The sequence below is a fragment of the Peribacillus psychrosaccharolyticus ATCC 23296 genome (assembly GCF_000305495.1).
Classification (GTDB): Bacteria; Bacillota; Bacilli; order Bacillales; family DSM-1321; genus Peribacillus; species Peribacillus psychrosaccharolyticus.
In genome coordinates this window covers 1-57,671 of record NZ_AJTN02000205.1, presented here as the reverse complement: position 1 = coordinate 57,671, position 57,671 = coordinate 1, and the positions used below count along the sequence as shown (strand labels likewise).

At 38.9% G+C, this 57,671-nt stretch carries 52 protein-coding genes and 6 pseudogenes (1 of these 58 running past the window's edge); 14 read left to right on the top strand and 44 right to left on the bottom strand.

Annotated features, from left to right (window positions below):
* The 3 genes from WYK_RS14120 to gltB form a co-directional block, all read right to left on the bottom strand.
* A protein-coding gene (locus tag WYK_RS14120) for a peptidoglycan D,D-transpeptidase FtsI family protein (protein ID WP_051387529.1) crosses the window boundary here: on the bottom strand, positions 1-1,604 show its 5' portion. It extends 457 nt beyond the left edge of the window; the window shows 1,604 of its 2,061 coding nt (coding positions 1-1,604); the start codon lies at positions 1,602-1,604; its stop codon lies beyond the left edge, outside the window.
* Between the two features lie 250 nt (positions 1,605-1,854).
* Entirely contained in the window at positions 1,855-3,336 is a 1,482-nt protein-coding gene (gene gltD, locus WYK_RS14115; protein ID WP_040375118.1) for a glutamate synthase small subunit, read from the bottom strand.
* A gap of 16 nt (positions 3,337-3,352) precedes the next feature.
* A complete protein-coding gene (gene gltB, locus WYK_RS14110; RefSeq protein ID WP_040375117.1) occupies positions 3,353-7,897 on the bottom strand; it encodes a glutamate synthase large subunit in 4,545 nt (1,514 codons plus the stop codon).
* Positions 7,898-8,042: 145 nt separating this feature from the next.
* On the opposite strand from gltB, the gene WYK_RS14105 reads away from it, so the two are divergent.
* A complete protein-coding gene (locus WYK_RS14105; RefSeq protein WP_040375116.1) occupies positions 8,043-8,945 on the top strand; it encodes a LysR family transcriptional regulator in 903 nt (300 codons plus the stop codon).
* A 134-nt stretch (positions 8,946-9,079) separates the two neighbouring features.
* On the opposite strand, the gene WYK_RS14100 is transcribed toward WYK_RS14105, so the two are convergent.
* A complete protein-coding gene (locus WYK_RS14100) occupies positions 9,080-9,481 on the bottom strand; it encodes a hypothetical protein (protein ID WP_040375115.1) in 402 nt (133 codons plus the stop codon).
* A gap of 101 nt (positions 9,482-9,582) precedes the next feature.
* Between WYK_RS14100 and WYK_RS14095 the strand changes: the two genes are divergently transcribed.
* Complete coding sequence (locus tag WYK_RS14095) at positions 9,583-10,233, top strand: cupin domain-containing protein (protein WP_040375114.1); 651 nt, start codon at positions 9,583-9,585, stop codon at positions 10,231-10,233.
* A gap of 33 nt (positions 10,234-10,266) precedes the next feature.
* Here WYK_RS14095 and WYK_RS14090 read toward each other — a convergent pair whose 3' ends face one another.
* Positions 10,267-11,730, bottom strand: a complete 1,464-nt coding sequence (locus WYK_RS14090) for an amidase family protein (RefSeq protein ID WP_040375113.1) — start codon at positions 11,728-11,730, stop codon at positions 10,267-10,269.
* A 97-nt stretch (positions 11,731-11,827) separates the two neighbouring features.
* Complete coding sequence (locus WYK_RS14085; protein ID WP_235782516.1) at positions 11,828-13,276, bottom strand: serine hydrolase domain-containing protein; 1,449 nt, start codon at positions 13,274-13,276, stop codon at positions 11,828-11,830.
* A gap of 169 nt (positions 13,277-13,445) precedes the next feature.
* On the opposite strand from WYK_RS14085, the gene WYK_RS14080 reads away from it, so the two are divergent.
* Positions 13,446-14,045, top strand: a complete 600-nt coding sequence (locus WYK_RS14080; RefSeq protein ID WP_040375111.1) for a DUF6944 family repetitive protein — start codon at positions 13,446-13,448, stop codon at positions 14,043-14,045.
* A gap of 34 nt (positions 14,046-14,079) precedes the next feature.
* Here WYK_RS14080 and WYK_RS14075 read toward each other — a convergent pair whose 3' ends face one another.
* From WYK_RS14075 to WYK_RS14060, 4 genes are read right to left on the bottom strand one after another with little or no spacing between them, the layout of a single operon-like run.
* Positions 14,080-15,285 (bottom strand): hypothetical protein, encoded by a 1,206-nt coding sequence (locus WYK_RS14075; RefSeq protein ID WP_040375110.1) that lies wholly within the window; start codon positions 15,283-15,285, stop codon positions 14,080-14,082.
* 12 nt (positions 15,286-15,297) lie between these two features.
* Positions 15,298-16,131: a hypothetical protein gene (locus tag WYK_RS14070; protein ID WP_040375109.1), complete on the bottom strand. Its 834-nt coding sequence runs from the start codon at positions 16,129-16,131 to the stop codon at positions 15,298-15,300.
* Positions 16,128-16,814, bottom strand: coding sequence for an ABC transporter ATP-binding protein (locus WYK_RS14065; protein ID WP_040375108.1), 687 nt, complete (start codon positions 16,812-16,814; stop codon positions 16,128-16,130). The genes WYK_RS14070 and WYK_RS14065 overlap by 4 nt, the downstream gene beginning before the upstream one ends.
* Positions 16,807-17,196, bottom strand: a complete 390-nt coding sequence (locus WYK_RS14060) for a GntR family transcriptional regulator (protein ID WP_040375107.1) — start codon at positions 17,194-17,196, stop codon at positions 16,807-16,809. Before WYK_RS14060 ends, WYK_RS14065 begins: the two co-directional genes overlap by 8 nt.
* A 230-nt stretch (positions 17,197-17,426) precedes the next feature.
* Between WYK_RS14060 and WYK_RS14055 the strand changes: the two genes are divergently transcribed.
* On the top strand, positions 17,427-18,020 hold the full coding sequence (locus WYK_RS14055) for a hypothetical protein (protein ID WP_040375106.1): 594 nt from the start codon (positions 17,427-17,429) through the stop codon (positions 18,018-18,020).
* Positions 18,021-18,244: 224 nt separating this feature from the next.
* Here WYK_RS14055 and WYK_RS14050 read toward each other — a convergent pair.
* The 4 genes and pseudogenes from WYK_RS14050 to WYK_RS14035 form a co-directional block, all read right to left on the bottom strand.
* Positions 18,245-20,744: pseudogene (locus WYK_RS14050) on the bottom strand (ABC transporter permease).
* Positions 20,741-21,424, bottom strand: coding sequence for an ABC transporter ATP-binding protein (locus WYK_RS14045; RefSeq protein WP_040375105.1), 684 nt, complete (start codon positions 21,422-21,424; stop codon positions 20,741-20,743). Before WYK_RS14045 ends, WYK_RS14050 begins: the two are co-directional and overlap by 4 nt.
* Before the next feature lie 84 nt (positions 21,425-21,508).
* A complete protein-coding gene (locus WYK_RS14040; RefSeq protein ID WP_040375104.1) occupies positions 21,509-22,516 on the bottom strand; it encodes a sensor histidine kinase in 1,008 nt (335 codons plus the stop codon).
* Positions 22,506-23,201 (bottom strand): response regulator transcription factor, encoded by a 696-nt coding sequence (locus WYK_RS14035; RefSeq protein ID WP_040375103.1) that lies wholly within the window; start codon positions 23,199-23,201, stop codon positions 22,506-22,508. Before WYK_RS14035 ends, WYK_RS14040 begins: the two co-directional genes overlap by 11 nt.
* 276 nt (positions 23,202-23,477) lie before the next feature.
* Here WYK_RS14035 and WYK_RS14030 point away from each other — a divergent pair, with 276 nt between their 5' ends.
* Positions 23,478-23,933 (top strand): GNAT family N-acetyltransferase, encoded by a 456-nt coding sequence (locus tag WYK_RS14030; RefSeq protein ID WP_040375102.1) that lies wholly within the window; start codon positions 23,478-23,480, stop codon positions 23,931-23,933.
* Positions 23,934-24,212: 279 nt separating this feature from the next.
* On the opposite strand, the gene chbG is transcribed toward WYK_RS14030, so the two are convergent.
* Genes chbG through WYK_RS14005 form a run of 5 tightly spaced genes read right to left on the bottom strand, consistent with a single transcriptional unit; the run spans position 24,213 to position 28,263 of the window.
* On the bottom strand, positions 24,213-24,923 hold the full coding sequence (chbG, locus tag WYK_RS14025; RefSeq protein ID WP_040375101.1) for a chitin disaccharide deacetylase: 711 nt from the start codon (positions 24,921-24,923) through the stop codon (positions 24,213-24,215).
* Positions 24,920-26,254 carry a 6-phospho-beta-glucosidase gene (locus WYK_RS14020; protein WP_040375100.1) on the bottom strand — a complete coding sequence of 445 codons (1,335 nt, stop codon included), beginning with the start codon at positions 26,252-26,254 and terminating at the stop codon, positions 24,920-24,922. Before WYK_RS14020 ends, chbG begins: the two co-directional genes overlap by 4 nt.
* Positions 26,255-26,264: 10 nt before the next feature.
* Positions 26,265-26,585 carry a PTS lactose/cellobiose transporter subunit IIA gene (locus WYK_RS14015; protein WP_040375099.1) on the bottom strand — a complete coding sequence of 107 codons (321 nt, stop codon included), beginning with the start codon at positions 26,583-26,585 and terminating at the stop codon, positions 26,265-26,267.
* Between the two features lie 15 nt (positions 26,586-26,600).
* Complete coding sequence (locus tag WYK_RS14010; RefSeq protein WP_040375098.1) at positions 26,601-27,950, bottom strand: PTS sugar transporter subunit IIC; 1,350 nt, start codon at positions 27,948-27,950, stop codon at positions 26,601-26,603.
* Positions 27,951-27,954: 4 nt separating this feature from the next.
* Positions 27,955-28,263 (bottom strand): PTS sugar transporter subunit IIB, encoded by a 309-nt coding sequence (locus WYK_RS14005; protein ID WP_040375097.1) that lies wholly within the window; start codon positions 28,261-28,263, stop codon positions 27,955-27,957.
* A gap of 212 nt (positions 28,264-28,475) precedes the next feature.
* Here WYK_RS14005 and WYK_RS14000 point away from each other — a divergent pair, with 212 nt between their 5' ends.
* Both WYK_RS14000 and WYK_RS13995 read left to right on the top strand, forming a co-directional pair.
* The gene (locus WYK_RS14000; protein ID WP_235782518.1) at positions 28,476-29,192 is read left to right on the top strand and encodes a GntR family transcriptional regulator; all 717 of its coding nucleotides are present in this window, start codon (positions 28,476-28,478) and stop codon (positions 29,190-29,192) included.
* Between the two features lie 230 nt (positions 29,193-29,422).
* Positions 29,423-29,623, top strand: coding sequence for a cold-shock protein (locus WYK_RS13995; protein ID WP_029714163.1), 201 nt, complete (start codon positions 29,423-29,425; stop codon positions 29,621-29,623).
* A gap of 183 nt (positions 29,624-29,806) precedes the next feature.
* Here WYK_RS13995 and WYK_RS13990 read toward each other — a convergent pair whose 3' ends face one another.
* Positions 29,807-30,613, bottom strand: coding sequence for a hypothetical protein (locus tag WYK_RS13990; RefSeq protein WP_040375095.1), 807 nt, complete (start codon positions 30,611-30,613; stop codon positions 29,807-29,809).
* 333 nt (positions 30,614-30,946) lie between these two features.
* Between WYK_RS13990 and WYK_RS13985 the strand changes: the two genes are divergently transcribed.
* Positions 30,947-31,396 carry a DUF5391 family protein gene (locus WYK_RS13985; RefSeq protein WP_051387515.1) on the top strand — a complete coding sequence of 150 codons (450 nt, stop codon included), beginning with the start codon at positions 30,947-30,949 and terminating at the stop codon, positions 31,394-31,396.
* Positions 31,397-31,412: 16 nt separating this feature from the next.
* Here WYK_RS13985 and WYK_RS13980 read toward each other — a convergent pair whose 3' ends face one another.
* On the bottom strand, positions 31,413-31,796 hold the full coding sequence (locus WYK_RS13980) for a VOC family protein (protein WP_040375094.1): 384 nt from the start codon (positions 31,794-31,796) through the stop codon (positions 31,413-31,415).
* Positions 31,797-31,951: 155 nt separating this feature from the next.
* Between WYK_RS13980 and WYK_RS13975 the strand changes: the two are divergent.
* The 3 genes and pseudogenes from WYK_RS13975 to WYK_RS13965 all read left to right on the top strand — a co-directional run bounded on the left by WYK_RS13975 (position 31,952) and on the right by WYK_RS13965 (position 33,887).
* A pseudogene (locus tag WYK_RS13975) lies at positions 31,952-32,523 on the top strand (bifunctional transcriptional activator/DNA repair enzyme AdaA).
* Positions 32,510-33,409 carry a DNA-3-methyladenine glycosylase family protein gene (locus WYK_RS13970; protein ID WP_040375093.1) on the top strand — a complete coding sequence of 300 codons (900 nt, stop codon included), beginning with the start codon at positions 32,510-32,512 and terminating at the stop codon, positions 33,407-33,409. Before WYK_RS13975 ends, WYK_RS13970 begins: the two are co-directional and overlap by 14 nt.
* Positions 33,402-33,887, top strand: a complete 486-nt coding sequence (locus tag WYK_RS13965) for a methylated-DNA--[protein]-cysteine S-methyltransferase (RefSeq protein WP_040375092.1) — start codon at positions 33,402-33,404, stop codon at positions 33,885-33,887. Before WYK_RS13970 ends, WYK_RS13965 begins: the two co-directional genes overlap by 8 nt.
* 41 nt (positions 33,888-33,928) lie before the next feature.
* Here WYK_RS13965 and WYK_RS13960 read toward each other — a convergent pair whose 3' ends face one another.
* From WYK_RS13960 to WYK_RS13950, 3 genes are all read right to left on the bottom strand, one after another.
* Entirely contained in the window at positions 33,929-34,138 is a 210-nt protein-coding gene (locus tag WYK_RS13960; protein WP_081704890.1) for a hypothetical protein, read from the bottom strand.
* A 181-nt stretch (positions 34,139-34,319) separates the two neighbouring features.
* Positions 34,320-34,775: a CBS domain-containing protein gene (locus WYK_RS13955; RefSeq protein WP_040375090.1), complete on the bottom strand. Its 456-nt coding sequence runs from the start codon at positions 34,773-34,775 to the stop codon at positions 34,320-34,322.
* A 181-nt stretch (positions 34,776-34,956) separates the two neighbouring features.
* Positions 34,957-35,745, bottom strand: a complete 789-nt coding sequence (locus WYK_RS13950; protein ID WP_040375089.1) for a GNAT family N-acetyltransferase — start codon at positions 35,743-35,745, stop codon at positions 34,957-34,959.
* A gap of 82 nt (positions 35,746-35,827) precedes the next feature.
* Here WYK_RS13950 and WYK_RS26035 point away from each other — a divergent pair, with 82 nt between their 5' ends.
* On the top strand, positions 35,828-35,959 hold the full coding sequence (locus WYK_RS26035; protein ID WP_268870060.1) for a hypothetical protein: 132 nt from the start codon (positions 35,828-35,830) through the stop codon (positions 35,957-35,959).
* 39 nt (positions 35,960-35,998) lie between these two features.
* Here WYK_RS26035 and WYK_RS13945 read toward each other — a convergent pair whose 3' ends face one another.
* The 12 genes and pseudogenes from WYK_RS13945 to WYK_RS13890 all read right to left on the bottom strand — a co-directional run bounded on the left by WYK_RS13945 (position 35,999) and on the right by WYK_RS13890 (position 50,817).
* A complete protein-coding gene (locus WYK_RS13945; RefSeq protein ID WP_040375088.1) occupies positions 35,999-36,766 on the bottom strand; it encodes an IclR family transcriptional regulator in 768 nt (255 codons plus the stop codon).
* Positions 36,767-36,788: 22 nt separating this feature from the next.
* Positions 36,789-37,549, bottom strand: a pseudogene (locus tag WYK_RS13940) (fumarylacetoacetate hydrolase family protein).
* A 68-nt stretch (positions 37,550-37,617) separates the two neighbouring features.
* A complete protein-coding gene (locus WYK_RS13935) occupies positions 37,618-39,795 on the bottom strand; it encodes a malate synthase G (protein WP_040375087.1) in 2,178 nt (725 codons plus the stop codon).
* 101 nt (positions 39,796-39,896) lie between these two features.
* Positions 39,897-41,351 (bottom strand): FAD-binding oxidoreductase, encoded by a 1,455-nt coding sequence (locus WYK_RS13930; protein ID WP_040375086.1) that lies wholly within the window; start codon positions 41,349-41,351, stop codon positions 39,897-39,899.
* On the bottom strand, positions 41,348-42,697 hold the full coding sequence (locus WYK_RS13925) for a (Fe-S)-binding protein (RefSeq protein ID WP_040375085.1): 1,350 nt from the start codon (positions 42,695-42,697) through the stop codon (positions 41,348-41,350). The genes WYK_RS13930 and WYK_RS13925 overlap by 4 nt, the downstream gene beginning before the upstream one ends.
* Positions 42,697-44,009, bottom strand: a pseudogene (locus WYK_RS13920) (FAD-binding oxidoreductase). Before WYK_RS13920 ends, WYK_RS13925 begins: the two are co-directional and overlap by 1 nt.
* A 41-nt stretch (positions 44,010-44,050) precedes the next feature.
* On the bottom strand, positions 44,051-44,746 hold the full coding sequence (locus tag WYK_RS13915) for a FadR/GntR family transcriptional regulator (RefSeq protein ID WP_040375084.1): 696 nt from the start codon (positions 44,744-44,746) through the stop codon (positions 44,051-44,053).
* Positions 44,747-45,151: 405 nt separating this feature from the next.
* A complete protein-coding gene (locus WYK_RS13910; RefSeq protein WP_040375083.1) occupies positions 45,152-46,147 on the bottom strand; it encodes an ABC transporter ATP-binding protein in 996 nt (331 codons plus the stop codon).
* A gap of 19 nt (positions 46,148-46,166) precedes the next feature.
* Positions 46,167-47,170: pseudogene (locus WYK_RS13905) on the bottom strand (ABC transporter ATP-binding protein).
* A 14-nt stretch (positions 47,171-47,184) separates the two neighbouring features.
* The gene (gene opp3C, locus WYK_RS13900; RefSeq protein WP_040375082.1) at positions 47,185-48,192 is read right to left on the bottom strand and encodes an oligopeptide ABC transporter permease; all 1,008 of its coding nucleotides are present in this window, start codon (positions 48,190-48,192) and stop codon (positions 47,185-47,187) included.
* A gap of 2 nt (positions 48,193-48,194) precedes the next feature.
* Entirely contained in the window at positions 48,195-49,121 is a 927-nt protein-coding gene (gene opp3b, locus WYK_RS13895; protein ID WP_040375081.1) for an oligopeptide ABC transporter permease, read from the bottom strand.
* 46 nt (positions 49,122-49,167) lie between these two features.
* Positions 49,168-50,817 (bottom strand): peptide ABC transporter substrate-binding protein, encoded by a 1,650-nt coding sequence (locus WYK_RS13890; RefSeq protein ID WP_235782513.1) that lies wholly within the window; start codon positions 50,815-50,817, stop codon positions 49,168-49,170.
* Between the two features lie 127 nt (positions 50,818-50,944).
* Here WYK_RS13890 and WYK_RS26340 point away from each other — a divergent pair, with 127 nt between their 5' ends.
* Positions 50,945-51,307, top strand: a complete 363-nt coding sequence (locus WYK_RS26340) for a DUF3899 domain-containing protein (RefSeq protein WP_040375080.1) — start codon at positions 50,945-50,947, stop codon at positions 51,305-51,307.
* On the opposite strand, the gene WYK_RS13880 is transcribed toward WYK_RS26340, so the two are convergent.
* From WYK_RS13880 to WYK_RS13865, 4 genes are all read right to left on the bottom strand, one after another.
* Positions 51,290-52,231, bottom strand: a complete 942-nt coding sequence (locus tag WYK_RS13880) for a dipeptidase (RefSeq protein WP_040375079.1) — start codon at positions 52,229-52,231, stop codon at positions 51,290-51,292. The genes WYK_RS26340 and WYK_RS13880 overlap by 18 nt on opposite strands.
* 342 nt (positions 52,232-52,573) lie before the next feature.
* On the bottom strand, positions 52,574-53,032 hold the full coding sequence (locus WYK_RS13875; RefSeq protein WP_040375078.1) for a GNAT family N-acetyltransferase: 459 nt from the start codon (positions 53,030-53,032) through the stop codon (positions 52,574-52,576).
* 108 nt (positions 53,033-53,140) lie between these two features.
* The gene (locus WYK_RS13870; protein ID WP_040375077.1) at positions 53,141-53,575 is read right to left on the bottom strand and encodes a hypothetical protein; all 435 of its coding nucleotides are present in this window, start codon (positions 53,573-53,575) and stop codon (positions 53,141-53,143) included.
* Positions 53,576-53,693: 118 nt separating this feature from the next.
* Positions 53,694-54,146, bottom strand: coding sequence for a S1 domain-containing RNA-binding protein (locus tag WYK_RS13865; RefSeq protein ID WP_040375076.1), 453 nt, complete (start codon positions 54,144-54,146; stop codon positions 53,694-53,696).
* Between the two features lie 427 nt (positions 54,147-54,573).
* On the opposite strand from WYK_RS13865, the gene WYK_RS13860 reads away from it, so the two are divergent.
* On the top strand, positions 54,574-54,888 hold the full coding sequence (locus WYK_RS13860) for a putative quinol monooxygenase (protein ID WP_040375075.1): 315 nt from the start codon (positions 54,574-54,576) through the stop codon (positions 54,886-54,888).
* A 72-nt stretch (positions 54,889-54,960) separates the two neighbouring features.
* Here the strand turns inward: WYK_RS13860 and ypfJ are convergent, their stop codons facing one another.
* From ypfJ to WYK_RS24955, 4 genes and pseudogenes are all read right to left on the bottom strand, one after another.
* Positions 54,961-55,806 carry a KPN_02809 family neutral zinc metallopeptidase gene (gene ypfJ, locus WYK_RS13855; protein ID WP_040375074.1) on the bottom strand — a complete coding sequence of 282 codons (846 nt, stop codon included), beginning with the start codon at positions 55,804-55,806 and terminating at the stop codon, positions 54,961-54,963.
* 149 nt (positions 55,807-55,955) lie between these two features.
* Positions 55,956-56,462: a hypothetical protein gene (locus tag WYK_RS13850; RefSeq protein WP_040375073.1), complete on the bottom strand. Its 507-nt coding sequence runs from the start codon at positions 56,460-56,462 to the stop codon at positions 55,956-55,958.
* A 169-nt stretch (positions 56,463-56,631) separates the two neighbouring features.
* The gene (locus WYK_RS13845; protein ID WP_040375072.1) at positions 56,632-57,360 is read right to left on the bottom strand and encodes an HAD family hydrolase; all 729 of its coding nucleotides are present in this window, start codon (positions 57,358-57,360) and stop codon (positions 56,632-56,634) included.
* Positions 57,361-57,459: 99 nt separating this feature from the next.
* Positions 57,460-57,671 (bottom strand): annotated as a pseudogene (locus tag WYK_RS24955) (shikimate kinase); the annotation flags it as partial.

Below are 57,671 nucleotides of genomic sequence, written 5' to 3'. Positions count from 1 at the left end.
ATTTCTTTAACAAGATGCGGTTTCATGCGGTTGCCGCCGTTGGCAATCGTAGATACGTATTGTGCTAATTGCATTGGTGTAAATGTGTCATATTGACCAATGGCAAAATCCATTGCTTTACCGGGCAAGGTAATTTCCGAGCCTTTAATTCCTGCTGTTTCGTTTGGAAGATCAATACCTGTACGAACTCCTAAACCAAAGGAAGCAAAGGAATTACGCATAATTGAAAAGGCTTTTTCAGAATCCATCCCTGTCTTTTGGTTGTATACATAATGACCGCCGCCAATACCAATCGCAGTTTTAAACATATAGACGTTTGACGACTTTTGAAGGGCGGTTAGATCATTAATAGAACCAAAACTTGAATAAGATCCTTTGTCCGGTGTACCTTTAATTTTCATTCTTTGATCATTTAAATAGGACCCAGGATAAATGGCTCCTGCCTGATAACCTGTTAAAATAGTTGCTCCTTTTACTGAAGAGCCCACTGTATATGAAGTACTGATATTGCCAAGAGCAAAATCTTTGACGGAAGATTTACCAGTCTTTTTATCTACCACATATTGTTTACCGGCCATTGTCAAAACTTCTCCGGTATTCGGGTCCATTAGGACGACAAAGGCTCGATCCAGGTAACGGTTCGCGCCTCCGCGTTTTTTCGACAATAATTCTTTTTCAAGTATTTCTTCAGCAGCAAGCTGAAGCTCCATGTCTATCGTAAGAATTAGGTCTTTCCCTCTTTCACCTTCTGAGATGACTTCGGTTTCAACAACCTTCCCTTTATGGGTGATATTTTTCACTTTCGCTTTCTGACCTTGCAGCACATCTTCATACTGTTTTTCTAGATAGCTTTTTCCAACCCGGTCATTCCGTTTATAGTCTCTTGCAAGATAGTAATCTATTTGGTCAGCAGGCAAGCCTTCATCTGAAGATGATACTTTACCGAGGACCGTTTGCAGCGTTTCATCATAGGCATATGTTCGATTCCAGTCCGTTGTAATTTCTACGCCCGGAAGTGTATCTAGATGCTCACTGACTCTTGCATATTCTTCTTTGGTAACCCCTTTATTCTTTACAATTTGCGGCGTCAAGGACATCCCGCTGTTAAATTCTCTGAAAATCGCAAGAATCTTTAGATCTTCACCTATTATTTTCTCAATATCTTCTTGCTTCACTCTGCTGATTTGTAATTTATATTGCTCTTTTGGCTTTAATTCCTTCTCTTTATCTGACAACATCTCTAATGCTTCTTCAGGATGGTTTAACAGCCAAAAATCCTTTTTATCTTGATCTGTTACTCGTTTTGTATCTATTTTAATTAATTTATTGAGTTCTTCAGCCGTATCAAGCATTTCTTTGGCTGTCGTTCCACTGTATCTCGTATAGGTAATCGCATTCAGCGGTACATTATCGACAATTACATTTCCATATCGGTCATACATTTTCCCTCTTGGAACCGATGTATTGACGGTTACATTCTCTGTACGCTCTAATTCACTAACATAATCATCACCATAAACAATTTGAATGACACCGAGCCTAACAACCAAAAGTGAAAATAACAAAAACACCGCTAGAAAAAGGAGATTCAATCGAAATGGCATTTTAGCTTTTTGCTTTTTATCTTTCTTCAATCTTTACACACTCCTGTATTGCTGCAAAGTCTCTTATTCTAGTTAACTAGTATTCAATAAAACCATGTCTGCAGCCTGTTTTATTATGGAATTTACTCTATTTTTAAATTGTACCATATTAAGGCAGGATTAGGTGCTTGTATACAAGTTATATGCATTTTTCTGGCGTTTTTTCTTATCAAATCCAACAAAAAAAGCACCAGCAGGCGCTTTTTTTGTATTATGGAAGAACGGTACTGCCCATTAAATAATGATCCACAGATCGTGCAACTTCTCGGCCTTCGTTAATCGCCCAGACGATTAAGCTTTGCCCTCGTCTAGCATCGCCAGCGGCAAAAACACCGTCGATATTGGTACGATAATCTCCTTTAGCAGCAACAATTTTTTTATTAACTGCCTCAACGCCGAAATGGTTTAACAGAGGTTCTTCTGTTCCCTCAAAACCAATGGCAATAAACACATGCTGTGCCGGCCAGATTTTTTCGGTACCTGGGATTTCTTTAAAATAAAACCGGCCGTTTTCATTCTTTAATTTCTCCATTTGAATCGTATGCAATTCTTTTACATGACCTTGTTCATCAGCCACAATTTTCTTTGTCTGTACCGAATATTTACGAGGATCTTCGCCAAATTTTGCGTCTGCTTCTTCATAGGCATAGTCTAGTGAAAAAACATTTGGGTAGGCCGGCCACATATTATCATCTGTACGAGCTTGTGGAAGCTGTGGGTGCTTTCCGAATTGTACGACACTCCGGCATTTTTGACGCATAGCTGTTGCTACACAATCTGCCCCTGTATCTCCACCGCCAATGACGATGACGTCTTTCCCTTCTGTATTGATAAACTGGTTATCCTCAAACTGACTGTCCAACAAACTTTTTGTTGTTGCTGAGAGATAATTCATGGCTAGATGTATTCCTTTAGAATCACTGCCTTCAATATCGAGCTCACGCTGCTTCTGTGCACCTGTACAGAGAATCACCGCATCAAATTGTGCTTTTAATTCCGCATGGGTAATGTCTTTCCCTATTTCGGTATTCAACACAAAATCTATTCCTTCTTGTGTAAGCAGGCGAATCCGCCGTTCAACGACTTCTTTTTCCAACTTCATATTAGGAATTCCGTACATAAGCAGTCCCCCCGCTCGGTCCGCACGTTCATATACCGTAACGGAGTGTCCAGCTTGGTTTAACTGGTCAGCACTTGCGAGTCCCGTAGGACCAGAACCGATAATGGCAATTTTCTTACCCGTTCTCCATTTTGGAATTCGTGGTGTAATCCAGCCGTTTTCAAAGCCTTTATCTATGATTGTCCGCTCAATGCTTTTAATGGCAACAGCTGGATCAGTGATGGCCAACGTACATGAGCCCTCACAAGGCGCAGGGCACACACGGCCTGTAAATTCAGGGAAATTATTGGTTTTAAGCAGTCTGTCCAGTGCCTCTCTCCATCTGCCGCGATAGGCAAGGTCGTTCCATTCAGGTATTAAATTATGAATGGGACACCCGGTTGTTACACCTTGGATTTCCATTCCAATGTGGCAGAATGGAGTTGCACAATCCATGCATCGTGCACCCTGTTTTTTTAACGTTTCATCACTAAAAGGAGCCGAGTATTCATTCCAGTCATTCAACCGAGTACGAGGATTTCGATCAATCGTCTTTTCCCGTGCATATTCGATAAATCCTGTTGCTTTTCCCATTCTTTACTCTCCCTTCTTACTGAGCCACAGCCTGTTTAGCAGCTTGCTTTTTTTTATCGGTATTTTCGTGGAAGGCGTTTAATTCAGCCTGTTCATCACTAAAACCTGCTTGCTTGTGTTTTATAATGCTTTCAAGCATACGTTTGTAATCTTTCGGGATGACTTTAACGAACTTTTTACTGAAATCTGTCCAGTTTTCCAATACATACGCAGCGTTTTGACTTTCGGTATGTTGCAAATGTTTTTCAATCATTGTTTTAACTAACTCTTGATCTTCTTCATGTTGGAGATCATCAAACTCAATCATTTCCTTATTACAAAGGGATTTAAATTCTTCTTGTTGATCAGTAAGAATATAAGCAATTCCTCCAGACATCCCCGCAGCAAAGTTTTTGCCTACATCCCCGAGAATGACAACGTGTCCCCCGGTCATATATTCACAACCATGATCACCAATTCCCTCGACCACCACATCTACACCACTGTTTCGAACGGCAAATCGTTCGCCAGCACGACCGTTAATATAAGCTGATCCACTCGTTGCTCCATATAGTGCGACATTTCCAGCAATGACATTCTCACTCGCACCGATACTGCCACTCGGTGCTTTTACGACAAGTTTACCGCCAGACATACCTTTGCCAATATAATCATTGGCATCCCCCGTTAAATGAAGCGACATCCCGTTTGGTATAAACGCACCGAAGCTCTGACCAGCCGACCCTGTAAAACGAAGGGTGATGGTATCATCTGGAAGCCCTTTTGCCCCATAACGTTTTGAAACTTCACTTCCAACAATCGTTCCTGTCACACGATTAATATTCATGATTGGGAAAGATACGTCTACAGGCGTTTGATTGAGTAATGCCGGCATTACCGCTGGCAGAATGTCACGCATATCCAGCGATTCATCAATTTTATGATTTTGCGGTGTCTGGTATGTTCGACCACCTTCTGGCTGATGAAGAAGAGTGGTGAGATCTAAATACTTTGCCTTCCAATGGCTTTGAGCACGTTCACTTATCGTTAGTACATCTGTCCGGCCAACCATTTCTTCAAGGGTCCGGAAGCCTAACTCAGCCATTGTTTCTCGAACTTCCTCAGCAATAAAGCGCATAAAGTTAACGACATGGTCTGGATCACCGGCAAATTTAGCCCGTAATTCTGGATTTTGGGTCGCAACACCCACTGGACAGGTATCCATATGGCAAGCACGCATCATCACACAGCCAAGCACTACGAGAGGCGCTGTCGCAAACCCAAATTCCTCAGCACCAAGAATAGCAGCCATAACGACATCCCTGCCGGTCATCAACTTACCATCTGTTTCTAAAATAACCCGTTCCCTTAAACCATTTAGCATTAAGGTTTGATGGGCTTCAGCAAGACCGAGTTCCCATGGCAGTCCCGTATGCTTAATACTTGTTTTCGGCGATGCTCCTGTCCCCCCGTCATATCCACTGATGACAATGACATCAGCTGCACCTTTTGCAACACCAGCAGCAATGGTTCCTACACCCGCTTTAGAAACCAATTTGACACTAATACGCGCATCACGATTCGCATTTTTCAAATCATGAATCAATTGTGCTAAGTCTTCTATCGAATAAATATCGTGGTGCGGCGGCGGTGATATTAATCCCACACCTGGTGTTGAACCACGAACTTCGGCAACCCAAGGGTAGACCTTATTTGCTGGTAATTGACCGCCTTCACCAGGTTTTGCTCCCTGTGCTACTTTTATCTGGAGTTCATCGGCATTCACGAGGTAATGACTATTTACGCCAAAGCGCCCTGAAGCAATTTGCTTGATGCCGCTGCGGCGGTTATCACCATTTTCATCTAATTCATACCGACTTGGGTGCTCCCCGCCTTCACCGCTATTGCTTTTTCCGCCTAAACGATTCATGGCAATAGCTAGCGTTTCGTGAGCTTCTTGACTCAATGATCCAAAAGACATCGCTCCTGTCTTAAAGCGGCGGACAATGGATTCAACGGATTCAACTTCATCAATGGCAATACTTTTAATACCTGGATTGAATGAAAATAAGTTCCGTAAAAAGCCAAGACGTTCTTCATTAGCAAGATGTGAGTATTGTTTAAATAAGGTATAGTCATTCTTGCGGCAAGCCCACTGAAGGGTATGAATGGTTTTAGGATTAAATGCATGATGCTCACCATTTTTACGCCATTGAAAATCGCTTCCAGATTCTAAGGTTTGGTCATAATTATCTGCGTATGCTGATTTGTGGCGGATTAATGCTTCGTCTGCGATCGTATCAATACCAATCCCGTTTAGTTGTGAAGCCGTCCCCGTGAAATGGCGGTTAATAACTTCCGAACTAATCCCGACTGCTTCAAATATTTGAGCGCCTCGATAGCTCTGAACCGTTGAAATCCCCATTTTCGACATAACTTTCACAATTCCTTCTGTCATTGCATGAACGTATTTACTCACTGCTGCTTCATAACTGACAGCTAGTGCGCCCTCTTCTATCGCTTGTTGATAGCTAGCGTACGCAAGGTACGGGTAAATAGCATCCACACCATAACCAATCAATGCGGCAAAATGATGAACATCTCTCACTTCTCCAGATTCAACGATCATACTCACCTTTGTACGATTACCTTTACGAATCAACTCTTGGTGCAATGCGCTTGCTGCTAGAAGAACTGGAATGGCAGCTTTATCTTTATTCATATTTCGATCTGACAATATTAATAAACTAGCTCCTGCATCGATTGCAGCCGCTGCTTCGTCAAACAAGCTGTTTAACCCCTCATTTAAATGATCAGTAAATAATGTTTGGATCACGCTGCATTTAAAAGCAGGATCTTTCCCTTCCTTTAGCTGCTTCATCTCACTGCTTGTCAAAACGGGGGAAGTAAGCTGAATTCGACGACAGTTGCTCTCATTAGGATGAAGCAAGTCTGCTTCTGCCCCAAGATACGATACTGTAGACGTTACAAGCTGTTCCCGAAGTGAGTCAATCGGCGGATTTGTGACCTGAGCGAATAATTGTTTAAAATAATTGAACAATGACTGCGGCAAGTCTGATAAGACGGCGAGTGGTGTATCATTCCCCATCGAACCAAGTGGATCTTTCCCTTCGAGGATTACAGGCAGCAAATATTTATGAACATCTTCATAGGTGTAACCAAACGCTTTTTGACGAGAAAGCAAATCGGATACTTTCTCTGTTTCAATGACTTCTTCTTGAGAAAGAGTCACCATTTGTTCATCCAGCCATTTTCGATACGGTAGTTCTGATGCCATTTCCGTTTTAATTTCTTCATCTGAAATAATTCGCCCTTGTTCTAAATCGACAAGAAGCATTTTCCCTGGACTTAACCGATCTTTATATAAAACATTCTCTGGTTCAACTTCAACCACTCCCACCTCTGAGGAGAAAATAATATAATCATCTTTTGTGACATAATAACGAGCTGGCCGCAGTCCATTTCGATCTAGGATTGCCCCAATTTGCTTACCATTGGTAAACGAAATAGCCGTTGGACCGTCCCACGGTTCCATCATTGTACTGTGATATTCATAAAAAGCCCGTTTTTCTGCTGTCATATGTGGATTTTCTGACCACGGTTCTGGAATCAGCATCATGGCAGCGTGTGCTGGTTTACGCCCTGCCAAGACAAAAAATTCAAATGCATTATCTAGAATAGAAGAATCACTGCCGGTACTATCTAAAATGGGCAGTACCTTCTTTAGATCATCATCTCCAAATGCATCTGAAACAAATTGTTGCTCACGTGCTTTCATCCAGTTCATATTGCCTTTAAGCGTATTAATCTCGCCATTATGAACCAAATAACGATTCGGATGAGCACGTTCCCAGCTCGGGAATGTATTCGTACTAAAGCGGGAATGCACTAAAGCAAAAGCCGACACGAAAGCCTCATTCTGTAAGTCCAGATAAAAGGCATCAACTTGTTCAGGTGTCAACAGCCCTTTATAGACAATCGTCTGACTAGAAAGACTGGCAAAATAAAATGTTTTGGTTTGAGCTCTTCCCCATGCTTCTGCCTGCTTACGAATAATAAATAATTTCCGTTCAAATAATTCGTTGCTTATTTCGTCAGTTGTTCCAATGAACACCTGTCGAATAACCGGGCAGGTTTTCTTGCCGGTTTCACCAAGTTTAGTTACATCGACTGGTACGGTTCTCCAACCTAACACCCTTTGGCCTTCGTTTTCTATATAGTCAGTTAATTTGTTTTCAATTTCGAATTGTTCTTCTTGATCAGTGGAGAAGAAGACCATTCCAACACCATACCGCCCTTTTTCCGGTAAATTCATTTCGGGGCAGACTTCATGAAAATAAGTATTTGGTATTTGCACCATTAATCCGGCACCGTCTCCTGTCAGTGGATCACTGCCCTGTCCGGCACGATGATCAAGCTGGCAAAGCATTTGGAGTCCTTTTTTGACGATTTCATGCGTTGCCTGCCCTTTTATATGTGCATATAGACCGATACCGCATGCATCATGTTCAAATTCAGGATGGTAAAGACCTTGCGCTTTCGGAATTTGATTGTATGTCATTTTTCATCGCTCCCCGTTCGTTGTACTTAACACGGCTATGTTAGTTATTTACTATTTTAAGTTTTCAAAATTAAATAAACAATATATAATTCTATTAAACCTATCTCGGATTGAGATGAATGAATGATTGAATGGAGGAATTGCATTGGAGTTACGTCAATTAATCTATTTTGTAGAGGTTGCCGAGCGAGAACATGTATCAGCCGCAGCCGAACACTTACATATTGCCCAGTCTGCCATCAGCCGGCAGATTGCCAGACTTGAAGAAGAATTGAGTGTGCAGTTATTCGAACGTGTCGGCAGAAATATACAACTCACACCAATTGGGAGAATCTTTTTGACTCATGCGAGAACAGCCATTAAAGCGATTGATTATGCCAAACTTCAAATCGATGAATATCTAGACCCTGAGCAAGGATCCATTAAAATCGGTTTCCCAACCAGTCTTGCCAATCATTTGCTTCCAACGGTAATTTCCGCTTTTCGTGAAGAACAACCGAATATTTCCTTCCACCTTAGTCAAGGTTCGTATGCATCGTTAATAAAGTCCGTGAAGAATAACGAAGTCGGTCTTGCATTTCTTGGGCCGGTTCCAGCTGATGACTCCCTTATTAAAGGAGATATTCTGTTTACAGAAAACATGTCAGCGCTGTTACCCATTAGTCATCCTCTTGCTGATCGACCAAGCCTGCGACTCAGTGATTTACGGAAAGATTCCTTCGTCCTGCTGCCAGAGGGTTTTGTATTGCGAAAAATGGCAATTGAAGCCTGTAAACAAGCTGGGTTTGACCCTATTATTTCGTCTATTGGAGAAGATATGGATTCAATAAAAGGTCTCGTCTCGGCTGGCATTGGCGTCAGCCTTTTGCCTGACAGTACCTTACATGAATCTACACCGAGATTAACGGTCAGAATTCCAATTGATACACCTGATGTAAAGCGATCCGTTGGAATTATCACCTCAAAAACCCGGGATCTATCACCGTCAGAAAAAGTATTTTACCAGTTTATCATTGACTTTTATTCAGTTCTTGAACGGTATAAGTAAAAGGCTGAGAGTGATTTCGCCATTTTTAGGAAGTTATAAACTATTTTCATGGTAGTTTCCTATCAGATGCTGTACTAACGAGGTAAAGAACATTCTTACAATTACTGATCATTTCTCGACATTTAGTAAGGAAATTAGAGACTACGCTTTTTCTCCTTACTAAATGTTCCGGAAAGTAATTCTATAACCAACCAATACAACAGTAACGCTGCTGTATTGTGTACAGATACGATTCCTGAAAAAAACAGTTGTGGAAATGAAAGCCCGTCCAGCAAAATGAAACAGCCTGGAAGTACACCAGCGAGCATAAATAAACCTAGTCTCCTGAAAATTGAAACATTTAGTTGCTTCATCCATATAAAGAGAGGCGCTCCAAATAAGAAGTAAATAGGTGTTACTACTAATAAAGTAAACTGCAAAAAAACCAAAATTCCCGAATAACCCTTAAAATAAAAGACACTGCTATAAATGAATGATGAAATAATCGCTGCATAAAGCGCCTTTAGAAGATACAATTTATCAACCGGCTTTTTCAATTATCCCACCTGCTTAATATTTAATTTCCTATTGCACACTTCTCCCCCGCCCACATATCTTGCATATAGGCTGACAAATTCGAAGTAGAAAGGATACCTTTATGAGTTCAACGATTGACTATACTTCACCTTCCACCCAGTTCTTTTTTGATTTAAATAAAAATACTAGCTTTAAAAAAGATAATCAAAACTTTATTAATGAATTAAGTATTAATCAGGTAAACACATTAAACAATACAGCACTGCTGGATATATTCTTAAGCGCAGATAACCTGGTTGAACCCCATTATCACCAAAATGCTGCGGAACTCGTTTATTGTATTTCAGGATCTGCTACGATTTCCGTGCTTAATCCATTTACAAAGCAATTTAATCATTATCCCATTACACCCGGTCAAGTTGTAAATATTCCTCAAGGCTGGTGGCATTATGATGCTGCAGATGTTGATCATACACATTTACTCGCTATTTTTAATGCTCCTACCATCGATACCGTTTTAGGTTCAGATCTTTTAGCTTTAACACCTGCCAACGTTATAGCTCACACCTATTGTGTAGATGAAAAACAATGGAAAAAATCGGTTGGACCCGTTCGGCCTGGTACCTTTATCGGACCACGGAAGAACTGTGAAGCATACAGCAGCAATCATCCCAATCCAACTACCAAACATTCACAACCCTATACCGCCCCAATCTACCCGTCTTACTATGAGTCTTATCCAATGCAAAACGCTCACTACTATCGCTACTAGCTAAGCATAGGCGTGGAATTTTCCCATGCCTGATCATATGTTAGGAAATCTTCGAAGATTGGCTGCCTGTTCAAATGCATACCCCAGCTTGATTAACATTCCTTCACTAAATGCCGTACTTGCCAAGGTAACACCAAATGGCCGGCCGTTTTTCTTATAGCCTGCCGGAAGAGCGATGGACGGATACCCAGCCTTAGCAGAGATTGTTGATCCAATATAAGCCGGAAATAAAATGGCATCAAGGTTATATGTTTTTAAGGCTAAATCAATTCCTTGTTCTTGAGAAAAATATAAATCTTCTAATCTTGCATGTATGTATTCAGGATTTCGTAATGTATTGGGAAAATGCTCTCTTCTTTCCAATTTATCTTGACCGTACTTTAGGGCTTCTCCTGCTCTATTTTTATTAAACTGAATTAATTCTGTAATAGAATGGACAGGCATTTGCGGGGGTAATTCTTGAAGAAAATTTTCTAGGCTGTGTTTCAATTCATACATAGAAACGTCCCAACTCCATTCTCGGTGAAATGATGGAATATCTATTTCATCGTTCACTTTAGCCCCCTCAGCCTTTAATAGATTAATAACATTTTCAAACAGTTGTTCATCATATTCAGCTGATGCATAAAATTCAACAGTCCCTTTCCTAAATACACCGATCTTAGCACCTGATAATCCCCATGGATCTAAATATTTTGTATAATCCCGCGCTATTCTTCCTTCACTTTTATATGTGGCAGGGTCATTTTTATCTATACCGGCTATGGTGCTTAATAAGATTGCTGCATCTGTTACAGTTCGCGCGAATGTTCCCGCCGTATCCTGTGAATAGGTAAAGGGGATCATTCCCTTACGGCTGATTAACCCCACAGTTGGTTTGATCCCAACCACAGAGTTCGTAACAGCTGGACTTAAAATAGAAGCATCTGTTTCTGTCCCTACAGATAAAACGGTTAAATTTGCCGCAACGGCTACTGCAGAGCCTGAACTTGATCCGCCGACAAATAAATTTTCTCCATACGGATTCACTACTTGTCCGCCTCTTGCACTGTATCCAGCCCACATTTCAGATGACATCCCATTAGCTATTTCCGTCATATTGGTTTTACCTAAAATAACGGCACCTGCTTTACGGAGTTTTTCGACTAAGAAGGCATCAGTATGGCTCAAATGATTTTCAAGAGCAAGTGTTCCCGCGCTCGTATGCATAAAATCATTTGTTTCAATATTGTCTTTAAGCAAGACGGGAATGCCATGTAATGGCCCTCTTGCACCGGATACTTTCCGTTCTTGATCTAATCCTTCGGCAATAAAAATAGCCTCAGGATTTATCTCCATGATAGAATTTAGTTTAAAACCACCCTGATCATACTTAGCTATTCGAAATAGATAAAACATGGTCAGCTCTTTTGAAGTAATCTCCCCGTTTTCCATCGCACGCTGTATTTGGTGAATCGTCAATTCCTCTTTGAAAAAATCGTTAAACACTATTCCCATATAAACTCTCCCTTACCAAATGATATTAACCTTAATATTCCATAAATTACATTTTACAATACATTCGGAATCAAAATGGACTTTTATAACAATATAATTAAGTGACTTTTTCTCTCTTCCCTTTTACAAAACTATTCATTACCAGCAGCAAGCCATTTAAAGCTAACAGGAAGACAATTACCTTCAATATGAGAACAAGATCGGCTGCAAAGACTGTCACTGAATGCCACGGGGCCTGAACAATCATGACAAACAATGGGATAAGACAAATAGATATGGATAAGCAAAGGATACCGAAAATCCTAAAGCGTAGTTTAGGAGTCTTTCGATGTCTTTTTTTCAGGTTCCCGATCAAGTAGCAGGATAATATAAAAAGTAAACAAACGATGAAACTTAAAAGCAGTTGAATAATGGGTCTGCTTTTTGACACTTCCGCTGGAGAATGTCCATTAATAATCCGAATGATCCCTTCTTTTAAATGAGTAAGTTGTTCCTCCTCGAGAATATGATTTTTATTGGTTAAAATAACTCCGCTCCACTTCGTTTCTGGATACATAAATACTTCTGTACGTGAATCAGGTGTCGACCCAGCATGCCAAATACTTTTGTCTTCCTTATCTTGATTAGAAAATCTCCAGCCTAAGCCATAAGATTTATCACTCACTTGAGTAAGCGGGGATAAATAAGCCTTCTTAGACCTATTGCTGAGGATATCGCTTTGTTCATGCCCCGAATTAAACACCATAAGAAATTTCAACATATCTTCTGTACTAGCTGCAATATAACCATACGGAGTTCCTCCGTTATCATAAGGGACTTGACTCTTAACCGGCATGCCAAACCATGACTGATAGCCTGCTGCATACCCTTTTTCATAAACGTTATGACGATCGGCACCTGCTTGATTCATGTCTAATGGGAGAAAAATATGCTGTACTAGGTATTCAGAAAAAGATAAACCTGAAATGTGTTCAATAAGAGCACCAAGAATTAAATAGTTTGCATCGCTATATTGATAGATTTCTCCAGGCTTTTCAGTCAGTTTAACATTTGCTAGTTTTTTAACGCTCTTTTTAATCGTATTATTTTCTTCGTTTCCTCTGTCCGATATTAATAAGCCAATTGAACGGCTCAGACCGCTAGTATGTGTAAGCAGCTGCTTAATCGTAATCTGTGAAGCATCTTCTTGATCATTGAGCGTAAACCAAGGAAGATGCTTTACAATAGGATCATCAAGTGCAAGCCTTTTTTCTTCTACTAATTTCAACACAGCTAATCCAGTAAACGCTTTACTGATGGAACCAATTAAAAAAGGCGTTTCTGTAGTGATTGCCTCTTTCCCTTCCCCCGTTATACCCCATGCATTGGCATAAAAAATTTCATCATGATAAGCAATTCCGACAGACGCCCCTGGAATCCGATTATCAGCTAAGAATGTTTCAATATATGTATCAAGTGTTTCTTTTACATCTTGCCTTGCCATTACTTCTCCAGGAGACAGTAAAACAAAGAAGCTTAATGTAAAAAGAAGAAAATATTTTTTCATACTCATCACCTCATTTCTGTTATTTACACTTAATACTAAAGAAAATCACCAACGAACCCAGACGCATCGGACGTATTTTATGCTAAGACTTCAGTCTTATTTCAAATACTGGCAAACAGAGGAATCATTGAATACCATACTATACCCTCTCTTTTAAGGAGCGTTTCCTATGACTATTCGTAGCGAAGACCTCCTTATTACAGGATCATGGGCACTCCTTATAGGTGCTATTGTTGATACAATTGGGCAGACTCAGCAAACGTTAACCAGTCCAGATTTAGACAAGGAATTAGTAATCAAAGGAGATGAAATCGAAGCCTTTGGAAATGCTCTGCAAGCTTTTGGACGAACGAAATTACTAGCATCCACAGCGGAATCACCTAACATTTATACCATATTTAGGAGTTGGATTGAGGCTGCCGGCAATATAGCGAATGCAATAAGTGTAAATATTAATATGAATGTCAATGAGGATGAGGGCTTAAAAATTGATTCCCTAGGAAGCGGCAAACAAAGTCTTGGGTCCGCATTTGAAGCAGTTGGTGCCTATATAGCAAATGATTCATCTTTTAAATCACTCAGTATTGCTGGAAATAGTCTCGTTTCATTAGGTTCTTTTATAGAATCAACCGGAGATATCTTTCTTCTTCAAGATAAAATTAAAACCGGGGAACAACTTTTATTGATTGGAAGCTGGATACAATTAATTGGCATGATTATTTTACTCGACGCAATTTCAATTGAAGTCGAAACGATAGGAGTTAGGTAAACAAAAAACCCAGTCCGAGGACTGAGTTTTTTGTTTAGTTGATTTCATTTACCTGTAAATCATGAATAGATAAACCATCATTCTCAACGCTCTTTTCATTCTTCGATTTGACTTTCGTTTCACCCTTATAAAGGGTGTTGCCTGTTTCTAAATCTGCGATCAATATAGATACTGAATTGTTTGCCTTAGTTTCATGATGATAGTCGTTTTCAGCAAGTATATACACTCGTTCATTCTTTATTAAAAATTGAAAGTTATTATTATCATTCACCAAATCAAAAGATTTTTCACCTAGAATAGTTTGACTGCTTAAATCAAATGTTGTCATATGCACACGATGGTCTCTTACCTCATAAAAATATATGTTATTAGTATCATAAAAAATATCGTTATCAACATTCACGAATTTTTTTGGAACAGTGATAGTCTCTACTTTTCCAGTTTCAAAATCATATTTATTTAGTACGGTTTCTTTCGGCACAAATTCACCTGATTCAGAGTAGTGACCTTTCGCTACCGAATATAAAAACACATGACTTTCTCCAATGGTTTTCGTATTATATGGATACTCTATTTCTAATGAGATATCGTTAGTTGTTTCTGATAAAATCAACTCATCATTTATCACTTTATTATTGGCTAAATCAATCACATAAACATGAATCTCCTCAATCTGATCCTGTGAATCTATCTGATTATTGGCGACTACCTGCAGTTTAGAATCAATTAGTTGAACGTCTAATATACGTGAATAGCTGATTTTCTCTTGCTCAGGCACATCCAATTCAAAAGAAAATTCTTCTTTATTTTTCTTTTCTAATAGCGATACCTCAAATGTTGCAGAATATTTTTCATTACGGTAGTGATTAGTCACTGAAGCATAAGCAAGAAAATCTCCATCTTCGTAAAGAGCTTCTCGATCATGCTTCCCACGCATAAATGGCTTATATTTCTTTAGAAGCTTTTCTATCTCTACATAATATCCATTGAGATTTTCTACGTAAGAATTTTCTCTTTTATAGGTTAACTGATTCCCCTCGAAGGTAAGTGGTTCATATAGACCATCTTTTTTATAGACTCCATCTAGTATGACTGGTTTCAATTCTTTTTCGTTTCCTTCAATTGTTTTAAATTCGTACCTTGGAAGGTTCGCTACGGAAGCTGCTTGTGTGCCATAATAGGTTCCGATGCTTCCGATAAGTATAAGTATAAGTACAATACTGCTAATATATCGTTTCATGCTATATCACTCCTATACGGTAATTTTTTTGATGATCAGCCAACGACTGACCCAAAGCGTTAATCCAGTTATTAAAATGCTAAGAATGAGTAACACCCCGAATAGTTCTCCAGGATAAAGATAGATGACTTCAAAACCCATTGCCATCAGTGGGGTCACAAACACAGCAGTAACAGCGGCAGCGTACAAAATCCCCATAATAATTCCTTTGATGCGGTAACTTCTTTCAAACAAAATGATTGCAAATAGGATAAACATAATCATCAACCCAATGCCGTAGTTAATGAGAAATCCACTAAATGTACCTGGAATAATAATACGTAATAGAGGATTCGAATTAATAATGGAATCAATTGTCATACTATAATTTAAAAAGGTTTTTGGGATCATCCATTCGTATATCGTATTTTCCAGTGGAAGAATCATCAATTGAATAGCTACTAATCCTAATACCATCAAAAAGATTGCTGTAGCTTTTGATAGATAAACGAACACCCTTGAAGTTGGCAGCATTAACAGACGATAAGCAAAGGTGTTTTTACCAAACCAATCTCGGTACCAAATCAAGAAAATGTAGAAAATAAGCGCTCCTGCAGAAAGGGCAATGGGTCCTAAGAACAAGAGGGATCCAGTAATATGCGTAAAATCAAATCCTCCATATTCAAGAACATAAGATTTCTCTGTTAAATTTTCTAGTTTAATCGTTTCATACGCATCGTTAAGATAACCTTTTGTTAACAGCAGTACAGCTGCGATTTGTGAAAGTAAGGTAAGAAGTATCAAGGTAACATAAATTTTTCTAAATCGATTTAATTCAAAATTTACAAGTTTCAGATACCTATTCATGCTCGATACACCTCTCTCATGACATCGATAACGTTTTTTCCTTCATTTTCACGCATGTCTTCTGTATGAAACTCTTTAAGAACCTTGCCATTATCCAATATAACGACTTTATCGATTAAATGCTCAATATCGCTGATTTCGTGCGTCGTGATAAGTACACCTCGATCTTCAATCAAATGGCTGGTAAACACATCAGCAATTTGTTCTCTGCTGAACATATCGATTCCTGAAAAAGGTTCATCCATTAAAATATAGTCAACATCTAAAGCCAGGCCCATTAGTAAATTAACCTTGGCTACGTTCCCTTTTGATAATTCTGAAATGCGCGTTTCTAACTTGAGTTTGAAAAACTCTAGCATTTGATCCGCTCGATCTTGGTTCCACACCGTATAGAAATCATTCATAAACTCCATTGCTTGTTTGATCGTCATTTGAGGTAACATAATCGCTGCATCTGGAATGAAGGTGATTTTTTCGTATGTATGTTTCGTTAATTTTTCATTGTCGATGAGAATGTCGCCGCTATATGGGGTCAATCCCATAATCGCCTTGAGTGTAGTTGTTTTCCCAACCCCATTTATGCCAATTAAACAGGTGATTTCCCCTTTATTTGCTGTAAAAGAAACACCATCTAAAATTTTCTTCCGACCAAATTTCTTACTGATCTGCTTGACTTCAATCATTGGTCTCCTCCTCCTGTCCTTCATTAACATATTTTTCTTTAACCACTTGAAGTAGTTCGTCAATTGGCACATTGATCGGTCGAATTGTCTCAACAAAGGACTCGACGGCTGCAAAAATAAGTTCCTTTCTAATAGATTTTAATATACGTTCATCGCTTGTGATTTTGCTGGGGAAATTTCGTTCCGTATGGATCAATCCCTGTTCCTCCATTTCTTTATACGCTTTTTGAGCAGTATTCGGGTTAATATTTAGCGTTGCTGCCAGTTCTCTACGGGAAGGAATTTCTTCTCCGGCCACGATTTCCCCTATTGCAATTTGTTCCTTGAAGTACCGGATGACCTGCACATATACAGGCTCCCTTGTATTAAAATTACTGTTCATAACGCACCTCCTATCAAAAAAACCAATTACTGGTGTATGTATTAAGTGGTTCATACACCTTATATATGTACTATACGTGTGATACACTTAATTCGTCAACCATAATTTACCTTAATTTCCCCGAATCTAGTAAAACTAGTGAAAAAAGAGAGAAAAACATACATGCTTCTTCCCTTATTTTCATATATATGTATAAAGCAAATTACCCTAATTAGAAAGGGAGTAAGGCATTGTTTAAATTACTAGGAAGAGTCGTCCCAACTGATAAATATAGAGAGGTCAAACCAGCAGTTTCATTGAAAATGAAAGAAACGTTACTGCGTATCTCCTCTATTACTCATACTTCACTTAATGAGGTTGCAATTGAAATTTGCGAATCTGGCGTCGTGTCAAAAAAAGTCATTGATGAAATGTCATCACATTTTCAGCATTCCATTTGGCTGGATCAAACCTTATATAGAGGGAGCCAATCTTGTCCATCTGTAAAAAATATCACGATCACAGGAACAAAGGAGCGAATCCCTATGCAGTTTTCTGATATTTCTTTTGAAAACATCAGAAAGCTCAGCTATGCATTAGATGTAACCCCTAGCACAGCAGCTGAAGTTCTTCTTGATATAAGTCTAAAAAATGGTGAATTCATCAATGACTATGTACGCCATTTTTTTAACAAGCACGCCAATAAAAAAAGAATACACGAATTAAAACATACTTTTAAATTTACCAGTGCAAGCACTCCTTACGAAGAAGAACTGTCCAAACAAGTCCTCCTTTCTTATATCTTTGATGAAACAGCGGCTACTTCTGAGCACTATATGGGGTAATAGATTATAAAAATCGTGGGGGTTATTTTGATGGATTTGGTGCTGGAAAATGAATTATTCCCGCCTGCGGGATGCTTATTCCCGTCTAGCACCTCGTTTTTCCCGTCTGCTGATTGCTTATTCCCGTCTCGAATCCTCTTATTCCCGTCTGGGCTTAAATTCCAAGCAAAAAATACCCCCTGCTGTATCCCATCTTTAAAAGCGGACGCAAGGGGGTTCTCTCTCTAAATACTTTCTTGTTTTAATCCATCGATGATATTTTCTTTTTTTACTTTTGAGCTGGAATAGATCATAGCTGAACTGACGATGACAAATACGGCTGCAAAGCAATAGAGTAAACTTGCCCATGGCAGAGTGAAAGAATAAGTAAAACTACCTTGTGTTGCTCGATGGATTAGTATCATCACGATGATACTAAGAGGGATTCCATAAAGCAGGGATTTGATGCCATAGAATACACTTTCATAGTGAATCATTTTATTAAAGCCTTTTGGGGTCATGCCTACAGATTTTAACATCGCGAATTCACGTTTACGCAGTGAGATACTTGTTGAAATTGTATTGAATATATTCGCAATCGATATCGCGGTAATGAGGACAATAAACCCATAAGAAAATACCGACATTAACAAAATCATTTGCTCATCTCGTTGTCTATTTTGGAACAAATTAAATATAGATATACCATTTGCCTTCATTTTTTCAATTTCCTGCTGCGTTTTTATAGGATTTTCACTATTTAGAAAAAGTGCCACCTGATAACTATTGTTGGCTTGCTTTTTAATAAGCGTGTTCATTACTTGTTCGGAGGCGATAACATGTAATTCTCCAAATGATGTTGAAACAATTCCCATGGGGTTTTTGTCAGTTAACGCAGCAATTTCCACTTGATGTAGCTCTTTCTCTTCGCCTGTATCCTCATCGTTATAACGTAAATCCAGTGTTTCACCCTCTTTTTTATAAATAGACTTTGTTTCTCCTTTTTTGTTAGTACCCGCTTCCTCGTATTTCATGGTATCTATTAAAATGACACCTTTTTTTTCTGTATCAACCAGCCGGTCATATGCTACACCTACTTCTTTAGCATAGGCTTTTAATGCATCCTCTTTTAAAGAGTGAATGGTCATGTAATAAAGATATTTATCGTTAATGATACTCTGTTCATTTTTTGCTATTTCTTTTAAAAGATCTGGCATTGACTCTTGACTAACCCAAGAAAGAGCAGATAATTCCGTCATTTCACTAAATTCTGTAACATCTTCAAGGGATACAATCGGTTTCACAAATTGATCTGCATTAGAGGAATCCATATATACCTGGATATCATAATTCAAACCAGATTGGTTCAGTTCAACCGATTTTTTCAAACTGGTTGTGTAAAAGGAAACAACTAAAAATAAAAATATACTTATAACAAGTGAAAATATGGTTGCTTGGTATCTTCGTTTGTTTCTTTTTAAATTTTTCAAGGCAAATTCTGCTTCAATTCCAAAGATCCTGCGGACGATTTTTGACGTTTTGACTGATTTTCGTGTCAGTTTAATATCGGTCGATTGCCGAATCGAATCGATAGCAGATATTTTAGAAGCCTTTATAGCAGGAAGAAGTGTTGAGATAAAAATGGTCAGTGCTGATACACCACTAGCAAGTAAAAGTGAGAACGGAGTGACGGTTACTGTTAACTTTTCGGTGACTCCTAATGCAGACTGGATGATCGAGTTAATAAACGAAAAGGTGATCCCAATACCAATTAATCCGCTGATAACGCCAAGCGGGATACTTATCAAACCAATCAAAAAGCCTTCAAAAAAGACTGAATTTCTTTTCTGACGTTTTGTTGCACCTACACTTGAAAGCATGCCTAAATGACGAGTTCGTTCCGAAACGGAAATCGCAAACGCATTATAAATTAACGAAACTGATCCAATTATAATGACGGCCATGATGATGAATACTAATGAGTAGAGCGTCGTACGTAAATAATCGTTATTCGTTACTCCATAATAGCGTAATAAATCACTATGAAAGTAATGGGAGTCTATCTTGTTGTTCTTTGCTAATTCTCCTGCATGCTTGTATAAAGAACTGGTGACTTTGTTCAGAACTACAGACGCTTGAACTGTATCGTCTTCTCCCATCAGCTGCTCATCTTTGTACGCAATGAGTGTATAGCCTGGTGCCCATGCAGGTTCCCATGTTGGACGTTCTATGAAACCAACAACCGTATAACTAACAGCTTTTTTAGGTTTAAATTCTTCCAGGATTTCACCATTATCTTCTTCTAAGGAATGGTCCTGGTCCATTACTTGAGCACCCTCATTGGATAATCGTTCACCAACATTTAATGTAATCGCGTCACCCATTTTATAAATAACATTAGCGTTTGCGGCAACTTCTTCAGAAATGATTACTTCATTAGCTTTTTTTGGCCATCTTCCTTTGCTTAATTGAATGGGAAATTGTTTGAACGCTTCGGGACTATATTCTTTAATAAACAAAAATGGCTTATTTTCATTCTGGCTTCCTTCTAACTTTGCATAGCCAAGATCATTTGAAATGATTACCGACTATCGTCTGCCGTTGCATCAATTCCATAAAAGAGACAGCAAGAGTGGCTACTGCAGTGATCATGGCTGCAGAAATAATCACTCCCAAGATCGTAACAAGTGTTCTTTTCTTATTTTGTTTCATATGCCTTACCGTAACTTTATTAACAATGTTCATGAACGAATCACCTCATCACTAGCGATCCTCCCATCCTTTATAGTAAGAACTCGGTCAGCTTGGAGAGCAATCCGTTCATCATGAGTTATGATAATTAATGTTTGATTATATGTTTTATTAAACATTTTTAATAGTTCTATAATTTCTCCGCTATTTTGGCTATCTAGATTTCCCGTCGGCTCATCTGCCAGCATAATCGCCGGATTACTAATCAGCGCTCTCCCAATCGATACTCTTTGCTGCTGCCCTCCTGAAAGCTGGTTGGGCAAATGATTTAACCGATTTTCTAAATTTAGGATCTCGACAATATGGCTGAATTGTTTTTTATCTACCTTATGTTCATCTAACAGTAAAGGAAGTGTTATATTCTCCTCAACTGTTAAAACCGGAATTAGATTATAAAACTGATAGATTAACCCAATTTGTCTGCGTCTAAAAATGGCTAGTTGTGTTTCTTTTAGATTGTAGATATCGGTGTTTTCAATAAATACTTTTCCACTAGTTGGTTTATCTACACCGCCTAGCATGTGTAAGAGAGTTGATTTACCAGAACCAGAAGGACCAATGATCGCTACAAACTCGCCTTTTTTTACTGAAAACGAAACATCATCAAGCGCCTTTACAGCTGTATCACCTTTCCCATAAATTTTAGACAGATTTTCTATTCGCAACATATCCATTGTGTTGCCTCCTTCGTTTTACCTTGACCCTTTTAGCTTATCTGTCTAATATGACTATCAAGTGACTGTTACATGACTATTTAGTCACTTTACTGCTTTAGGATAAAATTTAATTAAAAACTGTGTACCTTTTCCCTGTTTACTGGTTACCTCAATGTCTCCGTTTTGGCTTCTAACAATACTTTGTGCCAATGCCAGTCCAATTCCAATACTATCCTCGCTTGCGTTCCTTCCTTTATAAAAACGATTAAAAATATTTGGAATGTCTTCTTTTAAAATTCCTTTCCCATTGTCCTTGATAAGAATCTCCGTAAATAATACGTTTTTTGAAATAGAAATCGTAATGAGTCCACCCTTTTGCGTATGCTCTACACAGTTTTTTAAGATATTAATAATCGCTTCAGCTGTCCAATTAAGATCACCTATAAAAGTGACACTTTCTTCTCCTTCTATTAAAAGGGTCTGATCTTTAATGTCCATTGGGATTGAAACAGCCTCTACGGATTTTTGAATGAGGCTTTCAATCGGTATAACATTTTCTTTAAACGTCACGGTACCTGCGTCAAGTTTCGAAAGCTTTAGCAAAGACGTAACGAGCCAGTCTATCCGTTTGAGCTGATTGCTAATATTCCTTGTGAATTCCACTCTTTTCTCAAATGGCAGTTCTGGATTACTCAACAAATCAGCCATTACCATCATCGATGTCAAGGGAGTCTTGAGTTGATGAGAAATATCTGATATAGCGTTGGTTAGAAGTAATTTATCGTTTTGTAAATATTCTTTTTGCTCTGACAACATCAGGGTCACCTTATAGATGTCGCTCTTTAAGATACTCAGCTCCCCTTCATGATTATCACGAATATCCAGTGCATAATTCCCCCCGCTAATTTGACGCAAATAACCTGACAGCTTTTCTATTTCTCTATATCTCCATCTCGTAAACAATACACTGCAGGTGATTAAGGCTACTGATGTAATTGCAATCAATACAGCCGCTTGTAGCGATAAAAAAAGAGCGGCAACAACTGCTGCCGCAAACGTAATACAGAACATAATGAGTAAGAGAATTCGAAATTCTAAATTACGTAACATGTTGTTCACCTACCTTATAGCCCAATCCGCGAACGGTTATAATCATAGTTGGATTTTGTGGATTATCTTCTAGTTTCTCTCGTAATCTTTTTATATAAACGGTTAATGTATTATCGTTAACGAAGTCACCTGCCACATCCCAAATCTGTTCCAACAACTGATTTCTTGAGAGAATCTGACCAAGATGATTAGCAAAGACAAGCAATAAACGATACTCTAATGCCGTCAATAAAACTTCATCATCATTTTTATGTACTTTTCCTGACAATGTATTAATCCGCACGTTTCCTATGTTAATTACATTATTTGCTGCTGGTTGTTTATGGTATCGTCTTAAAACGGATTTTATCCGTGACAAAAGCTCTCGAATACGAAAAGGTTTAGTAATATAATCATCAGCACCCATATCAAGACCCATGACCACATTTACCTCATCATCAATCGCTGTTAAGAAAATCACGGGAATATCACTACGCTCTTTCACCAATTTACATAAGTCATAGCCGTTACCATCTGGCAAAGAGATATCAAATAAACACAGACCCAACTGATCTACTTGTCCCGTTATTATTTCCTTTGCTGATTCAATGTCATAACAAAGAACAGTAGAAAAAGATTCTTGCTGCAAGGCATACTCAATTCCCGAAGCTATCGTTTTATCATCTTCAACTAACAAAATCTTCATTTATCACTCACCCAAATTCCACATTTGATTATCGGAAAATTATACATTTTCCTTCATTCTAAACGAGGGCATGGAATCTATCAACAGCGACTTCACTTGCACTTAATGGAAGATCACAAACTTTTTTGGGATATTTTGATAGATTTATTCTGTCTGCGATTCCTACATACGAAGTGGAAAAATTGTTAAGGAGATAGTTTTTACTAAATTATGGTATTATTTTCACATAAGCTAATTCATCTATAGAACAGGTAATGGAAAAAGGGGGAAATATATATGTATCAATATTTTAATGGATTAGTAATTAGGGAAGGCACTGAGGGAGTACCCGCTGACTATGTTGAAGCTCTCTTTGAGGATGCTGGCTGGGCAAGAAATACTCCTTCCTGGCAGAAAGAAAAGTTTTCTTTACTATTCAATAACTCTACTTGGGCATTTACTGTTTGGGATAATGACAAAATGATAGGAATGGTAAGGGTTATCTCAGACAAAATAATGGCTGCTAATATAATGGATTTGGTTGTTTTATCAGATTATCGTGGAAAAGGAATAGGTAAAAAACTTGTAGAGGTATGTCTTCAAAAGCTTCCGCACGGTGATTGGTTTGCTCACACTTCGGCTAATAATTTCAAATTCTACGAGACTTGCGGATTCGAAGTGAAAGATTTATCGGAAAATGGAACTTGTGCATATTACGGTTACATTCAAGCACGTAAAGATGGACATAGATGAGGCTCGTATGGAAATGTGGGGGATTTTGATAGATTAGGTGCTGGAAAATGTGGTATTCCCGTCTGCGATTGGCATAATCCCGTCTGGGCCTACATTTCAAACCTACAATACCCCCTACCGTATCTATCCATTTACAATGACTCGCTTTTTTAGACGTACGGAGATCTAAGGTGGGATATACCAAAAAACTAGTCCTGACACGCAGGATGGAATAGGATCTGAATAGGATCTATTCAAATAAAATAGGGACGAATCCGGCTGCGGATTCGTCCCTATCTCTTATTTCCGAAGTATATAGTCCCTTGGTAGTTGTGTATTTATTAATATATCCATTTCTCGTAATCGTGCAGTAGTATAAGAGGTCCCTTCTAATAAAACGGTATCTAAATAGGCAGGATGTGTCATGATCTCCAGGCTTTTTCCATCCATTTTTGAAGAGTTGAGATTGTCAAAATAATCGGCTACTACCCCTTCTCCGTAAAAATCATCCATGAAGATATCTGATACTGTTTCAATGTCTTCAAAGTGAGCTGCAGCCTTCCGAACAGGTAAGTGATAGTAGTCCGAGAGCTTTTTCACGATTGGATATAATGCTTTTATTCCATGAACGTGATGATGACTATCCAAATGTGTCGGTACAAGTCCAGTTGCTAGCAGCAAATCAATTTGCGCCGACCATTCTCTTTCTAATTCGTGAAGAGAGATCTCTGTTGGGTTCTCTATGAGTATCGATTGTTTTTTAAAGAATCCGTCCTCATCAACCATGCTTGGTACATCAGATAATAGTGGTTTCCCCCATGTCAGAACCAGGTGAATGCCAACCTTAAGTGTAGGCGTATTTTTAGCTAGTTCAATAGCATGCTGGGTCGCTGCGGCATTCATCATAATGGTCGTTGAATTGACGATTCCATATTTATGACAGTCTATGATTCCATGGTTAACACCACGGCTGAAGCCGAAATCATCAGCATTAACAAGTAGGTCAATCATGATAGACTCTCCTCTTTTTTATCAAAAAACTGTGGTAAAAATGACTTATGTGCCTCAAGCATTTCGTCCAAAATCAGTTTTGCAACACGGTCACTTGGGACCAACGGGTTAATCGTCATCGCAAGCAGAGCATTATCGTAATCTCCTGAGATTGCCGCGTCAATTGCTACTCGTTCAAATGATTTAATTTGTTGAATTAACCCACGGACAGCAATCGGCAGCTTGCCAACGTTGATTGGCTTCGGCCCATCCTTAGTAATGACACAACTCACTTCAACAGCAGAGCCATAGGGTATTCCTTCGATTGCTCCATGGTTAATGGTATTGACTGCTTGGATATCACGTTTATCGGTATAGATTGAGTAAATTAATCTTACTGCCGCTTCACTGTAATAAGCTCCCCCGCGCTCCTCAAGCTGCGGAGGCTTCGTTGCCAATTCCTCATTCTGATAAAGCTCAAATAATCCTTCTTCTAATCTTTGTACAACTTCGGCACGTGTTTCTCCTTTTTCGGCGTCTTTCAGCTCTTGAGCTAACACATCCCCTGTTTTGTAGTAATAATTATGATAAGGACAAGGAAATAAATTGAGCGCACGAAGGAATTCCGGCTCCCATCCCATCGCGTGAATATTTTTCATCGTAATCGCTTTTTCTGGATCTGTAATCCTTTCAATCACTTGATCCTTTACACTTACACCATCCACGAATACATCCAAACCGTAGACCATATGATTTAATCCAGCAAAGTCGATGCGGACTCTAGATGGATCAACCTTCATTAAGTCAGCGACACCGCGTTCCATTCCAATCGGTACATTGCATAAACCGATTACTTTAATGCTGGTGTGACGAAGCACAGCTTCTGTCACCATCCCAGCAGGATTGGTAAAGTTAATCAGCCATGCATCTGGACAAACTTTCTCCATTTCACGGGCAATCTCCAATATAACTGGAATCGTTCTGAATGCCTTGAACAGTCCACCAGGTCCATTCGTCTCTTGGCCGATAACCCCATGTTTTAAAGGGATTTTCTCATCTAGTGCCCGTGCTGCCAACTGCCCAACTCTTAATTGAGTCGTGACATAGTCAGCTCCTTCGAGCGCTTTCTTACGGTCGAGCGTTAGGTGAATTTCAATAGGTAAGCCGGCTTTTTCTATCATTCTTCTTGCTAGGTTTCCGACAATTTCAAGCTTCTGCTTACCAGCTTCAATATCAACAAGCCAAATTTCACGTACTGGAAGTTCACTATAGTAATTAATAAAACCTTCTATTAGTTCAGGTGTGTAGCTGGATCCTCCGCCTATTGTAACAATCTTTAAGCCTCTGCTCATTCTATTGTCCTCACTTTCCACTGATCTCTTGTCGTAAATCTATCATTTCACTTGCCAGATCTTTCACCGTCATGGCTGTCATTAAGTGATCCTGAGCATGAACAAGGATAATGGGAATATCAAACTTGTCCCCGCCTGCTTCTGCCTGAATGAGCTGTGTTTGAAATTTATGGGCCTTCAGTAATTCTGATTCTGATTCAGTAATTTTCAATCTTGCAGCAGCAAAATCCTTTTCCTTTGCCTCCTGCAAGGCTTCCATTGCCAGACTTCTGGCATTTCCACTATACAAAATCAGTTGAAAGGATAGCTGGTATAACTCTTCTTTTTCCATTGTCCTCACTACTTTCTAGAGGCTTAACGTGTCTGTATCCTTTGTAAGCTCTGGTTTATTTTTTGAATCGATTCTCACCTGTGCATAAACGAATGGTAAATAGATTAGGGTAGAAATGATCAAATTAATTCCGGCTAATATAGCACCCGATGCATGCCCTCCTGTTGCTAAATACCCGCCAATAATCGGCGGCGTAACCCAAGGAATTTTAGCAACGATAGGAAAAACAATTCCAGAACTTACCGCTAAATAAGAAATAACCGTTGTAATCACAGGTCCTAACACAAAGGGAATGAACCAAATTGGATTAAGGACGATCGGCAGACCAAAAAGAATGGGTTCATTAATCTGAAATATTCCTGGTGCTCCGCCAAGTGCAATCATTTGTTTATACCGTTTTCGTCCAGCAATAATCATCGCAATAATCAGACCTAGTGTAGCGCCTGATCCCCCTAGATAAACGAAAGCATCAAGGAATGATCCAGCAAGGACACCATATTCACTCATGTCTGTTACACCTTTAGCGTACAAATCAATATTGGTTACGCCTGAGCTTTCAAATAACGGTGTTGTTATTCCGCCAAGAATATTTGGACCATGAAGGCCGATCATCCATAACAAGTGAACTAGGAAGACTAGTAAAATCGCAAATGGAAGGGAATCCACAGCACTTTGTAATGGTGAAACAATGACTTTACCGAGCCAGTCATTTAATATCTGTCCGTCCGTCACTTTGCGGAAAAGCAGACCGAAAACTCCGGCAATGAAAATCGTTGCCATTCCCGGAATAAGCTTAGCAAATGAACGGGCTACTGCTGGAGGTACACCATCAGGCAGTCGGATGACTAAGAACTTAACTCTTGCAAGTCTCACAAATATCTCGGTTGCAACAAGTGCAACAATGATTCCCGTAAATAGAGCCGTTGCATTAAAGTAATTCACACTTACGAAGCCCCAGGCACCGCCTGAAACCGTCTCTTCATTGACAGTTAGCGTTACGTTGCCGACTTGCGGTAAAAGCAAGAAGAAACAGGCTGCAGCGACGAGCATCGCTTCAAATCCGTCATCATCGTATGATCTTGCTAGTTTATATGAAATACCAAATACAGCGAAGACCGTCATAAAGGCAAACGTTCCAAACCATATATCACCGCCAAGTGTTGTCCATGCCGGTCCGAAAATATATTCCATCATCCTGCCATAGGGCTTGATTACCTGGCCTAGATTATTAAATAAAACAGCGAAGGAACCTACCATTGTAATCGCTATCATTCCAATCAATGCATCACGAATTGCTAGTAGATGACGGTTATTGCCTACCTTCACAGCAATGGGCATAATAAATCTTTCGATAAAAGTCATCATATCCTTATTCTCCTTTAATCAGCGTAATGGCTTGTTTTAGCACTTCTTCACCATTGCATAGACCATAAAACATGGGATTGATTGTTGCTACAGGTATGCCCTTTTCTTTTCCTGACTTCTCTAATTTCGATAATAAATATCGGACCTGTGGGCCTAATAAAATTACGTTTGCTTTCTCCATTTCTTTATTGACTTCTGAAGAACCAACAGCCCAAATCGTACAATCGATTCCTTGTTCCTGTGCACTTTTTTCCATTTTAGTTACTAACAAACTAGTAGACATCCCTGCTGAACAACATAATAAGATATTCATCTTTACTTCCCCCTTCTAACTGTTTTAATTTTCAAAATTTTAACCAGAAAACTTTTTCTTGCTTTTGTTATCTACATTGTAATTACAAATACCTAAAATATCAATACATATATTTATTTGTTATAACAAATTTTGATTATAAGTTGATTATTTTTTCTAACCAAGATAATCTATAAGTAACGTAAGTTTAGGAGGAAAATACTTTGGAGACCGTGAATAAAGATGGTGCTTTACACTCCATTATTAAGGATTCTATTATTGATTTAATTAAAAATGGCGACTACCAACCCAATACCAAATTACCGACTGAAGCAGAATTTTGCGAAACGTATAAAGTCAGTAGAACCACTGTTCGAACGGCTTTGCAGCAATTAACTGTGGAAGGGTATATTTATCGTGTCCAAGGGAGAGGGACCTTTGTTTCAGAAAATAAAGTAAGACAATTCCTAACCAGCACGGTAGAACAATTTTCCGAACAAATTACGATGCAAGGGAAAAACCCCTCCATTAAAGTGCTTAGCTTGAATGTTATCGAAGCGAACTCATTTCTTGCCAACCTCTTAGGACAAAACATCGGAGATCCCGTTAATAAGCTCGAACGAATTCGTTACGTCAATGAGATACCGCTACAATATGAAATCGCCTACCTTCCTTGGTATAAAACACCTGGTCTAAATATTGAAGCCTGTGAAAAATCGTTATTCAAGGTGCTTGAATCACAATTCAATCTGAAAGTAAAACATACGGTTGAACATTTAGAGCTCACCCTTGCTGATGAGGTAATTTCAGAGAAACTAGACATTCCTGCTGGTTCCCCATGTTTCTTATTAGAGACACACACCTATACGGAGGATGGATTGGAGATTGAATATTCCAAGACTATATTTAGAGGTGATCGTGCTCACTTTGTCATTGAGCGAAATTATTAAATACTCTCTCTTTTTCTTGAAAATAAGATAAAATGCAGTTTTTTATTCTTCAAAGTCTATTAACAATCTATCCACCTTTTGTTTGCCATTCCTATTAAAACCTGTTATAGTAAAGAAGAATTATTTTTGTTCAGTACTAGTATTCTAAAAGTTAAAGCTTTTTGTATCATTGGTTACTTTGAGCAAGAATAGTTAAAACATGTGTGGTAACACACTAGGAGGCAACAAAAATGGAACAAGGTAAAGTAAAATGGTTTAACGCAGAAAAAGGATTCGGCTTCATCGAACGCGAAAACGGAGACGATGTATTCGTACATTTCTCAGCTATCCAAAGCGAAGGCTTCAAGTCTTTAGACGAAGGTCAAGAAGTAACGTTTGAAGTTGAACAAGGTCAACGTGGACCCCAAGCAACTAACGTTCAAAAAGCTTAATTAAACCTTTTAATCCCAGACAGATCCTGTTATACAGGATCTGTCTTTTTGTATACATAAAAAAAACCCTGTTCATAAATGAACAAGGTGACCTGGTACAAGTAAAGTAAAAACGCGGTAAAAGGTTCCCTTTAGTATAGCATACCTTTTCACCCCAAAACCAACTTCCCTGCTATTTCTTTTTTATGTCGTGCTAACTCCGTTCTGCTGCTCAAGCTCAGAAAGTAAAACACCTTGTTTTGAAAGCTTAAAAACATGATCTGTCTGGAATCCACTCTTACCTTCTATTTGTTTTGTAAGGAAGGAAAAAGAAAACACTTTTTTGAAATCACGTCTCACCGTGAAATATACGGTTTCTTCATCAGGGATGTAAATGATCGAAAGCTGGGTAGGGAAATCTCCTTGATATTGAGCAGTCTGTTGAAGAACCTTAAATCCTGATTCCAGACTAAAGGAATCTTCATTTTTACTGATTTCTTCATAGGCTCTTTTATAACGTTCACTCCCTGTCCCTTTTACATTTTTATAGTCTGCATCGAGTAAAGTTGAAAAAGTGAAGTTGGTCAAGACAGCTACTTTCTTTGTTCGCTCAATAAGAGGTCTGCCAGGTTCAACAATAAAAGTTTTCTTTTTTCCCGTAATCATACTATGCACACTATAATTAGGAACATTCACGATTTTAGTTTCATCTAAATACTTCTGAAGATTGGATAGTTCAACCTTTTCGGCTAAAACGTCGGAAAATAGTTTCATCATATGAACACAGTTTTTTCCCCTTCGATAGATCCCTGCTTCGTTAGGTGCTACGCTTAATAAATTCATAAAGATGCCACTCTTAGTACAACCAAAAGCAGGCAGAAAACGACCTTCATTCTTTTGAAAAATGATGAACTGTTCATCAATTAATGCCAATTTAATCGGTCTTTGCGAAATATCAAAATTCATCCCTATTATTGTTTGATCAGCGTGAATAACAAAACTAGTACACAATAAGAAGCGCTCCCTTCGCTTGAATGAATTCAATATATCTCAGCAAAAAACTCACTCATATATTTAGCATACTTATAGCGATTTTATGTAGGAAAACACCTTTACTCCACAGTAAATGGTTAAGATTAGTAAACCTATTGAAGCTATTGGTATCAAGGTATTAAACAGCATTGCGATCTCTCCAATCTTTGTTGTGATACTTCCATAATTATACCATTTTTACCCTGTTTATAGGAATCAAATTGATAACTACTCTATATACTTTGCTTACTATTTGATATACAATTAAAAAACCAATATTTAACATTTTAACTCTGAAAGGAGCAGTTTTATATGAACATTAAAAGTGGGTTAGTTATTATCACGTTACTCTCTGCGTTCTTCTTTTGTTCCTTCATCGTTGCCGCTTCACTTTCCCCTCTCGCGGACCTAGGTTCTGCAGCAAATACATTTAACTCTTTCGGGATGTGGGCAGCCATTGGTTCCATCCTCGCTTTTTACATCCCGCCTTTAACCTTATATATATTTGGAGTAGATTCAATGAGATTTGTTATGTCTGTCTTCTGCGGATTTGGATTGTTCATTCACACTGCACTGTTTGTCTTTATCATAGCAATAGGTTCGATTGAAGGAATTATTTCTGATTTACGGGGTGTCTTGGGGATCTGTGCTGCTATGTTTATCACCAATGTAGTCTGGTTTTTTGTAGCTTTCCGATCCTCCAAGCTGGATGTTCAAAAGTCAGGTATAGTAGCACATTCATTCACCGGCGAACATAACTAACCCAGAGAGTGGTTAGTTATGTTCGGATTTGTTTGACAGCAAAATAGTGATCTTCATTATCAGCAAAGTTAAATACTTTGCCAAATGGCATCGTAACCAATTCCCCTACTTTAACCTGTTTATCTTGATAGTCTTTATGCAAATGGTCAATATCTTCTGTGCAAAACATTAATGAAGGGGTAGCTAAATTTAACTCTGGCTGCATCTTTGCAATGATTTTTTTATTGTGTAAGATAAGGCTCGTTTCTGATCCGACCGCTGGTACAAGTTCAATCCATCTTAACCCTTCGCCATTATCTTCGTCAGAGACTACGATAAAGCCTAACTTTTCTGTCCAAAAATTCTTGCTTTCTTCTTGGTTATCCACATATAACATAATTTCAGCAATCTTTTTAATCATGTACTTCCCTCCCATTCTCTTTCTTCCTAAAGTATCATTAACATACATATTTTGTAAATATTAATTTTAGGAAAAACGATGGACCATAAGAGCAAGAATGAGGACGAGTTCGTTTCAATTTTCTTGATAAAATAAGATAAAAAAGGATGGGATATATGGAACTGCTTTCGTTTGAAGAAATGTGGGACAAAATTATAGCTTGTGATAAAAAATACGATGGTTTGTTTTTTACTGCAGTGAAGACAACAAAAATTTACTGCAGACCTTCCTGCCGGTCACGGAAACCAAAAAAATAAATGTTGAATTCTACACAGATATCGAAGAAGTAGAGAAAGCGGGTTATCGTGCTTGTAAACGATGCCAGCCTGAAGTCGAACACTCGCCTCATATCGAACTAGTGAGAAGGGTCAGTGCTTTTTTAATTACCCATTCAAAACAAGATGTACGTTTAGAGGATGTTGCGAAACATGTGGGAGTAAGCTCTTATTATCTCGAACGGCTTTTTAAACAGGAAACGAAAGAAACTCCGCGTACTTTCTTAGAAAAAATTAGGATTGATCAGGCTGCACACCTTTTGAAAACATCAAAGCTGTCCAATCTTGAGATTTGCTATGAATCAGGCTTCCAAAGTCCATCTAATTTTTATCGAGTATTCCGTAATGTGAAAAACTGTTCGCCCAGCGAATATCGAATGGTTATAAGCGGGTCTCTTGATGAGATGGACTAATCACGAACAATCAGTTGAGATATTTCCTCCTAAAGAATTTAATTTTACGGAATGCCTTCGTTTTTTAAATCGATCTGAGCAAGAGATCCTTCACAAAATACAAGATTGCGTTTTATCTAAACTGCTTAACGTGAACGGTGAACTAATTTTAGTAGAAATCAGCTGTTCTCTTGTTTCAATTATCGTAAATCTGCCCCACTCAAATCAACCATTACTTGTTCGTAAAAGGATCGTGGCGTATATCTGGGAATGGTTTGACTTGGATCAGAACTTAGCAGACTTTTATATCCTGGCTGCTCAAGATAAGGTGTTACAAAACCTTGCCTGTAGTTACAGTGGTTTACGAATTATCTGTATTCCAGACTTATTTGAAGCGCTAGTTTGGGCCATTCTTGGACAGCAAATCCACTTAGCCTATGCCTACACGTTAAAGAAACATTTAGTTGAAGAATTTGGCGAATGTCTTACCATTGAAGGAAGTACTTATTGGCACTTTCCTTCCTATCAAAAAATAGCTGGTCTAGATGTGGACAGTCTACGAAAGTATACTCATACAAGCAAAAAAGCTGACTATATCATTGGCATTGCCAAAGCGATGATGGAAGGAGAATTAACGAAGGAAACCTTACTTATGAAACAAAACTGCCGTGACTTCTTACTAACATACAAAGGGATTGGCCCATGGACGGCAGAATATGTTATGATGAAATGTCTTCATTTTCCTTCCGCCTTTCCCATTTCTGATGTGGGTCTTCACCAAGCATTAAAGAAGCAATTAGGTCTTGAACGGAAGCCGACAATAGACGAAACCAAAGAGTTGGCTGTTAATTGGGAAGGCTGGCAGGCATATGCCGCCTTTTATCTCTGGAGGTCATTATATGAATAAACTACATACACTTCATTTTGCTTCTCCAATTGGGAATATAGAAATTATTGGGACGGACGAAGCAATCTGTTCTATTATGTTCACTGAGCACGTCACAGACCCAGACACAAATGGTGAAATCCCCAATGTCTTAGCCGATTGTTACCAGCAGATTACTGAGTATTTTACTGGAGAACGTCAAGAATTTACATTTCCTTACGTTCAGGAAGGCACTCCCTTCCGTAAAATTGTCTGGGATGCTTTAACAAAAATACCTTATGGGGAAACAGGTTCTTATAAAGACCTTGCTGCTTCTATTGAGAATCCAAAAGCCATTCGAGCAGTTGGAAGTGCAAATAGCAAAAATAAATTAAGTATTGTCATCCCCTGCCATCGTGTTATTGGCAGTACGGGGAAATTAACCGGCTATGCTGGAGGCTTATGGAGAAAAGAATGGCTGCTTCAGCATGAACAGTCCTTTAAAAAAGAAGCTGACTAGAAAAAGAGCGGTCGAATTCAACGACCGCTCTTGCCTTCATATTAACGGGAAGCTTTAGGTGCTGAGCACTCTGAACAACTTCTCTGATTGCTGCCTTTGAATTTGGTCCAAGACTTTTCAAATTTATTCCCACATGAACACTCAAACTGTAGTTTTTGCGAGTATCCAAGATATTCAGTGGAAAGTAATTTACTTTTTGAATTCTTTGAGACATAGTCACGAATATTATCAATCGTCCACTTTTTATTCATATTAATACACCTCCGATAATGCGCAGGCGAAATATCGAATAACTCCTTTTAAGAAAAGAACTTATCTACCTGAACACCCTATTATAGCATTATTATCTGTATTGGTCAGTGTCTCATTCATGCTTATTCTTTAAATTTTTCCCCAATAAAAAAGGCCAATAAAAATTGGCCATATACTAGTTTATAATAGTGCTTGGAAAGCGTTTCTTACAACGTCTCCACGACTTATTATTCCTGCCAATACCCCGTCACGTTCAACAGGTAATTTTTTAATATGTTTATTTCCTAGTATGGAAGCAATATTTTCTGCACTTTCATCATATTGAACTGTTACTACCTTTTTCTGAGCAATTTCCATTACATTTAACTTCATCATTCTTTTTACTCGTTCTTCAAATTCTTCGTCATCGCCTCTTATTATATCTACAAAAAAGAATGAACTGACTATGATATCTTTGTGTTTTCCGATGAAACGCATAATATCTCCATCGCTGATGTAGGCGACGATTTCATTTTTTTGATTAATAACGGGAAGACCACTAATCCCATTTTCTAAGAATTTTTCAATAACTGAACGAACAGTTTCATTTTCCTGGACAGTTAATACATTACTTTTCATAATTTCATGAGCTTTCATGAAAGTTCCCCCTACCATTTGTAGTACTTTTATTTAAGTTATATAAGGTAGTTCCTATTTATATTATACTCCTTATTCCTTGATATGGTATCAATAACATTAAAAAAGATAGATTTACGATCTAACTGCCCTAGGGCATTGATTTTCCTCTTTACTAAAGATATATCATAATTTTAATATATTATCCCGCCTGAATTTCTTTTATACTTTTCCCCTCTAAATAAGCATGGCCGTTTTTCAGATTCGCTACAGTTTGAAAACCATATTTTTGATAAATTTTTTCAATGGTTTCATTGATTGGAAAAACCCAAAATCGCGTAATCTCCCGCTTTATTATTTCATTTTGGATAAACTGAATAATCGCACCTATAAGACCTTTCCCCCGATAAGCTTCGAGCGTCGCTGCACTTTCAAGGCGAGCTTGGTCACCATCAACAAAGATACAGGCAGTTGAGCAAGCTTTTCCCTCATAACGAAGCAGATAATGAGTAAATGCCGGGTGATTAAATTGTTCTCGAAATACCTTTTTAATTGTATCCATCCCGCCAAATTCCGTAATACTCCCTTCAATCTCCAAGGCTTCATGAAAGTTTTCTTCCGTTACCTTCTCAATTGTAACGCTACTGTTCTTCTCGGTCTCGATAATTTTATGATTCCAAAGCTGAACGGGACTATTGAACTCTTCATAACGATAATGAGCAGCTTTCGCATCTGAAATAAAAGCTTGAAGTTGCTCCACATTATAGAGATAGAATCTAGGAATGATTCCTTTATCTTGATAAAATCGAGAAACTTCATCAATCACCGACTTTGGATGATCACATATTTGTTGAATATGAGCGTGATTCGCATCATAATAATTCGGTTGGTTTTCATTATAAAAAAGCATTCCCCACGACGTGTCTATTTTTGTAGTAAAGGTAGAGAGATATGCACAATCCATTTTAAAAATATCGTCTAAGCTAGCCATTGAATTCCTCTTTTCTATTTTCTTATGAGTATTTCTGTAACTATTTTCTGTGTTGTTCGTAATACGAAGCAGGAGGTGAAAAATGAAAAAAGCGGTAATCATTTTTATTAGTGGATTTGTCCTATTTTTGTCAGGTATCGTCATATCTATCTTCTATACCACTATTGGTATTATCTTAGGAATCATCGGCGGCCGCACACTTCTTCCCTGTTAACCATCAAAAAAGAGACAGGTAAACTCCCCCCGCCTCCCTTTATTCCTTATAACCTAGCTTACTAGAGATTAGGCTGCCAATTTCGATGATTCGTGTTTTTAATATATTCAGGCGCTCCTTTGTCATTCGCTCCGTTGTTCCTGAAATACTTACGCTTGCGTAGACATTTCCTGAATGATCAAAGATAGGTGCGGCAATACATGTGATTCCGTGTTCATTCTCTTCTAAATCTAGGGCATACCCTTGCTCTCTAACGGCATCCAGCTCTTTCAAAAACTCATCTAAATCGGTAATCGTATCATTTGTGTGCCGCGGCATCCCTTTTCTCTCCAAAATGTCGATTGCTTCCGCTTTTGATAGATTGGCAAGAATCGCTTTTCCGACAGATGTACAATGCATCGGAGCACGTTTTCCTACTCTCGAATGCATCCGCAGCAGCTCATTGCCTTCGAGTTTTTCAATATAGACTACTTCACCTTGATCAAATACAACGAGATGAATGACTTCATTTGTTTCATTTTCAAGCAGCTGCAAGTATGGTTTTGCCTCAGTTCTGAGATCAATCGATTCCAATAGTTTTGAACTAATGGTTAAAAAGGCATAACCAAGCTTATAGCGCCCGGTTTCGATATCTTGTTCGATATAGCCATACTGGACTAATGTTGAAAGAATTCGGTACACAGAGCTTTTATTAATATCCATCTGATTGGCAATTTCCGTAACCCCGAGACCGCCTTTTTTCAAGCTAATCATGGCGATAATATCGAGCGCTCTGCTTACCGATTTCACCATATTTTCCCGTTCCATTTCTCTCACCTCATGTCCAAACTTACTTAGCTGTTACTAATCTATTCTGCAGCGTCCCAATTTCATTGATCACACATTCAATGGTATCGTTTTCTTGAATCAACTCAGCACCCAACGGACTGCCTGTCAAAATGACATCACCCGGCTGAAGGGTCATAACCGTTGATAAATAGGCTATCATTTTTTTAATGGGATAATCATCCACTCTGTTGGACTATTTTGTTTTTCCACCCCGTTTACTTTTGCTTCAACGCGTACAACAGCCGGGTCTAGTTCGGTTTCAATCACTGGACCAAGCGGTGTAAAGCTGTCAAATGACTTCCCTATCGTCCAGTGACCATCACGATGGAAGTATTGCGGGGCGGTCACATCATTGCCAATGGTATAGCCAAATACATAATCTAACGCATCAATTTCCTCAATGTTTTTTGCGGTTTTCCCTATTACAACCGCTAGTTCAGACTCGAATTTCACTTCATGAATACCCTTTGGGATGACAATTTCTTCCCCTGTTCCAATAACTGACGAGACTGGTTTAAAGAAAAACACCGGTAATTCCGGTAGTTCCTCCGGTAAATCAGCTGAATTACCTACATAATTCGCACCAATTCCAATAATTTGATTGGGATGGATGGGTGCTAGCAGCTGGACTTCCTTTATCGAATACGTATCACCGGTATACGTCCAATGTTCAAATAGATTCCCTTGTATTTCGTTAATGCCTTCATTCTCTAAAACTCCCGTATGCTCCGTATTGTTCACGCGAAAACGAACAAACTTCATGAAAATCCCTTCTTTCGCAAGAGTATGTATCAAGGGCATCCCAGACAACGGAATGCCCTTTGATCTATTTATATGGTAATACCAAACTTCTCTTTTGCTTCAATTCTTCGTTTATGCAAAATGGGTTCTGTATAGCCATTTGGTTGGTAAAATCCTTTGAAGACAAGATCGCATGCAGCTTGGAAAGCAACTGACTCCTCATAATTATCAGCCATATTGCGGTACATGGAATCACCAGCATTTTGTTCATCAACGACCTTTGCCATCCGCTTCATTGTCTCTATTACTTGTTCTTCCGTACAAATGCCATGGTGCAGCCAGTTGGCCATATGCTGACTTGAAATCCTTAGGGTGGCTCTGTCTTCCATCAAACCAATGTCATGATAATCTGGTACTTTAGAGCAGCCAATGCCTTGTTCAACCCAACGTACCACATATCCTAAAATTCCTTGTGCATTATTATCCAGTTCTTCTTGAATTTCTTCCTTGCTCCAGTTGGGTTTACCTGCAAGCGGGATTTCAAGAATCTCATCACGGCGGTCAGTTAGTTGTGACAACAGATTATTCTGAACTTTAGAAACATCAACCTGATGATAGTGAATCGCATGAAGTGTGGCTCCAGTCGGTGACGGTACCCATGCTGTGTTTGCTCCTGCTTTCAAATGGGCAATTTTCTGTTCCAACATATCGGCCATTAAATCGGGCATTGCCCACATACCCTTACCAATTTGAGCAACTCCTTGGAAGCCAGTTTCAAGACCGGTATTTACATTGGATGCTTCATAGGCTTTCAACCATGTAGCCGATTTCATACTTCCTTTACGAATCATTGGTCCAGCAGTCATAGAAGTATGAATTTCATCGCCTGTCCGGTCAAGGAATCCTGTATTGATAAAGACGATCCGTTCTTTGACTTTTTCAATGCAGGCTTTTAAGTTTAGTGATGTTCTTCGTTCTTCATCCATTAAGCCAATTTTAATCGTATGTCGTTCCAAACCAAGCAAGTCTTCGATTCGGTCAAACAGCAGATTGGCGAATGCCGCTTCATCAGATCCGTGCATTTTTGGCTTCACAATATAAATTGAACCCTTTTTCGTATTTTGATAAGTTCCTGTGCCAAGTAATGTATGTTTTGCAATTAAACTCGTCATTACTCCATCTAGTATTCCTTCATGAATCTCATTGCCTTCACGATCGAGAACCGCATTGATTGTCATAAGATGGCCGACATTTCTAACGAACATCATTGTGCGTCCTGACAGACTCATTTCTTCTCCTGTTGCTGAGGTATAGATTCGGTCTGGGTTCATTGTCCGTGTTGTGTTCTTATTCCCCTTCTTAAACGTTGCTGATAGTTCTCCTTTCATAAGCCCAAGCCAATTTTTATATACGAGCACCTTATCTTCGGCATCCACTGCTGTAACAGAATCTTCGCAGTCCATGATCGTTGTCACTGCCGCTTCAAGAAGTAGGTCTTTCACACCTGCTTTATCTGTTTTCCCAATGGTATGGGCACTATCAATCTGAATCTCAATATGCAGCCCATTATGTTTGATAAGAATCGCAGTCGGCTCTTCTGCTTCACCGTTGTATCCAATAAATTGATCATCATTTTCTAAGTAAGCGTTTTCTCCGTTTTCCAACGTAACGACAAGCTGAGCATCTACCACTGTATACGATACGACTTCACTGTGTGACGCTCCAATAATTGGGGCAGCTTCATCAAGCAGCTTTCTGCCATACTCAATGACTTTCTGTCCTCTGATTGGGTTATACCCGCCTTCTTTACTTGCTCCATCTTCCTCGCTGATCGCATCTGACCCGTAAAGAGCATCATATAAACTTCCCCAGCGTGCATTGGCTGCATTAATTGCATACCGAGCATTATTAATTGGAACAACGAGCTGCGGACCGGCTTGAAAGCGAATTTCATCATCGACATGTTTAGTGCAGATTTTAAAATCTTCCGCCTCATTTTCTAAATAGCCGATTTCTTTTAAAAAGGCCTTATAGTTGGCTGCATCTTGAACATCATGTTTACGGTGCCATTCATTTATTCTGTTTTGCAGTTCATCACGGTGTTGAAGTAACGCCTTATTTTTCGGTGTCAATTCTTCGACCAAACCACTGAATCCGTTCCAGAATACTTCTCGCTCTACCCCAGAGTTTGGTAAGACTTCCTGATTAATAAACTCATATAATTCATTGGCAACCTGAAGTCTACTAGCCCTTACATAGTTCGTCATTTTGCATCCTCCTTTGTGTTTCTTATTACCAAACAGCGTTTCAATTAAATTCTATTTTTATTTTATCTCATTTTTCAAAATAATTCAAAATATTTTTCTTTTTATAAAATGGCTGCTTTCTTTTCCATTTTAATCTCGACGCATTTACCCGGTGAGGGAAATAGCTTGCCTGCGTTTAGTAAATTCACTGGATTAAATACACTGCGGATAGTCGTTTGTGCTGCAATTTCTTCTTCATTAAAAACAAACCGCATTTCTTCACGTTTTTCAATTCCTACTCCGTGCTCTCCAGTAATCGTTCCGCCCACCTCTGCACAGGCCTGAAGACAGGCACTTCCGGCTTCTAAGGCTTTCTCGGTCTCTCCAGGGATTTTTGCATCGAAGAGAATTAGCGGATGCAGATTCCCATCACCTGCATGAAAAATATTAGCAATCCGGAGTCCTGAGTGTTCACTAATTTGATTGATCCTCTCGAGAACCTCTGGAAGCTTGCTGCGAGGGATGACACCATCTTGTACGAGATAATCTGGAGAGATGGCTCCCATAGCACCAAAGCCCGTTTTACGGTTCGCCCACCATCTGCTTCGTTCCTGTTCATCCTGAGCCACTTTGACATCTCGAACATTAAACTGCCTGCATACGGAGAGAATTTGATTAATTTGTTCTTCAATTCCTGCCGAAATTCCATCGACTTCAATTAATAAAACAGCAGCAATATTCTTCGGATGTCCGACAGGAAAAGCGGCTGCCTCTACTCCTTCAATTGCTGTTTTATCCATCATCTCAAGAGCTGCCGGGATAATGCCTGCCGATATAATCGCAGACACTGCCTGACTGCCATCAGTAACATCATCAAAATAAGCCAGAACTGTCTGTTTTGCTTCTGGGTTTTTCAATATTCTCACTGTGATTTTTGTGACGATACCAAGTGTACCTTCAGAGCCCGTAATGAGTCCTAATAAATCATACCCAGGTGCATCCGGTATACCGTTATCGCCTATTTCAATAATTTCCCCAGTCGGCACCACCACTTCAAGACCAAGAATATGATTTGTAGTAACTCCATATTTTAAGCAATGAGCACCGCCGGCATTTTCAGCGACATTGCCGCCAATCGTACAGCAGGATTGGCTTGACGGGTCTGGGGCGTAATAATACCCTTTATCCGAGATTGAGTTGGTAAGCTTCAGATTAACGAAACCAGGTTCAACTACAGCTCGTCTGTTTTCAAGATCTACACTAATCAAGTTTTTCATTTTGACAAGACTAATAATGACCTCTCCGTTTAGGGGAATCGCCCCGCCGCTTAAACCGGTTCCCGCACCCCTAGCTAAAAAAGGAAGCTCATTTTGACAGCAATAGCGGACCAATTCAGCTACTTCTTTTGTATTCTTTGGAAAGACTACCGCTTTTGGTAAATGCTTATGAATGGTGAAGCCATCACAATCGTAAGCAAGCAGGTCTTCTTTCTTATACAAAATGGAACGTGTATTAGCAACAATCGCAGCTAACTGGTGAATATGCTTGTCTTTACTCTGAATCTGCTTTCCTTTCATTGCTTAGCCTCCTGATCTTCTTTTTGATAGGCCCAGTCGAGTAATTGAACCGTATGAACGACTTTTTGATTTTTGCCGTATTTTTTTACGCCCATCGCCATTTGCAGCATACAGCCGGGATTCCCCATCGAGATCATCTCCACATCTTCAGGTACATTCGCCATTTTACTTTCTAGAACCTCACCTGCCATCTCTGGGTTGGTGATATTGTAGATTCCTGCACTACCGCAGCAACGATCCGCATTTGGCATATGAATCATTTCTACACCTGGAATATGTAGGAGAATATCCCGCGGCTGTTCCCTGACACCTTGACCATGCGCTAAATGACAGGCATCATGATACGTAATCTTTGTATTCAGCTCTGATTTGGGAATTTCATACCCGGTGTCATACAAGTATTTCGAAATATCTTCTACTTTTGCGGAAAAAGCCTCAGCGCGATCGTACCATTCTTGATCATCTTTAAACAATTCCTTGTATTCCTTCATCATGCAGCCACAGCCGGCAGAGTTGAGTATGATTTTCTCACTGGTTTCAAACGCGGCAATATTTTGCTTCGCAAGCTTTTTGCCCGTTTCACGATCTCCCGCGTGAACATGTAAGGCACCACAGCAGGTTTGTTTTTCTGGAATCGTTACATCATTTCCATTTCTCCGCAGTACATTAATGGTCGCTTCATTAATTTCACTAAACATGACATCCATGATGCAGCCAGTCATAAAGGCAACTTCAGCTTTGCTTTCTCCTTTTGCTTTAAGCACCTGATCCTTCTTATACTTCTTTCGAACCGGTTTATTTACTTTCGGCATAATGGCTTCCATCTCAACCAAATGCTTAGGCATGACCTTCATCATCCCTGTTTTACGAATGGTAGTCTGCAAACCGCTTTTTTGGTAAAATCGGATCAGACTTCCGACGGTATTCAAACGATTTTCATGAGGAAATAATCCCTGTAAAAACAATTTACTAACGTTTCCCTTCCAGCCTTTTAACGGCATAGCTTGACGAATCTGCCCGCGCGCCTCTTCAATCAACCCGCCAACATCAACATCCGCTGGACAGGCCGTCGTACAGGCGCGGCAATCGAGACAAGCAAAAACGGGATCTGAGAAAGACTCATTCAACGCGATTTTCCCTTCAGCCACGCTTTTGATTAAATGGACACGGCCCCTGGGGGAATGCTGCTCTTGTCCGGTAATTTCATAGGTTGGACATGATTCTAAACACATCCCGCAATGGACACAATCATCCCACTTCTTTTCATCCGGATGGTCTTTAGCAAAATAATTACTTAAACTAGTTTCAGCGCATGCTGGACTGGATTTCACTGCTGACTGAGTCATTAGATCCCTCCTACGTATCTTTTTTCATTAAGAATGTTATTCGGGTCAACTTTTGCTTTGATCTGTTTCAGCAAGAAAAAGTAAGAAGGGCTTTCATCCCAAATATTAATCTTCAATCGCTCCGAAAATGGCAGATGCTTAACAATCGCATACCCGCCTTTAGCTGAGGTAAGCTTTCTAATCTCTTGAATCGCTGAGAGAATCCGATCAGATTCACCATAAAGATAGACTTGACTAATCCCATGTCCAAGCCCTCCATGAGCAAGTAAATGTATTTGGCCGCTTTCTAACCTCTCAGTTACTTCAAGTAATTCAAGTACTTCCATATTTTTAAGTCCTACTTTTAGAGCTGCTGATTTGGTCTTATTTTCAGCGTTCAATCCAGGGTACAAGTCATAAAAAGCCTGCCAAAACAAGTTAGCATCTTCCTGCTGGAGGATAGTGAAAGTGCCCCCTTCAGGTTTCAAATTTTCCAGATAGGTAGTTTGATAGTGGACAGAACTCTCAACATCCTCGAATTGGATCGCTGCGGTGTACTCCCTGCGTCCGGTCAACTTTGCTGCAAGAGTTGGGCTAAGAAGTTCAAGGGTAATAGGCTCCATCAGCGAATCGAGCACGGTCACAACAAACTGTTTAATCACATCTAGATTACCTGCAGGGAAAGAAATCAAAACAAGGCTTTGATAGTTGGCTACCGGTCTTAATTTCAACGTAATTTCGGATATCACCGCGAGCGTTCCCATCGAGCCAATAAAGAGTTTGTTCATATCGTATCCTGCAACATTTTTAACAACCTTCCCCCCAGCCCGAATAAGACTGCCATCAGGATAAACAAGCCGCATACCAATCACGGCATCCCTCGCTGAACCGTACCCAAGCCGCTTCGGACCACTGTCATTTGCTGCAATTACCCCGCCGATACTTGTATGCTCATTGGCAAAAGGATCGAGAGAAATCATCTGGTTAAAGCCAGCAAGATAGTTTTGTACCTCCAAATATGATGTACCAGCCTTTAAAGTGATGGTCATATCACCAGGATTATGCTCGACAATCCCCTTATAGTCTTTTAGGGATAGACAAATATCTGCATGTTCCACCAGTCCGCCAAACCCCTTCTTTGTCCCGCCGCCTTCAATGATCACTTTTTTCCGTTTGAATGGGCAAAGGAAACAAGATCGGCAATTTCCTGCTCCATAGTCGGTCGTACTGTGACCTCCGCTCGATTTCCTAGGTCGTGGCTACCCTCTTCTACCGAAAACTTTTCTATTGGAAAAATAGCGCTTAACTTATCTTTGAAATCACTTATCATCATGCTCTCCTCACTCATTTCGCCATTGGTCTTTTGTTTGTTGATTATCTTGGAACCTTTTTCAGGCTTTGGAGAAACAAGTCTTCTACAAACAATAAATGCTCGGTCATCATCTCTTTTGCCGCCAAAGCATTGCCTAACTCTATGAATGAAACTAACTGTTCATGTTGCTGATTAATTTTTAAGATGGTTTGCTCTTGATTTTCAATATACCTATAAAAGTCAATCATCGTTTGTTTCATACTATCGGAGATAAATTCACTCAACTGAATAAAAATAACATTTCCTGTCGCAACTGCAATTAGCTTATGAAACTGGTAATCTGCTTCCCATCCATTCACATTCGTTAAAGAAAGTGTTTCCTTCATTTTGCTAATATCACTATTATTTCGAGTCTTCGCTGCGATTTCTACCATGCCTGTCTCCATGATTTTTCTTACCTGAAATAGTTCTGTTAAATCCTTAGTATCCACGGGTATGTTAGTCTGCTTAAAAAGCTTCGTTGAATCAAAACCGCATACATATGTGCCATCTCCTTGTTTTACATCAACGAACCCTTTTCCTTTTAAAACGGTAATTGCATCTCTAACAGCAGAACGCCCGACGCCAAATAATTCACAAAGCTCACGTACAGAAGGAAGCTTCTCCCCTGCTTGAAAGGTTCCATAGATAATCATTTTTTCTAACTGCTCCCCAACACGATCTGATACTTTTTTTATTTCCAGCTTCTCAATGACCATGCATGTCACCTACTTTAAGTTATCACCTATCTGACAAGTCCAATTTCTACTACCATTAAAGCACTCATTATAGCTGAAATCAATAAATATTTTGAATAGTTCAATAATTTTACACTCCTGTACTATATCAATATAATCATTATGAATAAAGGACTTGTCATATTTTCTAACTTATACTAATCACTGTATTATAACAACAAACCCGTTAACCTTAAACTTTCTAGAAGATTAAATGATTTGTAGTTATGAAAAAAGAGACCATCCTAAAATAAAGGAAGGTCTCTTTTTATCGTTTTACCAATACTATCAGATTATCTTGGAAACTCAGTTACTAAGTCAAAACGGTTGAAAACTCCTATTAAATGATTCTGTATGGATAGCCACTTGAATCGGTTAGGCAGGTATTCAATCGACAACTAAACTAATATACTCTAGGTCGTATAAATGACATGCGACAAAATGATTTTCAGAAACCTCTTGCCACCTTGGCACGGCTTCGGAGCAAACCTGCATTGCTTTCGGACAACGTGTGCGGAAGCGGCAGCCACTTGGAGGATTGATTGGACTTGGCACGTCCCCTTTTAAAATAATCCGTTCTCGCGTTCTTTCCATCCTCGGATCTGGAATAGGAATGGCCGAGAGAAGAGCTTGAGTATACGGGTGAAGAGGTTCGTCATATAATATTTCACTAGCAGCGAGTTCGATCATTGATCCTAAGTACATAACCATAATACGATCACTGATGTACTTTACCATGGATAAGTCATGTGCGATAAATAAATAAGTTAAATTTTTTTCTAGCTGTAAATCCTGCATAAGATTAACGATTTGCGCTTGAATAGAAACATCTAATGCCGCAATTGGCTCATCAGCGATGATAAATTCTGGCTCTACAGCAAGCGCTCTAGCGATTCCGATACGTTGCTGCTGTCCACCACTAAACTCATGGGGGTACCGATTTGCATGTTTTTTTGTTAATCCTACTGATTCAAGCAAACCATAGACTCTGCTCTCGATTTCCCGCTGACTTAGCTGCTCCTCGTGATTGTTAATCCCTTCTGCAATACTCTCATGTACCGTCATTCTGGGATTTAGAGAAGAGTATGGGTCCTGATAAATCATTTGCATCTTCTTCTTTAGCTTTTTACTTTCTTTAGCTGATTTTTTTTGACTAATATCCTCCCCATCATAAATAACTTGGCCTGATGTGGCTTGATATAATTGAATAATTGTCCGACCAGCTGTCGATTTCCCACATCCAGATTCACCTACTAATCCCAGTGTTTCCCCTTTAAAGATATCAAAAGACACATCGTCTACTGCTTTTAATACTTTTCCGTTACCAACATCAAAATACTTTGTTAAATGTTTAATCTCTATAATCTTTTCTTTTCCTCTCATCGATTATGCCTCCTACTACTCAACCTTGCCATTCTACTCGAGGTGCACGCTCATCTTCTAACCAGCATGAAACGGTATGTGTTTTGGATACCTGAGTTCTAATAGGATTATGATTGTGACAAACCTTCATTACATAGGGACAGCGAGCTGCGAAAGGGCAGCCTTCTGATAATCTACCTAAATCAGGTGGTGTTCCAGGAATGGGGATTAATCTTGTTGAACGGCTTGCATGCAATTTTGGCATCGACAATAATAATCCTCGTGTATAGGGATGCTTCGACTCATAAAAGATTTCATCGACTAAGCCTGTTTCGACTATTTCGCCTGCATACATCACAGCAACTCGCTGCGCCATACTAGCGACTAGCCCTAAATCATGGGTAATTAAAATTATCGCGGTTCCCGTTTTTTTCTGTAAATCTTTCATCAAATCTAAAATCTGTGCTTGGATGGTTACATCAAGGGCTGTGGTTGGTTCATCTGCAAGCAAAACATTCGGATTACAAGCTAATGCCATCGCAATCACCACTCTCTGCCTCATTCCACCTGAAAACTGATGAGGAAAGTCTGCCATTCTCTCGACTGCATTGGGAATCCCAACAAGCTCTAGTAGCTCGGTAGTTTTAGTAAACACTTCTTTTTTCCCAAGTCCCTGATGCTTTCTTAACCCTTCCATGATTTGTTTACCAATCTTCATCGTCGGATTAAGAGAGGTCATTGGATCTTGAAAAACCATCGATATTTCTGAACCACGGATTTTTTGCATGTCTTTATTTGAGTAGGTTAAGAGATTTTTTCTTCATAATAAATTTCCCCTTCGGTAATTCTGCTATTCTGCTTAGGTAATAGTCTCATCAAGGTTTTTGCGGTCACTGATTTTCCGGAACCAGACTCACCGACTATCGCTAACGTTTCCCCTTTTACAAGTTCAAAGCTAACCCCACGAACTGCCTTGATTTCCGCTTCATCATGCGTTTTAAAGGAAACATGAAGATTTTCTACTTTTAACGTCGGATTCTCCATACTGATCTCCCCTCTTACTTTCTCATTTTAGGATCTAGTGCATCACGGAGCCCATCACCTAATAAATTAAAGCTAATCATTACCGCACTGATCACAATCGCTGGAAATAGTAGCTTAAAGGAGAAGAAACGCATCGATTTATAGCCATCTTCAATTAAGACGCCTAAGGAAGCCAGTGGCGGCTGTAAGCCTAAGCCGATAAAGCTTAGAAAGGCTTCAAAAAATATCGCCGTTGGAATGGTGAACATCAGGGTAATAATGATGGCTCCCATCACATTTGGAAGTAAATGTTTCCAAATGATTTTAACATTCGACGTGCCAAGCGTTCTCGCTGCGAGGACATATTCCTGGCCCTTAAGCTGTAAGATTTGTCCTCGAACGACCCGGGCCATTCCTACCCAGCCTGTAATCACCATCGCTAAGATAATCGATGTAATACCGGGTTCAAGAATCAGGATGAATAAAATGATGACGATTAAATTAGGGATCCCAATTAGCACTTCTATAATACGTTGTAAAAATCCATCAACTCGTCCTCCAAAAAATCCCGAAATCCCGCCATACACCACACCAATAATCAGATCCAAGACAGCTGCCACAATCGCTATAAATAAGGAAATCTGGGTAGCCTTCCAGACTCTTGTCCAGAGATCACGACCAAATTCATCCGTACCAAACCAAAAATTACTGGTGACTTCTCGCGCCTCATATTGATCCTTCCCGTTCACATCCCTGCCATCAAACCCAAGCCAACCGAGTCCTTCGATCTTAGGAGGAAGGTTTGATAAAGCTAAGTCTTGATCATCAAATGAATGGTTGGATATAACAGGACCGAATAGCGCCATCAACGATAGAAAAATGATCGTTATCAGTCCAAGCAAGGATCCTCGATTTTTTTTCAACCTTCTCCACGCTTCATTCCAAAAAGTCACCGGTTCTTCAGCAAAATCCTCTAGGACCTTCTCCTCTAAAGGTGCTCGAACAAATAAATCATCTTCAACCTCTTGCTTTAAACTGCTCATCTTCACACCTCCCCTTTGATGCTGATACGGGGATCAATGAGTCCATAAAGAATATCGACGATGAAAACAATCGCGATAAATAAGGCACTGTACATTAAGGTAACACCCATAATGACGCTATAATCATTAACAAGAATAGATTTTGTAAACTGCTCCCCAAGGCCAGGTACCGTAAATATTTTTTCAATAACCAACGTCCCTGTCATTATCGCCACTGCAAGTGGTCCAAGCATCGTCACAACCGGAATAATCGCATTACGGATGATATGCTTGAAGACAACAGCTTTCTCACTCAGTCCTTTTGCTCTAGCCGTCACAATATAATCCTGACCTAATACTTCAAGCATTTCCGTTCGAATAAATCGTGCAACCGTTGCGATGACGGTAACTGATAAGGCCAATGAAGGCATGATGGTATTTTCATACCCCTCCCACAAGGCAGCTGGGAGCCACCCTAACTTCACCCCCACATAATATTGCAAAAGAGCGGCGAAAACAAAGGATGGAATCGACATACCCAATACCGCAATCGTCACAGAGCCATAATCTAAAAAGCTATTATGTTTTAATGCCGAGATAATCCCAAGCAGCAGACCTACGATCGCACCAAAAATGAGTGCTTGAGAACCGATTAAGACAGAAGGACCAATCCGTTCCCCGAGAATTTCGTTTACAGACCGTCCTTCATATTGATAAGAAATCCCCAAATCTCCCCTGGCAAGATCGCATAAATAGTTGAGATACTGTATGGCGACAGGCTTATTCAGGCCATATTTTTCATTCATAACTTCTAACTGCTCAACCGATAGTTTTTCAGGGTTAGTAAACGGCGTTCCCGGAAGATACTGCATTAAAAAAAAGGTAATAGACACAACGATAAACAGGGTTATGAACATATAGCCTAGACGTTTAGCTATATAGGTCTTCATCATTTCACCTCTTAATCTAGTTTTAGAAATTAAAATGATTTATGCGTTATTCAGCATCTATTTCCGTCCATTTAAAGGAAAAATCAGGTCCGCTTGGATGACGAACTAAGCCGTTTATAGTTGATCTTTGCAGGACAGCTAACCCTCTTTGATATAAGGGTGCAATCGCCGCATCTTCAAAAAGCATTTTCTCTGCTTCTAACATCATTTCATAACGCTTTGTCGTATCTTCTTCACTAGAAATGTTCTTCACCAGGGCATCATACTTAGGATTAGAATAATCCATACGATTCGCTGACCCTTTCGTGACCCACATCCCGATATAAGTCATTGGATCAATATAATCAGGTCCCCAAGCTGAAATGACCATTTCATATTCAAGTGCCGATTCAAGCTCATATCTTTGTTCTACAGGTACAAGTTTAAGTTTTATCTTTACTTGTGGTAAATTCTTTTCAAGTTGATTTTTAAGATATTCGGCAGTTTTGTCATTGCCTTCTACAGCAGAAACCGTCAAGGTAATATCCACTGAATCTTGACCAATTTCTTTTAAGCCCTTAGCGAGATACGCTTGCGCTTCCTTGATATCCCCGTGATTCAACTCTCCATTTAGTTCTCTGAAGTCTTTACCAGTTGGAGAAGTAGAGAAATTCTTTGGCACCAATCCATACAAAGCTAAAGAACCGTTGTTTAAAATACGATCAACATGCGCTTGCTTATCCCAACTCATATCTATCGCACGTCTGATATTCTTATTTCCTAAAGCTTTATGATTATGGTTAAAACGCAGAAAGAAAATTTCTGAATCTGCTAGTGTAATAAAATCCTTGTCATCCTTATACTGATCCACAGAAGCTGAGCTAAGATTAATACTATCGACCTTATTTGTATCATAAAGATTTAACTGGGTTGCAGCTTCTTTCACCACAAATACATTCACTTCATCTAATTTCACCGTATCAGCATCCCAATATTTAGTGTTTTTCTGATACTTCCAACTCGCATCATGTTTCCACTCTGAGAGGATAAATGGACCATTGTATAATAGATTATCAGCTTCTAAGGCATACTTTTCGCCTTGACTCTCCACAAACTTCTGATTTTGAGGTAAGAAGGTTGGAAAGGTTAATAATTGGCCAAGTAATGCATTCGGAGTGGTTAAGGTAACCTCAAGTGTTTTTTCATCAAGAGCCTTTACTCCTAGGGTGTCAGCCTGCTTTTCTCCTGTTACAATTTCGCTTGCATTTAATATATTTGCCGTTTCAAACATACTGCCATATTGACCTGTTTCTTTAAATACCCGTTGCCACGCAAAAACAAAATCAGCAGCGGTAACCGGATCACCATTACTCCAATTTGCATCACGGATAGTATAGGTATGCACTAATCCATCTTCGCTTACCTGATCATCCTTAGCCATTGCCAGCTCAGGCTCACTCGCTTTTCCCAAGCGATAGAGACCTTCATTAACATTGCTGAGCACCGTAAATGAAACATTATCATGAGCAAGAGAAGAATCCATCGTTGGGATTTCAGAAGCTTCGACCATATTCAATACTTGCTTTGCTTTAGTTGTTTTCGAGTTTTCATCATTTTCTGAAGTAGTATCCTTTGATGAGCTGAAATTACATCCAGTAAGTACCAGACCAACTAGTGTAAATAACATAAAAAGCTTTATCATTACATATTTACTCAATTAAATCTCCCCTTCCAAAAATAAATGGTGATATCTTGCAGGAAATAAGCCTAATAGAGAGATTTATAAAGATTAGTAATTATTACATGCTATAATCATAGATATTACGGGTTAGGAGTTGTCTACCATGCTTCGTTATATCTATATCCTTTGCGGAACCCTTTTTGTATCAACTTTGGTATCCCTCTTTACTCATTCTTTCAGCCTACTGGTTTGGATCAATACACTTTTTAATTTTTCATTGCTGTTAACAATTATTGGCGCCGCAATGCTAGTTATCCAAGGCGGTTTTTTCAACGCCATAATCAGAAGTTTCAGAACATTTTTCAGAAAGATAAATCCAATGAATCACGTGCTGGAAGAGATTGAAGGAAAAAAGCAGGAATCAACTTCCTATCCATTGACCTCCTTTAGTCTAACGCTTCCTTTGGTATATTCCGGTTTTGCACTTTTATTATTTTCAGTTATTTTTTCATGGTATATTTATTAAATTTGGCCGATGATTAAGAAAGTTATGATAAGCAAAACCTTTAACTTCCTCTTCCTTATAATGCTTTAATAGTTCGTTAATTAAATTTTGATACATCGCTGAGTTCTCTAAATCTTTAATGGTGACCTCCACTCCATCAAAGTCCGAGCCTAAGCAAATATGATTTACTCCTCCGATCGAACAGAATTGATCAATATGAGTAATCAAATCTCCAATGCTGACCATACCTTCAACTTTTAAATAAAGAGGGTAAAATCCGATGCCTACAAAACCATTCCGATTAAAAAGAGCTTCTGCCTGTTGATTAGATAAATTACGAGGATGGTCGTAAAGAGCCCTAGAGTTAGAATGACTAGCAATGGGATAGTCCGCAAGTTCCAATACACCCCAAAAAGATTTTTCACTTAGATGGGATACATCAGTCTGCACGAACACCTGATTGTTTAAAGTAACAACCATTTCACCTAACTCCGTTAAGCCCGCTCCTCTTTTTTCTTGTACTCCATCTGCACAGAGGTTAGCCCCGTTCCATGTTAACCCAATTGACATAATGCCCAAATGATAGAGGATTCTTAATTTAGTCAAATCATCACTAATAACATCTGCACCTTCTAATGTTAGCATCGCACCGATTTCATTGGGTTTGAGATTATCAAAATCGTCCCAACTGGTAATATGTTTCACATTTGAGTGTTTGGCCAAAATTTCTTTGTGAAAGATATCAATTTGCTCTAAAGCAACTTGAAATTTTTGTTCAGTTTTTATATATGCTGGAACAAAGATCGCAAAGCATTGCGCAGACACTTCTCCGGCCTGCAAGCGGCTTAAATTAGTATGAAGCTCTTGTGAATCACTAAATCTCAGTTCTTTAGGCTTATTCCATAAACGTACAAGCGCGTCACAATGTGTATCAATAATCTTCAAAAAATTTCATCTCCTTTGACTTCCAACATATGCCCAATAACCTAAAACCGAAGGTCAATCACTATTCTTATACAGCTTTCCTGTACTGTATAAATGGCCTATATAGAAGTTTCATTGAGACTCTTTAACTCCTTTCCCGGACAAATTTGTGAATTGAGAACTTTATAGAAATTGTAAAAATTTTTTAAATAATACAATATATTCAAGTTAGTTGTTCAAGTATAGCATAGTTTGAATGTTAGTTAGCAGAGTCCTTTCCACTTTAATTTAAATTAAAATAAGACAAACCCAGATGTAGCAGGCTTGTCTTGGTCGTAAAGATATACAGAACTACTTTACTTTTTATTCTATTTCATAGACCATCCAGTCAGATTCTTTTCCACCCATTTTGTTGTATAGACTTTGAGCGATTTGATTATCTTTTGCTGTTTCCCAGGTCATATAAGCAAATTTCTGCTCCCTGATATGCGTTAAACAGGTTGTGAACAATTCCTGTCCTGCTTTCTCCCCTCGGCTGGATTCTAAAACGAATAGATCATTTAAAATGGCAGCTCTTTTTACCTGAAGCGTACTAAAGGTGAAATATAATGTGGCAAAACCAATCAGTTTTCCATCTTTTTCTGCGACAAATTGTATTCCGGTGGCTGGATTATTTAAAAGATGAGTAATCAACTGCTTTAATTCTGTTTCATCGGGCTCGGGTTGTTTATAAAAGACTACTATGTATTGGACCATTAACTCGTATAATGGTGAGAGATCCCTTGTATCCGCTTTTCGGTATAACACCGTTGACAAATCCATCAGCTCCAGACTATTTACTTTTTTCCATTGGTTATAAAATACTATTTGCTCGCCAACGATTAACAGATTATTGATAATTCAGTAAATTTTATAGGTATGACTGTCCTATTATTCATCCCATCTTTCTAAATGTTTAAAGTCTTCTGACCCACTTTCTTTTGAATAACCACTTTGATAGATTTTGTCCTTTGCTTTTACCCTATAATAATAAGTAGCTTCCGGTTCGCTTTCAAAAGTCACGCTAATCGTATAGGGGTTTTGACTCTTATAATCATCTTCACGATGTGGAACTGTTGTTATTACCCATTTTCCATCGGGATAATGTTCTAACAGGTACGGTCTTAATAAGTTCACTTTCTTATCAATTTGAGTATCTATCCATAAAGGATGAACTACATAAAAAACACAGTACATCATAAGAGTCATTACAGCTAAATACCGGCTTATTGTACGCCAGTTGCCTTTTAGTAAGAATGAGAGGATTATGAATGAAATACTCACACATCCAATTGCCAGAACCTCTACTACTTCTTTTGGAGCCATGAAACCTCCTCCTTAAAAGCCTATAGCTAGTACATTCTATTTGCAACCGTTGTTTCCTCCTTGTAAAACAAAAAAAAACAAACCAGGTATAAACCAGGTTTGTTTTTGGTGGGACAGCTTAGCCGCGTCTTCCGCCTCTGCCGCCGCGTTTTGTTTCCGTACTGCGTTTAAGAGTTGTTAAGTTCTCTTCGCTTGTTTTTAAGAAGCGCAGCATTTTATCTTCAAAGTTCTCTTTTGGTTGGAACTTACCTTTTGAACGAACATCTTTAGAACGGCTGTCTCCTGGTCTTCCCGGACGTGATGGACGTTGGGAATAAGAAGAAGTTTGTCCTTCAGGTCTATCAATTGCTTTTTTTATCGACAAGGCTGTTTTACCATCTTTTTCGCTGATTACTTTTACTTCAATCTGGTCGCCTATTTTTAGATGGTCATTAACGTCTTTTACATAACTGTCGGCTACTTCACTAATGTGCACAAGACCGGTTAAGCCTCCTGGTAGTTCTACAAACGCACCAAAATTAGTGATACCCGTTACTTTACCTGTTACTTTACTGCCTACTTCGATTGACATGGAAATAATAATCCCCCTTAATAATGTTTAGCACACTTTATTATACCAAACTGAAAAACCAATTCCACTACTTTTACCTTAATTCCATAGATAAACTGCGAAATGTTCCATTTAAAGCACATTGATGATGCTTAACCAGCCCTTTATAGGTAACAAAAAAAATAATCAGTAAATCATCATAGTATTTTTTTGCCGTTTAATGACTATAAATGGACTTGCAAACAATTCATTCATGCACAAAAAAACGAAAAATTATACCTACCTCCATTATATATCAAATTATTCCCTTTACAAAGCCCTTATTAACATCCTAGGAATATTTTCATAATTGAAACGAAATAAAGTCCCATTTTTTTTATGGTGTGAATAGGAAAAATGGGGTTCATAATTGAACTAGTATAAGATGACAATTTTAAGGAGATGATGAATGAAAAAATTTAGCTTATTTGGAAAATTTACGATACAAGAAGGCAAACGTGAAACAATGGTAGATATTTTGTTGGAAGCAGCCGAATCTCTGAAAAGTCTTGATGAGTGTGAACTTTATCTTGTGAATATTTCTAATGACGATCCTCATTCTGTATTTGTTTATGAAGTCTGGAGTAATGAAGAAGCCCATCAGTCCTCTCTTACTAAGGAAGCAACCCAAACATTAATTACACGTGCTAGACCACTCATTACTGGAATGGAAAGAATAAATACGCTGATTCCGTTAGGTGGAAAAGGCTTTCCATCTAGTTAAACTGATTAAGAAAAATTAAAAGCGAGGATATAACCTGTGATGGTTTATCCTCGCGCTTTACTCGTCAAGCTTTTATAAGTCACTTGTATTAAACGTATCTCCGCCCTTTATTGTACCATTTTGGAAACCTTTATAGAACCAACGCTTTCTTTGTTCAGAGGTTCCGTGCGTAAAGCTGTCTGGGACAACATAACCACGGGATCTCTTTTGAATCGTATCATCACCCACGCCGCTCGCAGCTTTCAGTGCCTCCTCTAAGTCACCTTCTTCGAGAAGATTTTCGCCCTGTACATGATTTGCCCAAACGCCTGCAAGATAATCAGCTTGTAATTCTAATCGCACAGAATATTTATTGTATTCCTTTTCACTCACACTCGAACGACTCGGCATTTCCTTTTCTGATGTCCCTAGAAGAGTTTGAATATGATGGCCGACTTCATGGGCAATGACGTATGCCATAGCAAAATCCCCGGGTGCCTGAAATTGATTTTTCAGTTCTTGATAAAAACTTAAATCGATATATAATTTCATATCCCCTGGACAGTAAAAGGGTCCAACAGATGAACCAGCTGTTCCGCACGCAGAATCAACACTACCGCTGTACAATACCAGCTTTGGCTCTTTATATTCTAATCCTTGTTCACGAAATTCCTCGGTCCAAACTCGTTCCGTATCCGCAAGTACTACCGAAACAAATTGTGCAAGCTCTTTTTCTTCTTGCGTTTCCTCATATGGTGCGCTGTTGTTTTGATCAGTAGAGCCGATATTTCCTAATAATTCACCTGGGTCTCCTCCAAGTAGAGTAACAATAATTACAATCACTAAGCCAAGACCGCCGCCGATTCCAGCGATGCCCTTACCGCTCATCCCTCTCCGATCCTCAACGTTTGAGCTTGCTTGCCTATCCTTCCATTTCATACTACTTCCTCCTATGCGACTATATGTAACATGACTTCCCTCATTCTCTATACCCGCTGTTCAGAAGCAGGGAAACCTTTCTCGAAAATAAAGAGGACAGCAAATTCGGTATGACCCGTATTCACCATCCTCTTGGTTAATCTATGTAATTATTTTAGAATGATTCTACCTTGAATATCTGTTTTTTTCTTAACAGTAACTGTTTTAACTTTCCCAGTTTTCGATTTTCTTCCATCCATACTAAACCATTGTTCCATTTTAACATTATAGGTTTTATATTGATTTCGTATTTGGAATACCCCGGTTTTTCCCTTTGGAATTTTTTTAGAAATCGTAGTAGATAATGTCGATTCTTTTGTTAGATTCCCTTCAAGACCTACTTCAATTGCTTTAACTGGGATCCCTGCACTTGCAGTAATAGACCAGCCGCTTTTCGTTGAGTACTTCTTCTTCATAGTAGCTGCTCCAACAACTGTTCCTTTTTGACTTTTCCACTGGCTATACGATGTAGATTTATACGTTTTATTTCCCTTTTGCATCCAATAGGTGTAGGTTGGTTCATTTCCGCTCAAAGCTTCTGATTGAGAAGGAGCGACAAATACGGTTGATACGAGTAACACAAGCATAGCTATAACAAAATATACGTTCTTTTTCAAACAAACACACCTCATTTTATATAGTAGGAATTCAGGAAATTCATATTATAATACTATACTAATTAAATGAGGTGACATATAGGAACATTTACGTAATTACACCAGTATAAACCTACTTTGTAACAGATACTTTAATCCCATAAATAAAAAAGCTGCCAAAGCAACTTTATTATTTAAATGTAAATTCCTTACTTTCTGAAAGAACGTTTGGAATTTCTGATAGGTCCTGAACTGGTTTGTATAAGGGATGAGCTAGATCAATTTCATAATGATCTGCTTGCCAAGTGTCTCTCACAACATGAATCCCCATAATTTCGTTCTCTAGAGCAGGATAAATATCACTCTTTAACGAGTTTCCAATCATGGCATACTCATTATGGCCATGTCTATCCATAACGGTACGCAAGGTACTGGGTGTTTTATACGGATATACGTATGTTTCATCCATAAACTCCGCGACACCAGATTGTTCAATTCTTCTTTTTTGTACCGCTTCGTCACCTGCTGTTAAGATAGCCATCGAATATCCTTCATTCTTAAGCTGTTGGATTACCTCGACTGAACCCGGTACGTTTTCATACTTCCGGATATAGATATCCTGAACAACTTCCTTTATTTCTTGTTGAAGAGCATCATTCGACATCATTCCGTGCTCTTTAAAATATTCTGCAGAAGTAGTTAACCAGCTTTGTTCATATCTCGGTGGTAAAAAACCATATTTTTCAATTAAACTTATATCAATCATACGTTGTCGATTTAAAATATCATTCACCTGAAGGACGTCACCAAACAACTCCCTTGAGATAATCTCAGCACAAAGCGTATTTGATTTTTCAAATTCCGGATACGTGGTAATAATCGTATCGTCTAAATCCCAGATTAAGAATTTCTCTTTCATGATGCAGCAGACCTCCATTATGAATTTACAGAAACTACTTCAATAAACGAGTATAGCCTGTTTATCTTCCTATTCTACACCTTCTAGCAGAGAAAGCATTTACATTTGCTTATGAAACGAAGACATGATTTCATCCGCAACATCCTCAATTGACTTTCCATTCGTATATACCACATGCTTCGCCAACACTTTGTTTGATGCATGCTTAATAAAGTGTTCATTCATAGCTAAAACATCTTGATCCGTAGTAAACTCGCACAGCCGATTATTTAAAACCTTTATCGACTCCTCATCGTCTGGACTTGGAAGGA

Coding starts and splice junctions, on each gene's coding strand:
- gltD (WP_040375118.1), bottom strand. CDS start 3,336: ATGGGAAAAGCAACAGGATTTATCGAATATGCACGGGAAAAGACGATT.
- gltB (WP_040375117.1), bottom strand. CDS start 7,897: ATGACATACAATCAAATTCCGAAAGCGCAAGGTCTTTACCATCCTGAA.
- WYK_RS14095 (WP_040375114.1), top strand. CDS start 9,583: ATGAGTTCAACGATTGACTATACTTCACCTTCCACCCAGTTCTTTTTT.
- WYK_RS14090 (WP_040375113.1), bottom strand. CDS start 11,730: ATGGGAATAGTGTTTAACGATTTTTTCAAAGAGGAATTGACGATTCAC.
- WYK_RS14085 (WP_235782516.1), bottom strand. CDS start 13,276: ATGAAAAAATATTTTCTTCTTTTTACATTAAGCTTCTTTGTTTTACTG.
- WYK_RS14080 (WP_040375111.1), top strand. CDS start 13,446: ATGACTATTCGTAGCGAAGACCTCCTTATTACAGGATCATGGGCACTC.
- WYK_RS14075 (WP_040375110.1), bottom strand. CDS start 15,285: ATGAAACGATATATTAGCAGTATTGTACTTATACTTATACTTATCGGA.
- WYK_RS14070 (WP_040375109.1), bottom strand. CDS start 16,131: ATGAATAGGTATCTGAAACTTGTAAATTTTGAATTAAATCGATTTAGA.
- WYK_RS14065 (WP_040375108.1), bottom strand. CDS start 16,814: ATGATTGAAGTCAAGCAGATCAGTAAGAAATTTGGTCGGAAGAAAATT.
- WYK_RS14060 (WP_040375107.1), bottom strand. CDS start 17,196: ATGAACAGTAATTTTAATACAAGGGAGCCTGTATATGTGCAGGTCATC.
- WYK_RS14045 (WP_040375105.1), bottom strand. CDS start 21,424: ATGGATATGTTGCGAATAGAAAATCTGTCTAAAATTTATGGGAAAGGT.
- WYK_RS14040 (WP_040375104.1), bottom strand. CDS start 22,516: ATGTTACGTAATTTAGAATTTCGAATTCTCTTACTCATTATGTTCTGT.
- WYK_RS14035 (WP_040375103.1), bottom strand. CDS start 23,201: ATGAAGATTTTGTTAGTTGAAGATGATAAAACGATAGCTTCGGGAATT.
- WYK_RS14030 (WP_040375102.1), top strand. CDS start 23,478: ATGTATCAATATTTTAATGGATTAGTAATTAGGGAAGGCACTGAGGGA.
- chbG (WP_040375101.1), bottom strand. CDS start 24,923: ATGATTGACCTACTTGTTAATGCTGATGATTTCGGCTTCAGCCGTGGT.
- WYK_RS14020 (WP_040375100.1), bottom strand. CDS start 26,254: ATGAGCAGAGGCTTAAAGATTGTTACAATAGGCGGAGGATCCAGCTAC.
- WYK_RS14015 (WP_040375099.1), bottom strand. CDS start 26,585: ATGGAAAAAGAAGAGTTATACCAGCTATCCTTTCAACTGATTTTGTAT.
- WYK_RS14010 (WP_040375098.1), bottom strand. CDS start 27,950: ATGATGACTTTTATCGAAAGATTTATTATGCCCATTGCTGTGAAGGTA.
- WYK_RS14005 (WP_040375097.1), bottom strand. CDS start 28,263: ATGAATATCTTATTATGTTGTTCAGCAGGGATGTCTACTAGTTTGTTA.
- WYK_RS13995 (WP_029714163.1), top strand. CDS start 29,423: ATGGAACAAGGTAAAGTAAAATGGTTTAACGCAGAAAAAGGATTCGGC.
- WYK_RS13985 (WP_051387515.1), top strand. CDS start 30,947: ATGAACATTAAAAGTGGGTTAGTTATTATCACGTTACTCTCTGCGTTC.
- WYK_RS13980 (WP_040375094.1), bottom strand. CDS start 31,796: ATGATTAAAAAGATTGCTGAAATTATGTTATATGTGGATAACCAAGAA.
- WYK_RS13970 (WP_040375093.1), top strand. CDS start 32,510: ATGAGATGGACTAATCACGAACAATCAGTTGAGATATTTCCTCCTAAA.
- WYK_RS13965 (WP_040375092.1), top strand. CDS start 33,402: ATGAATAAACTACATACACTTCATTTTGCTTCTCCAATTGGGAATATA.
- WYK_RS13960 (WP_081704890.1), bottom strand. CDS start 34,138: ATGAATAAAAAGTGGACGATTGATAATATTCGTGACTATGTCTCAAAG.
- WYK_RS13955 (WP_040375090.1), bottom strand. CDS start 34,775: ATGAAAGCTCATGAAATTATGAAAAGTAATGTATTAACTGTCCAGGAA.
- WYK_RS13950 (WP_040375089.1), bottom strand. CDS start 35,745: ATGGCTAGCTTAGACGATATTTTTAAAATGGATTGTGCATATCTCTCT.
- WYK_RS26035 (WP_268870060.1), top strand. CDS start 35,828: ATGAAAAAAGCGGTAATCATTTTTATTAGTGGATTTGTCCTATTTTTG.
- WYK_RS13945 (WP_040375088.1), bottom strand. CDS start 36,766: ATGGAACGGGAAAATATGGTGAAATCGGTAAGCAGAGCGCTCGATATT.
- WYK_RS13935 (WP_040375087.1), bottom strand. CDS start 39,795: ATGACGAACTATGTAAGGGCTAGTAGACTTCAGGTTGCCAATGAATTA.
- WYK_RS13930 (WP_040375086.1), bottom strand. CDS start 41,351: ATGAAAGGAAAGCAGATTCAGAGTAAAGACAAGCATATTCACCAGTTA.
- WYK_RS13925 (WP_040375085.1), bottom strand. CDS start 42,697: ATGACTCAGTCAGCAGTGAAATCCAGTCCAGCATGCGCTGAAACTAGT.
- WYK_RS13915 (WP_040375084.1), bottom strand. CDS start 44,746: ATGGTCATTGAGAAGCTGGAAATAAAAAAAGTATCAGATCGTGTTGGG.
- WYK_RS13910 (WP_040375083.1), bottom strand. CDS start 46,147: ATGAGAGGAAAAGAAAAGATTATAGAGATTAAACATTTAACAAAGTAT.
- opp3C (WP_040375082.1), bottom strand. CDS start 48,192: ATGAGCAGTTTAAAGCAAGAGGTTGAAGATGATTTATTTGTTCGAGCA.
- opp3b (WP_040375081.1), bottom strand. CDS start 49,121: ATGAAGACCTATATAGCTAAACGTCTAGGCTATATGTTCATAACCCTG.
- WYK_RS26340 (WP_040375080.1), top strand. CDS start 50,945: ATGCTTCGTTATATCTATATCCTTTGCGGAACCCTTTTTGTATCAACT.
- WYK_RS13875 (WP_040375078.1), bottom strand. CDS start 53,032: ATGGATTTGTCAACGGTGTTATACCGAAAAGCGGATACAAGGGATCTC.
- WYK_RS13870 (WP_040375077.1), bottom strand. CDS start 53,575: ATGGCTCCAAAAGAAGTAGTAGAGGTTCTGGCAATTGGATGTGTGAGT.
- WYK_RS13865 (WP_040375076.1), bottom strand. CDS start 54,146: ATGTCAATCGAAGTAGGCAGTAAAGTAACAGGTAAAGTAACGGGTATC.
- WYK_RS13860 (WP_040375075.1), top strand. CDS start 54,574: ATGAAAAAATTTAGCTTATTTGGAAAATTTACGATACAAGAAGGCAAA.
- ypfJ (WP_040375074.1), bottom strand. CDS start 55,806: ATGAAATGGAAGGATAGGCAAGCAAGCTCAAACGTTGAGGATCGGAGA.
- WYK_RS13845 (WP_040375072.1), bottom strand. CDS start 57,360: ATGAAAGAGAAATTCTTAATCTGGGATTTAGACGATACGATTATTACC.